The organism is Acinetobacter sp. YH01010 (genome assembly GCF_013420775.1).
GTDB classification, from domain to species: domain Bacteria; phylum Pseudomonadota; class Gammaproteobacteria; order Pseudomonadales; family Moraxellaceae; genus Acinetobacter; species Acinetobacter amyesii.
This window is the reverse complement of the sequence record NZ_VOYF01000013.1, coordinates 1-57,671: the sequence shown is the minus strand read 5'-3', so window position 1 is coordinate 57,671 and position 57,671 is coordinate 1. Positions and strand designations below refer to the sequence as shown.

The 57,671-nt window shown below is 40.0% G+C and carries 50 protein-coding genes and 4 tRNA genes (1 of these 54 running past the window's edge); 30 read left to right on the top strand and 24 right to left on the bottom strand.

The annotated features are described in order from the left end of the window. The 11 genes in view from FTT77_RS17470 to FTT77_RS12160 are tightly spaced (at most 58 nt apart) and all read left to right on the top strand, a layout consistent with a single transcriptional unit that may run on beyond the window. Positions 1 to 2,764, top strand: partial view of a tape measure protein gene (locus tag FTT77_RS17470; RefSeq protein ID WP_257224718.1) — the 3' portion only. The gene continues 797 nt to the left of window position 1, outside the view; only the last 2,764 of its 3,561 coding nucleotides appear in the window; the start codon falls outside the window, past its left edge; it ends in the stop codon at positions 2,762 to 2,764. Further along, positions 2,761 to 3,165, top strand: coding sequence for a hypothetical protein (locus FTT77_RS12205; protein ID WP_180109375.1), 405 nt, complete (start codon positions 2,761 to 2,763; stop codon positions 3,163 to 3,165). Before FTT77_RS17470 ends, FTT77_RS12205 begins: the two co-directional genes overlap by 4 nt. Then, the gene (locus FTT77_RS12200) at positions 3,165 to 5,132 is read left to right on the top strand and encodes a hypothetical protein (protein WP_180109374.1); all 1,968 of its coding nucleotides are present in this window, start codon (positions 3,165 to 3,167) and stop codon (positions 5,130 to 5,132) included. Before FTT77_RS12205 ends, FTT77_RS12200 begins: the two co-directional genes overlap by 1 nt. A gap of 9 nt (positions 5,133 to 5,141) precedes the next feature. Beyond that, positions 5,142 to 6,758, top strand: coding sequence for a hypothetical protein (locus FTT77_RS12195; protein WP_180109373.1), 1,617 nt, complete (start codon positions 5,142 to 5,144; stop codon positions 6,756 to 6,758). 53 nt (positions 6,759 to 6,811) lie between these two features. Then, the gene (locus tag FTT77_RS12190) at positions 6,812 to 8,062 is read left to right on the top strand and encodes a hypothetical protein (protein WP_180109372.1); all 1,251 of its coding nucleotides are present in this window, start codon (positions 6,812 to 6,814) and stop codon (positions 8,060 to 8,062) included. Next, positions 8,059 to 8,319 carry a hypothetical protein gene (locus FTT77_RS12185; RefSeq protein ID WP_180026362.1) on the top strand — a complete coding sequence of 87 codons (261 nt, stop codon included), beginning with the start codon at positions 8,059 to 8,061 and terminating at the stop codon, positions 8,317 to 8,319. The genes FTT77_RS12190 and FTT77_RS12185 overlap by 4 nt, the downstream gene beginning before the upstream one ends. After that, positions 8,316 to 8,708, top strand: a complete 393-nt coding sequence (locus FTT77_RS12180; protein ID WP_180026361.1) for a hypothetical protein — start codon at positions 8,316 to 8,318, stop codon at positions 8,706 to 8,708. The genes FTT77_RS12185 and FTT77_RS12180 overlap by 4 nt, the downstream gene beginning before the upstream one ends. 13 nt (positions 8,709 to 8,721) lie before the next feature. Further along, positions 8,722 to 10,752 carry a hypothetical protein gene (locus FTT77_RS12175; protein WP_180109371.1) on the top strand — a complete coding sequence of 677 codons (2,031 nt, stop codon included), beginning with the start codon at positions 8,722 to 8,724 and terminating at the stop codon, positions 10,750 to 10,752. Further along, positions 10,745 to 10,978, top strand: coding sequence for a hypothetical protein (locus FTT77_RS12170; protein WP_180109370.1), 234 nt, complete (start codon positions 10,745 to 10,747; stop codon positions 10,976 to 10,978). The genes FTT77_RS12175 and FTT77_RS12170 overlap by 8 nt, the downstream gene beginning before the upstream one ends. Before the next feature lie 58 nt (positions 10,979 to 11,036). Next, on the top strand, positions 11,037 to 11,318 hold the full coding sequence (locus FTT77_RS12165) for a holin (RefSeq protein WP_180109369.1): 282 nt from the start codon (positions 11,037 to 11,039) through the stop codon (positions 11,316 to 11,318). Beyond that, the gene (locus tag FTT77_RS12160; RefSeq protein WP_180109368.1) at positions 11,315 to 12,091 is read left to right on the top strand and encodes an N-acetylmuramoyl-L-alanine amidase; all 777 of its coding nucleotides are present in this window, start codon (positions 11,315 to 11,317) and stop codon (positions 12,089 to 12,091) included. Before FTT77_RS12165 ends, FTT77_RS12160 begins: the two co-directional genes overlap by 4 nt. Before the next feature lie 9 nt (positions 12,092 to 12,100). Here the strand turns inward: FTT77_RS12160 and FTT77_RS12155 are convergent, their stop codons facing one another. The 4 genes from FTT77_RS12155 to FTT77_RS12140 all read right to left on the bottom strand — a co-directional run bounded on the left by FTT77_RS12155 (position 12,101) and on the right by FTT77_RS12140 (position 15,408). Beyond that, a complete protein-coding gene (locus tag FTT77_RS12155) occupies positions 12,101 to 12,775 on the bottom strand; it encodes a hypothetical protein (protein ID WP_180109367.1) in 675 nt (224 codons plus the stop codon). A gap of 35 nt (positions 12,776 to 12,810) precedes the next feature. Then, complete coding sequence (locus FTT77_RS12150) at positions 12,811 to 14,106, bottom strand: Y-family DNA polymerase (RefSeq protein ID WP_180109366.1); 1,296 nt, start codon at positions 14,104 to 14,106, stop codon at positions 12,811 to 12,813. After that, a complete protein-coding gene (locus FTT77_RS12145; RefSeq protein ID WP_180109365.1) occupies positions 14,103 to 14,666 on the bottom strand; it encodes a LexA family transcriptional regulator in 564 nt (187 codons plus the stop codon). Before FTT77_RS12145 ends, FTT77_RS12150 begins: the two co-directional genes overlap by 4 nt. Before the next feature lie 91 nt (positions 14,667 to 14,757). Continuing rightward, positions 14,758 to 15,408 (bottom strand): SOS response-associated peptidase family protein, encoded by a 651-nt coding sequence (locus FTT77_RS12140; RefSeq protein WP_180109364.1) that lies wholly within the window; start codon positions 15,406 to 15,408, stop codon positions 14,758 to 14,760. Positions 15,409 to 15,469: 61 nt separating this feature from the next. Here FTT77_RS12140 and FTT77_RS12135 point away from each other — a divergent pair, with 61 nt between their 5' ends. Further along, positions 15,470 to 15,736: a hypothetical protein gene (locus tag FTT77_RS12135; RefSeq protein ID WP_180109363.1), complete on the top strand. Its 267-nt coding sequence runs from the start codon at positions 15,470 to 15,472 to the stop codon at positions 15,734 to 15,736. Between the two features lie 15 nt (positions 15,737 to 15,751). Here FTT77_RS12135 and FTT77_RS12130 read toward each other — a convergent pair whose 3' ends face one another. Beyond that, a complete protein-coding gene (locus FTT77_RS12130) occupies positions 15,752 to 16,957 on the bottom strand; it encodes a tyrosine-type recombinase/integrase (protein ID WP_180109362.1) in 1,206 nt (401 codons plus the stop codon). Between the two features lie 1,073 nt (positions 16,958 to 18,030). On the opposite strand from FTT77_RS12130, the gene glnA reads away from it, so the two are divergent. Beyond that, entirely contained in the window at positions 18,031 to 19,446 is a 1,416-nt protein-coding gene (glnA, locus tag FTT77_RS12125; RefSeq protein ID WP_180004821.1) for a type I glutamate--ammonia ligase, read from the top strand. A gap of 96 nt (positions 19,447 to 19,542) precedes the next feature. Further along, on the top strand, positions 19,543 to 19,821 hold the full coding sequence (locus FTT77_RS12120) for a hypothetical protein (protein ID WP_180007665.1): 279 nt from the start codon (positions 19,543 to 19,545) through the stop codon (positions 19,819 to 19,821). An 84-nt stretch (positions 19,822 to 19,905) separates the two neighbouring features. Here FTT77_RS12120 and FTT77_RS12115 read toward each other — a convergent pair whose 3' ends face one another. After that, positions 19,906 to 20,820 (bottom strand): polysaccharide deacetylase family protein, encoded by a 915-nt coding sequence (locus FTT77_RS12115; RefSeq protein ID WP_180109361.1) that lies wholly within the window; start codon positions 20,818 to 20,820, stop codon positions 19,906 to 19,908. 203 nt (positions 20,821 to 21,023) lie between these two features. On the opposite strand from FTT77_RS12115, the gene FTT77_RS12110 reads away from it, so the two are divergent. The 4 genes from FTT77_RS12110 to FTT77_RS12095 all read left to right on the top strand — a co-directional run bounded on the left by FTT77_RS12110 (position 21,024) and on the right by FTT77_RS12095 (position 24,434). Then, positions 21,024 to 21,509 carry a chorismate lyase gene (locus FTT77_RS12110; RefSeq protein WP_111884531.1) on the top strand — a complete coding sequence of 162 codons (486 nt, stop codon included), beginning with the start codon at positions 21,024 to 21,026 and terminating at the stop codon, positions 21,507 to 21,509. 22 nt (positions 21,510 to 21,531) lie between these two features. Next, positions 21,532 to 22,413, top strand: a complete 882-nt coding sequence (ubiA, locus tag FTT77_RS12105; RefSeq protein ID WP_180007667.1) for a 4-hydroxybenzoate octaprenyltransferase — start codon at positions 21,532 to 21,534, stop codon at positions 22,411 to 22,413. Between the two features lie 122 nt (positions 22,414 to 22,535). Then, the gene (locus FTT77_RS12100) at positions 22,536 to 23,990 is read left to right on the top strand and encodes a S9 family peptidase (protein WP_180007668.1); all 1,455 of its coding nucleotides are present in this window, start codon (positions 22,536 to 22,538) and stop codon (positions 23,988 to 23,990) included. A 183-nt stretch (positions 23,991 to 24,173) separates the two neighbouring features. Next, complete coding sequence (locus FTT77_RS12095) at positions 24,174 to 24,434, top strand: hypothetical protein (protein WP_168379169.1); 261 nt, start codon at positions 24,174 to 24,176, stop codon at positions 24,432 to 24,434. Between the two features lie 75 nt (positions 24,435 to 24,509). Here the strand turns inward: FTT77_RS12095 and FTT77_RS12090 are convergent, their stop codons facing one another. The 7 genes from FTT77_RS12090 to FTT77_RS12060 form a co-directional block, all read right to left on the bottom strand. Then, positions 24,510 to 24,992, bottom strand: a complete 483-nt coding sequence (locus FTT77_RS12090; protein WP_218945491.1) for a DUF2726 domain-containing protein — start codon at positions 24,990 to 24,992, stop codon at positions 24,510 to 24,512. A 22-nt stretch (positions 24,993 to 25,014) separates the two neighbouring features. After that, positions 25,015 to 25,090: transfer RNA gene (locus tag FTT77_RS12085), tRNA-Asn, on the bottom strand. Between the two features lie 258 nt (positions 25,091 to 25,348). Continuing rightward, positions 25,349 to 25,424, bottom strand: a tRNA-Asn gene (locus tag FTT77_RS12080). 217 nt (positions 25,425 to 25,641) lie between these two features. Beyond that, a tRNA-Asn gene (locus tag FTT77_RS12075) sits at positions 25,642 to 25,717 on the bottom strand. Positions 25,718 to 25,722: 5 nt separating this feature from the next. Further along, positions 25,723 to 25,798: transfer RNA gene (locus FTT77_RS12070), tRNA-Asn, on the bottom strand. Between the two features lie 811 nt (positions 25,799 to 26,609). Next, the gene (locus FTT77_RS12065; RefSeq protein ID WP_078192384.1) at positions 26,610 to 27,236 is read right to left on the bottom strand and encodes a superoxide dismutase; all 627 of its coding nucleotides are present in this window, start codon (positions 27,234 to 27,236) and stop codon (positions 26,610 to 26,612) included. A 156-nt stretch (positions 27,237 to 27,392) separates the two neighbouring features. Then, positions 27,393 to 28,151: a Nif3-like dinuclear metal center hexameric protein gene (locus FTT77_RS12060; RefSeq protein ID WP_180007670.1), complete on the bottom strand. Its 759-nt coding sequence runs from the start codon at positions 28,149 to 28,151 to the stop codon at positions 27,393 to 27,395. A gap of 169 nt (positions 28,152 to 28,320) precedes the next feature. On the opposite strand from FTT77_RS12060, the gene FTT77_RS12055 reads away from it, so the two are divergent. Together FTT77_RS12055 and FTT77_RS12050 are read left to right on the top strand one after the other, a co-directional pair. Continuing rightward, positions 28,321 to 29,499 carry a S1C family serine protease gene (locus FTT77_RS12055; protein ID WP_180064993.1) on the top strand — a complete coding sequence of 393 codons (1,179 nt, stop codon included), beginning with the start codon at positions 28,321 to 28,323 and terminating at the stop codon, positions 29,497 to 29,499. Between the two features lie 186 nt (positions 29,500 to 29,685). Next, positions 29,686 to 29,943: a hypothetical protein gene (locus tag FTT77_RS12050; protein ID WP_078191893.1), complete on the top strand. Its 258-nt coding sequence runs from the start codon at positions 29,686 to 29,688 to the stop codon at positions 29,941 to 29,943. Between the two features lie 104 nt (positions 29,944 to 30,047). On the opposite strand, the gene FTT77_RS12045 is transcribed toward FTT77_RS12050, so the two are convergent. The 3 genes from FTT77_RS12045 to lipA all read right to left on the bottom strand — a co-directional run bounded on the left by FTT77_RS12045 (position 30,048) and on the right by lipA (position 34,533). Further along, complete coding sequence (locus tag FTT77_RS12045) at positions 30,048 to 30,434, bottom strand: carboxymuconolactone decarboxylase family protein (protein WP_005008801.1); 387 nt, start codon at positions 30,432 to 30,434, stop codon at positions 30,048 to 30,050. A 159-nt stretch (positions 30,435 to 30,593) separates the two neighbouring features. Continuing rightward, a complete protein-coding gene (locus FTT77_RS12040; RefSeq protein ID WP_180007672.1) occupies positions 30,594 to 33,107 on the bottom strand; it encodes an acyl-CoA dehydrogenase in 2,514 nt (837 codons plus the stop codon). A 412-nt stretch (positions 33,108 to 33,519) separates the two neighbouring features. Beyond that, entirely contained in the window at positions 33,520 to 34,533 is a 1,014-nt protein-coding gene (lipA, locus tag FTT77_RS12035) for a lipoyl synthase (protein ID WP_180004941.1), read from the bottom strand. Positions 34,534 to 34,739: 206 nt separating this feature from the next. Here lipA and sthA point away from each other — a divergent pair, with 206 nt between their 5' ends. Both sthA and FTT77_RS12025 read left to right on the top strand, forming a co-directional pair. Next, positions 34,740 to 36,155 (top strand): Si-specific NAD(P)(+) transhydrogenase, encoded by a 1,416-nt coding sequence (gene sthA, locus FTT77_RS12030; protein ID WP_078190237.1) that lies wholly within the window; start codon positions 34,740 to 34,742, stop codon positions 36,153 to 36,155. 142 nt (positions 36,156 to 36,297) lie between these two features. Then, positions 36,298 to 37,410 (top strand): AAA family ATPase, encoded by a 1,113-nt coding sequence (locus FTT77_RS12025; protein WP_180007673.1) that lies wholly within the window; start codon positions 36,298 to 36,300, stop codon positions 37,408 to 37,410. Between the two features lie 33 nt (positions 37,411 to 37,443). On the opposite strand, the gene chrA is transcribed toward FTT77_RS12025, so the two are convergent. Further along, positions 37,444 to 38,682: a chromate efflux transporter gene (gene chrA / locus FTT77_RS12020; RefSeq protein ID WP_180007674.1), complete on the bottom strand. Its 1,239-nt coding sequence runs from the start codon at positions 38,680 to 38,682 to the stop codon at positions 37,444 to 37,446. Between the two features lie 333 nt (positions 38,683 to 39,015). On the opposite strand from chrA, the gene FTT77_RS12015 reads away from it, so the two are divergent. After that, the gene (locus FTT77_RS12015) at positions 39,016 to 39,999 is read left to right on the top strand and encodes an alpha/beta hydrolase (protein WP_257224555.1); all 984 of its coding nucleotides are present in this window, start codon (positions 39,016 to 39,018) and stop codon (positions 39,997 to 39,999) included. A gap of 95 nt (positions 40,000 to 40,094) precedes the next feature. Here the strand turns inward: FTT77_RS12015 and FTT77_RS12010 are convergent, their stop codons facing one another. Beyond that, a complete protein-coding gene (locus FTT77_RS12010) occupies positions 40,095 to 40,946 on the bottom strand; it encodes a pirin family protein (RefSeq protein ID WP_180007676.1) in 852 nt (283 codons plus the stop codon). Between the two features lie 102 nt (positions 40,947 to 41,048). Between FTT77_RS12010 and FTT77_RS12005 the strand changes: the two genes are divergently transcribed. Beyond that, positions 41,049 to 41,960 (top strand): LysR substrate-binding domain-containing protein, encoded by a 912-nt coding sequence (locus FTT77_RS12005; RefSeq protein WP_180007677.1) that lies wholly within the window; start codon positions 41,049 to 41,051, stop codon positions 41,958 to 41,960. Between the two features lie 107 nt (positions 41,961 to 42,067). Here FTT77_RS12005 and FTT77_RS12000 read toward each other — a convergent pair whose 3' ends face one another. The 4 genes from FTT77_RS12000 to FTT77_RS11990 all read right to left on the bottom strand — a co-directional run bounded on the left by FTT77_RS12000 (position 42,068) and on the right by FTT77_RS11990 (position 45,904). After that, positions 42,068 to 43,024, bottom strand: coding sequence for a TauD/TfdA family dioxygenase (locus FTT77_RS12000; protein WP_078190229.1), 957 nt, complete (start codon positions 43,022 to 43,024; stop codon positions 42,068 to 42,070). A gap of 221 nt (positions 43,025 to 43,245) precedes the next feature. Further along, positions 43,246 to 43,380 (bottom strand): hypothetical protein, encoded by a 135-nt coding sequence (locus tag FTT77_RS17465; protein ID WP_257221407.1) that lies wholly within the window; start codon positions 43,378 to 43,380, stop codon positions 43,246 to 43,248. Further along, positions 43,373 to 44,584: an MFS transporter gene (locus FTT77_RS11995; RefSeq protein ID WP_180007678.1), complete on the bottom strand. Its 1,212-nt coding sequence runs from the start codon at positions 44,582 to 44,584 to the stop codon at positions 43,373 to 43,375. Before FTT77_RS11995 ends, FTT77_RS17465 begins: the two co-directional genes overlap by 8 nt. Positions 44,585 to 44,827: 243 nt before the next feature. Beyond that, the gene (locus FTT77_RS11990) at positions 44,828 to 45,904 is read right to left on the bottom strand and encodes an OmpW family protein (RefSeq protein ID WP_180007679.1); all 1,077 of its coding nucleotides are present in this window, start codon (positions 45,902 to 45,904) and stop codon (positions 44,828 to 44,830) included. A 442-nt stretch (positions 45,905 to 46,346) separates the two neighbouring features. Between FTT77_RS11990 and FTT77_RS11985 the strand changes: the two genes are divergently transcribed. Continuing rightward, positions 46,347 to 46,526 (top strand): hypothetical protein, encoded by a 180-nt coding sequence (locus FTT77_RS11985; RefSeq protein ID WP_078190224.1) that lies wholly within the window; start codon positions 46,347 to 46,349, stop codon positions 46,524 to 46,526. A gap of 60 nt (positions 46,527 to 46,586) precedes the next feature. Here FTT77_RS11985 and FTT77_RS11980 read toward each other — a convergent pair whose 3' ends face one another. After that, complete coding sequence (locus tag FTT77_RS11980; protein ID WP_180109404.1) at positions 46,587 to 48,044, bottom strand: sensor domain-containing diguanylate cyclase; 1,458 nt, start codon at positions 48,042 to 48,044, stop codon at positions 46,587 to 46,589. 199 nt (positions 48,045 to 48,243) lie between these two features. Then, entirely contained in the window at positions 48,244 to 49,032 is a 789-nt protein-coding gene (locus FTT77_RS11975; RefSeq protein ID WP_180023438.1) for a hypothetical protein, read from the bottom strand. Between the two features lie 294 nt (positions 49,033 to 49,326). Between FTT77_RS11975 and uvrB the strand changes: the two genes are divergently transcribed. The 5 genes from uvrB (at position 49,327) to FTT77_RS11950 (ending at position 57,226) form a co-directional block, all read left to right on the top strand. Further along, complete coding sequence (gene uvrB / locus FTT77_RS11970) at positions 49,327 to 51,348, top strand: excinuclease ABC subunit UvrB (RefSeq protein ID WP_180065654.1); 2,022 nt, start codon at positions 49,327 to 49,329, stop codon at positions 51,346 to 51,348. A 154-nt stretch (positions 51,349 to 51,502) separates the two neighbouring features. After that, the gene (locus FTT77_RS11965; RefSeq protein ID WP_180063384.1) at positions 51,503 to 52,093 is read left to right on the top strand and encodes a lipocalin family protein; all 591 of its coding nucleotides are present in this window, start codon (positions 51,503 to 51,505) and stop codon (positions 52,091 to 52,093) included. A 133-nt stretch (positions 52,094 to 52,226) separates the two neighbouring features. Beyond that, a complete protein-coding gene (rarD, locus tag FTT77_RS11960) occupies positions 52,227 to 53,159 on the top strand; it encodes an EamA family transporter RarD (protein ID WP_180109360.1) in 933 nt (310 codons plus the stop codon). Between the two features lie 218 nt (positions 53,160 to 53,377). Further along, positions 53,378 to 55,057: a hypothetical protein gene (locus tag FTT77_RS11955; protein WP_180109359.1), complete on the top strand. Its 1,680-nt coding sequence runs from the start codon at positions 53,378 to 53,380 to the stop codon at positions 55,055 to 55,057. Positions 55,058 to 55,768: 711 nt separating this feature from the next. Then, positions 55,769 to 57,226, top strand: a complete 1,458-nt coding sequence (locus FTT77_RS11950; RefSeq protein ID WP_168379186.1) for a glyceraldehyde-3-phosphate dehydrogenase — start codon at positions 55,769 to 55,771, stop codon at positions 57,224 to 57,226. Positions 57,227 to 57,671 lie beyond the last annotated feature (445 nt).

Genomic DNA, 57,671 nt, shown 5'->3' with positions numbered 1-57,671 from the left:
TCCTGTAGTTGATAGTTTGGATCAATCACTTGGAAATGCAAATCAAGAGTTGAATGAAACTGAAACAGCATCTCAGCGCGTATCAAATGAAATACAAGGTTTAAAAACAGGCTTTACGGCGTTAACCGGTGCGCTTGCTGCTCTTGGTATTGGTACATCTGCGATGGAAATTGCTCAAACTGCGGATGAATATAAAAATCTATCTGGGCGTATTAATATTGCGATCGGTGAGCATGGCAATCTACAAAAAGCCATGGATGATGTAAAAAACGTAGCAATTGCGACTAATTCAAATTTAACAGCTACAGGTGACTTGTATTCTCGACTAACCAAGATTGGTCAGGAAATGAAATGGCCTCAAGAGCAGGCTTTAGCTCTTACCGAAACTATTAATAAAGCAATTCAAGTGGGCGGTGGATCGGCGGCATCTAATGAAGCAGCTATTACACAGTTAAATCAGGCCTTAGGTTCTGGTGTTCTACGTGGTGATGAATTTAACTCCATGATGGAACAATCACCGAGATTAACTCAAGCGTTAGCAGATGGTTTAGGGGTAGCAACGGGTAAGCTTCGTGAGATGGCAGCAGAGGGTAAACTAACAACTGAGGTTGTGACCAAGGCTCTATTAAGCCAATCTGAAAAAATCAGTGCCGAGTATGCTAAATTCCCAGCAACGATTGGTGCTGCTATTGAGAACTTGAAAACAGCCTGGACTGTCTACATCGGTGAGGCGGATGCTGCTTCAGGGGTGAGTGAAAAAGTTGCCAATGCACTGAAATATGTTGCTGAAAATCTCGATACAATTGTTTCCACTTTAACCTTAGCTGGTCAGGCCTTTATTGCCTATAAAGCCCTAAATATTGCAAGCGTGTTTCTTGATAAAGCTGCAGGTGTGAGAGCAGCATCTACAGCGATTGCGCAAGAAACAACGGTAGTGGTTGCAAATACACAAGCACAAATTGCGAATGCGGCAGCTACACGTGGTGCAGCAACCGCTAAAACCCAACTTGCTGCCAATTCAGCAGCTGCAACCACATCAATGGCAACAACTGGCAGCTCGGTTATGACTTTAATTAGTCGACTTGGTGCGCTCGGTGTAGCTGTGACCGCTATTGGTGTGTTGATTCCGACCGTGGCCATGCCGATAGGCACAGCTATTGGGGAGGGAATTGCCAAACTTCAAGGGTATGGCAAAGCATTTGAAGAACTCGAAAGCCAGATTGCTTTAGAAACAGCAAGAGCAAAAGTTTCAGCAGAAATTAAGGCGGAGCAGGCAGCTGCAGCTGAAAAAGCACGAGACAAAACCTATCAACTTACAGAAGAGTCTAAAAAGTTAGTTGCAGAATTTGATGAGTTAATTAAAAAAGGTGAACCAACCAAAGAAGCTTTGGAAAAAATATCCAATGCTATGAAGTTTGATTCTACCAAGGGTATTAATGACTCAATAACTGCACTAATTCTTCTGCAAGAACAAGGAAAGATTACAAGTGAAGATCTTCAGCTAAGGCTTAGCCAGGCCTTGGATGGTAAAGATCTGTTGGTCTTTGAAACTAATGCTAAAGCTGCATTTGCAGGCACTTCCAAAGAAGCAGAAAAAACAGCCGCATTAACTGAAGCAGTGATGAAAGCCTCTTTAGAGCGTACAGGACTAAGTACTGAACAACTTAAGGGTCGATTCTCCGCAACTTTTCAATCTGCCGCTAATGATGTTCAGATCATTATTGGTAGCCTAGATCAGTACAAACAAAAGGGTATTGATACGGGTCTGGCATTATCCGCAAATCTCAATAGAGCAATTGATACCGCACAGACACGCGCTGAATTGGATTATGCAAAAAGTAAATTAATTGAGCTTGAAAAGCAGGGTTTAATTACTGGTGAGCAGGTTGCTCTTGGCTTAACTAAGATTGAGCAAAAAGCCAAACAATTACCTGCTGCATTAAATCCAGTACAAGCAGCTTTTAGCGCACTCGGAATTCAAACCAAAGAGCAATTAAATGATGCTGCGACAAGTGCTCAGCGTAATTTTGATGTTGTTAGTAAAAGTGGTCAGGCCACGGCTGATGCCATTAAGCAGGCTTATACGCAAATGCTCAATGCAACGATTGCAACTGGGGATAAAGCTCAAATTGCAATAGCACAAGCCAAAGCAGCTTCACTTGGCCTGGAAGTGCAAATTGATTCATCGGGTAAAGCATCAGTCAAAAGCTATGGTGAGCTTGAAGAATCAATTCATCGTGTTCGCCGTGCTTCAAGTAGCGCTGAAGATGGATTCCGTAACCTTGGCCAAACTGGTCGAGACGAAGCGGATTCAGTTAAAAGCGCGTGGGAAGAAGCTGTTAGTGCAGCATCGAGTGGAATGCATGAGACTCGAAAAGGTACCAAAGGCAAGATGGCTAAAAATGCCGGGGATATCGAAGCTGAGCTTAAAGCCATGGGATATTCAGATGCAGCTGCTAAACAGCATGCCAAGGATATCTATGAAGGCACCAAGGGCGTAAATGGCTACAAGTCGTCAGGCTTTGGATTCTTTGGTGGCTTAAGCAACGTGGAGCAAGTGAATCGAGAATTAGAGCGTATGCAGCAATATGCGCCTAATAATGTGTCGACTAAGGCTATGTCAGGTGCGGCTAAATCTGAACCTCAAACCACTATTCGCATTGAGGCTAATGGCAAATCTGTAGATGTTCAAACAGATGCGAGTAATAAGGACGCGTTATCAGAAATTTTGGCAACGCTAGGAAAAGTGAGTAAGGCATCGTGAAAATAAAACGCATCTCAACATCAGAAACCGTCTCAATTGAAGACGGTTTTTTTTGGTCTGATGAATTTAGCTGGAAGGCCAAAGAGCAATCTTTGGAATATGCCATGAATGGTACGCCGATTATTCAAGAGGGCACCAAGCTTTCAGGTCAGCCAATCACTTTAGAGCCTGCTGACAGTGGAATGGGGTGGACTTCGTTAAGTGTCGTTCGTAAGTTGCAGGCCTGGTCGGTACTGAATGAGCAATTTGAATTGCAGTTTGAGTGGGCGCATGACACACGGAAATTTAACGTGGTTTTTAATCATATTGACGGTGCTTTAGAAGCCACTGCCGTGAAAGGAATCCCGCCAGTATCTCTGAATGATCCTATGAATTTAACGCTCAGATTTTGGAGTGAGTAATGCCAATTGAAACCAAAGATTTAGTGATCTATCACGCTGAGCGTGACACCGATAATGCTGATGGTGGTGGGAAATATAACGGTCAGATTGTTGTAGATGGTCTGAGTAATAATCTGTTTAACGACATCTCTGAGTTAGATCGTACCGTCGGCGATGTATCGATGCGAAAGATCTTTCCGGCTGTGACCACGAATGACACCGACTTACTTATGGGTGCCACAGTATTTGTATCTGAGCTTCCCGAGGATCCAAACGTCTCAGCATTATTGTTTAGTACCGAGTCTTGGACCGATGAGCGCCAGGCCGCACAAAACCGAGTTGAAAACTATCTGGCCAAAGGTGGCCAAATTGCTGGCACACCTCTCGATACCCATTGGCAAGGCATGTCATCACTGCAAGTGGTAATGTTTCCACAAGAAACTGAATCCAGTGTTGGTGATACGATCGTGTTGATTTCAGATGAAGGAAAAGCACTTCAATTTGAACAGTATGTTCGAATTACCAAAGTTGAAACACGTATATCAGTCATGGTGATTGATAAGGAACGAATCGAATACAAAGTTGCGACTTACCAAATCAATGATCCATTAGAACGTGACTTTGTAGGCTTGTCAGCACGTCAGTGGTATGCAGGCGAGGCATCTAAAACTATTATTCGCGATACGCTTGTTGCTGATACTGGTTTGTATTATTCATCTACTCAATTGGCATCTGATGTTCATGTTGGTGAATACACGGTTAATGCGGACTCAATGTTTACGCAGCTCATTCCATCTGCTCAAAGTGAAACACCGATCATTGATGTCAATGCTGCAGGCGAAAGTGTTGTTTTGGTACCGGGTAGCGATGGTTTGATTACTGTGAATTATCCATCGCAAGCCGTGAGTGAAAGTCAGAACCTGTATTTAGGTTCAGCTGTAATGCCAAGTTCTGTGTCATTTAGCATGCAAGGCCAGTCAATCACAGATCAAGGTGGTTTGCTCAAGAACTCATTGGGTACACAAGTCGGTACAATCGACTATCAGCGTGGCCTGGTGAAATGGACCTCTGCTGCACCAACCGGCACCATGAGTTTAAACATTGCGTTTAAGCCGGCTGCCGCACCGAACCAGTATTACCAAAGCAGTGCTATTCCAGTGACTCAGAATAACCAAAGTACAAATTGGTCAGGTGTATTGATTCCGATTCCTGCGCCAGGCGCATTGTCTATTTCCTATATGTCTCAAGGTAAGTTTTATGAGCTTAAGGATGATGGATCAGGGCAGTTAAGAGCAGCAAATAGCTCCTTTGGTTCAGGCATGATCAATTACGAGACAGGATCATGGCTTTTAACTGCAGGCGCATTGCCTGATGTGGATAGTGTAATTCTGCTGAATTGGGGAACGCCGATCGTGACCTTTGTACGATCAAACTTAAGTGTTGAAAAAGCTGCCTTTGAGTTTGATCTAGGTCATCTAGGGGTATTACCAGGCGTGACGATTAATTGGCTGCTTGAAGGAGAAGCCAAAACAGCTACTTCTAATGCACAAGGTAAATTCACTGGTGATGCTGCTGGCTCAATTAATTATGCCTTAGGCAAAGGCAAGATTATTCCCAATAAACTGCCGCAAAAATCTACCGTTTTTAATGTGATCTATAACTTTGGTACTTCGCTTACGCAAACCAAGAATGATGTTACCCCAGACTCAAGTCAAAAGCTGGTATTCACGATTGGTACAGGCGCTGCGATTCAACCCAACAGTGTTGAGTTAGAAATTCCTGTGTCTACTGAGACGGGGAATCTTGAAACCAATGTATTGCTGACAGATGTGCCGGTAACAAGCTCGTTGGGGAATTTAGTGAATAGTCGTGGGGTGGTGCAGGGCTCAATTAACTATTCAACTGGCTTATGCGAAGTCACACCACAAACGGTTTACAAACAATTTATTACTAAATTTGAAGCAGCGGTTACCTACGGTACGGCTTAGGGGATTTTTATGGCTTTTTATAGTCCACAAACATCAAGTATTGTTGGCGAAGAAATTACTTTAAAGGCATTCAATACTGCTGATGTGAAAGTAAAGTACCGCGACACGTCAGGTTCAAATTCATCTACACATACGATGACTGCAGATAAACTAAAACTAGACTTGTCCTCAGGTTTTGATGAGCAAATCCTAACGGGTTCGGCCCGTTTCAAGGTTGGGAGCGATACCTTTTTAGACCGCTCTGGTTTGCTGTATCGCAATGTGGATCCTGCCAACAACTCCGGTATTCAGTCAGGTGTCATCCAGTATGGTACCGGCGTTATCGAAATTGATAGCTGGACGCCGAATGCCGATAACACGATTCAATTGCAGTCATTGACCACAACAACAGATCTACCACCGGTCAATAAGATTGCCTTTCGCACACCGGTAATTCCGCTGCGAGTGCAATCGCTTACGGTCGTTGTTGGAACGCTTGAGTATGGCCAACTCACACTGACTGCCGATGAGAACGGGGTGATTGAGACATCCCGTGCTCATGGCCTGGTGAATTGGGATAATGGTTTTGTGCAGATTTATTTCTACATCAAGACCGAAGTTACAGTTGATAATCGTGCGGAGTTAGAAGCACATGATTGGTACGATCCACTGCTTGAATATGAAGAAGCAGGTAAGACCTATATTAATTTACCCGTGTGGGTGGATGCTTCAAGTGTTCGCTATAACGCGATTGCTTATACCTATCTGCCGATTGATTCTGAATTACTGGGTTTGTCTGCCACGCGCCTACCCATCGATGGCCGTGTGCCAATCTTTCGAGTCGGTGGTATTGGTATTGTCAGTTCAACTAAGTCACAAGCATTACCAAGTGCGATTGCTGGTACGACGTACGACTTAAATGATCAACGTATTGCGTGGTGTGAGCTTGAGGATGCAAACGGCGTGAAAGTTAGTTATGACTTATACACCGTAGATTATGATTATGGTCGCGTGACATTGGGTGGTGATTTTGTTTTGGCAAGTTTGGTTGAGCCATTGGTTGCCAAGTATCGTTATCAAGATATGGGGCAGATCCGTGATGCGCAAATTAATGGCCAAGTCACTTTTACCAAGCCTTTGACGCATAACTATGAGGCCGACAATACGATCGTAGGCTCTGCATTGGTCATTAATGATATGCAAGCGCGTTATACCAAGAAATTCGTGCAGCAAACCTGGTCTAATCAATGGTTGGATGAACCGACAGGTACGCTAATTAGCGCAAATTACAATGATGCGTTGTATCCGATTCAGGTCACAAACAAAGGTGCAATTCAAGAGCGTTGGTATATCCAGTTTACTGATGGCACCAACTTTAAATGTGTGGGTGAATATACAGGGCAAATTGCAACAGGAACCATTAATAATGACTTTAGTCCGATAAACCCTGTGACTGGCGCACCTTACTTTGTGATTAAAAAAGAAGGTTGGGGTAGTGGTTGGGCGAATGGCAACGTTCTTCGATTTAATACGATTGCTTGTAATTTCCCAGTTTGGGTCATTCGTACGGTGAAGCAGTCAGAACCTGCAGTAATTTCGGATTCATTCCAAATCATGTTGCGCGGCGACATTGACCGCGCTGTTTAGAATTTAAATCAAATATGGCCGCTTTATGCGGTCTTTTTTTATGGGTAAATAAAATGGCAAATACCGATATTAAGTGGTTTAGCTTTGATAATACCAATGCGCCGCAGTTTACTAATACATGGGGCTGCTTGGTTGATGTGTTAGATGCGTGTCTTGTAACAGGGTTTGGCTCGCAAGTTATCTCCAGTCTTGTTGTTGAGAATGGTATTGGTATTGCAACATTTGGAGGTGCTCATAATTTTAAACAGTTTCAAGTGGTTGAAATTTCTGGAGCAAATGAAGCTGCGTTGAACGGTGAATTTAAAGTATTCGGACTAACAGCGAATACTATTGAATTTGTTGTTGATGCTGCAGACCAGCTTGCCACCGGTAGTATTTCATGCAAAGTTGCCCCATTGGGCTGGACCAAGGTTTTTAGTGGTGAAAATAAGGCAGTCTATAGAGCTAAGAACACTGAGGCTAATTCTTTTTATCTTCGGGTAGATGACAGTCTCGATCCTGTTTACAACACTAATTATGCGAAATTTGCCAAGGTGGGGATCTTGGAGAGTTGTTCCCACATCGACGATTTTAGTGCCAATCAGGTCCCTTACGATGCTAGCAACCCGAATAAGAATTGGATTGGTACTGGTTCAGGCACATCGGCAGTGAACGGTTGGGCGAAATGGTACCACGCTGTATCTGAGAACGCCCCAACATCACAAATTGCTGACTCTACTTCTCCGGCAAACAATGAAAAAGAGTGGATGGTTATTGGTGATGAATCTTCATTTTATTTAGTTAGCACACCAGTCAGTAATTCACATGCAAACAAATATATTGCTACATACGTTTATGGTTTTTGTGTAACAGAGAAAAAAGGTTTTCGTGTACCATTCTTACTCGCCCATCAGCGAAATACTACTGCCGGTGCTTCAGATTTCTTCTTTAACGTCAACCCGTTGCGTTATGCGTGGGCTTCATCAACCATCACCATGACAACAAACACCGGTGTTTATAGTCAGGATTTAACAGCTTACCCACAATATTATTTGCCAGACAAAGGAACTAGCCAAACACTAATGCGCTCAGGAATAATGAGCTTTAACTCTCTAGAACCAGGAATTCACTTTAGTAAAGTTATGCTACATTCGTCTAACAATGCATTCATGGGTGCTTTGCCTCTGCTTTATAGCATGCAGTCAAGTCATTTAGAGTATGCAGATCTACATACATTTATGGAAGATGATGAGTGCTTTGTGCTTAAAAAAGTTGCTCAAGGTAACAGCTTTGGAGCATTTGTGTTTAGTTTAGGTGAGCTATGAAGATTGATAGAAGGTTCAAATTGGCCAAAGCTGAAAAGGCAGAACTTTTAATCCAGGGTAAGACTCTAAAACAGGGCGTTCCGATTTCATGCAGAGTGCGCGTTTATAACCGAAGCACAGGGGAATTGCTAAATGAAACTACTTCAAAATCAAATGGCAATTACATTCTCTTAGGGGTGAGAAATGGTTCAAATTACATCATCGCCTTGGATCCTAAGAAGGAATACAACATTGTTGCACAGGATAACGTGAAATGATCCAAACTTCTTTAGAAGCCGGACTTGCTCAACTGCAAGCATTGGCAAATTACATAGATCAAGGTAGCGCAAATGCTACCTTTATTTTTTACAGTGACGAAAAGCCAACATCATTAGCTGTTGTGGGAGATGAAGCCGCGAAACTAGTCGTTTTAACCCTTCCCAAGCCATGTTTTAAAAATCTCAATCTAGACAATATTGAGCTTCATCAAACAGATGCAGGTACAGTAACGCAAGCAGGCATTGCCATTTGGGCTCGTCTTTTCAATGGTGAAGGAAAAGCGGTTGCTGATTTTGAGGTTGGAACTGATATTGCATTGGCAAATCCAAATCTGGTAATCGGTAGCACCTTAATGATGAACTCACTGATTTTACGACCATCAATATAAATGAGGTGGGCATGTGTCGAACTATATTCCACCAAATAGACACCAGGTAAACCTTAACTTTAAAGAGCCTGCCACGGGTTCGACTAATCTTGAATTTGGCGCTGATGATCAGAATATCGCATCACTCAATGCGATTGTTAGCACAGTAATTGCTGTTGAATTTAATGCTGAGAGCTATAGTAATGATGTACTAGATGCACAGATTAATACGGGCTTTTATGCTGAATTTAATGTTGTATCAGGTCAGTTTTCGCAACTCGTTGTAATTGTTCAGAATAGTTTTATTGCTGAATTTAAGGCTGTCCGGATTGATCAGTACGGTGCAATTGATACTGTAATTCAAACTAGTTTGACAGCACAATTTGAAGCACTATTTGATATCAATCACTTGGTGGGCGTGTCATATGGCTTTAATACGCAGTACCAAAAGGCGCTTGCATGTTTAAGCGTTATGGAAATACCGTGGGCTAAGCCAATATTAAGAGTCTCAAATGAGGCTCTTTTTTATGAGCGGAGTTTAGTGCTTTCTAACCAAGTGGATGTTCGGTTTGAACAAGCCGGCTCATTGAATCATGCTGTTAGATCTACGCATGAGCAAACCACTGGTTTGAATTCTGATGCTTACATGGTTTGGGAGCAAGGAGAGACTCGATTTATTCACCAGCTTTACGTACATGAAGAATCGATCAAGCTACGTCACAATCGTGAATCAAGATGGCAAGAAATGATTCGCAGGCGCAAGCAATTCACTTATTCACATGAACTCGCTAAACAATTCGAAAAGCGCTTTTCGTTCGAGTGGGATAAGGGGCTTGAGATTGTCACCAAGTCTGATTTGCCATGGGATAAAGCCAAGTCCATTCACTACAGAAAACATCCAGTCCAACCTTGGCCAAAGCCCGACCAAAAGCCTAAACGGCAGCCAGTTCATTTAAATTTTTGTTGTCCATCAAAAAAAGTGAGTCGCTTTAATATCGTGCTCAACTTTGATGAAGACAAATGTGCAAAACAATATATTCCGCAGCTGAATAATCCAAAATGGTGGTATATCGTGAATAATTTAAGTGCTGAACGCTTAGATAATGCTGAACCGATTAAAGTCATTAACGGAACTTATAATTGTAGCCGTAGTACATGGTGTTGGTCTTATTCAATTACCGTGGCACATACGGAGAAAGAAAAACTGCAGCCGCTAAATGAGCAACCGGTGATTTTAAAATTAATCATCAATGGCTTTGAACATCATGTGTTACTTGAGACTGAAACAGAAACGATTAAGTTTGCGAATAAATCTTATACCTACGATGGTCGAAGTGTCACAGCGCTGAATGCAGCGGATTACGCCAATAAACGATCATTTATCCAAGATAATGAGCGAACCTCTGTGCAGCTCGTGCAAGCAGAAATTGATCGAGCTCAATCCGGTACTGAATTGGACTGGAAGTTGATTGATGACGTCGGCTGGATCGTGCCGGTTGAGAGTCTGAGCTATGCAGAACTTGCACCGATGGACGCAATCAAACAAGTGGTCGAAGCTGGTGGTGGTTTCATCTACAGCCAAAAGTCAGGTAATACGCTTTCAATCTTGCCTCGTTATAAAAATGGCTATTGGGATGCAATGACTGTGGACGACTACGATATTTTGATTTCACAAAGTATTGTGATTCAACAAACCATTGAGCAGAACAAGGATTATATTGCTGACTTCAATGCCATTAACGTCGTGAACAGTCGAAGTGGTGACAGCCTGACTGTGAAACAGCGCAATACTGCAGGTGATGTTCCTCTTGAAGCTGTGAGTGGCCCAATGTTTGATGTCGTGTCGGGTGCAAGCTTTGGCAAGATGGAGTTGATCAAAGCCAATATACAGGAATTTCACACTTTATCAGGTTTGCCAGTCGCTCAAGAAATTGGAGAAATGCTGCCGGGTAAAACCGTGGCATTCCACGGACAGTGGTGGGGAGTCATTGATTCGGTGAGCGGTTCATTTAATCATGGCAAAGTCACAGAATCTATCAAAGTGGAGCGCATCCATCGTGACTAATCCTTTATTTGAACTTCGAAAACTGCTGAACCCAACGCACGTTGAGTTAATTGGAACAATCACTTCTGCAAGCCATCCTGAGTATCGTGTTCAAGTGGATGGGGGATCTGGACCAGTGCTTTGCACGAGTGGGACGACATACAACCTCGGTCAGCGTGTGTTCATTTCAAATCAACAAATTTTACGGCCAGCACCATTAGGTCAACACAGTCAGATTGAAGTCTGAATCATTTAAACAATGGCACCGAAAGGTGCTTTTTTATTTCTAAAAATTAGGGGGATTCATGCAAGAGCATGAGAGAAATTTACTACTACTCATTGTCATTGGGGCAGCGATAGGCTTTGCAAAATTGCTTGTGTCTGATGAAAAGCTGACATGGCGTTTGGCAATTGGTCGAACAATTTTGGGGTCTGCAACATCAACAATCGCAGGAGCGGTCGTTTTACAAATACCTGATATCAATCCTTTAGCATTACTAGCCATTGCTTCTGCAGTGGGTATTTTAGGAAGTGCATTTATTGAATCTTGGCTTAAATCACAGGTTACAAAGTGGAGTATCAAATGAAGTTAATCGACAACTGGAAGCAGGCTTGGAAACTCAAGTCAGTACAGGTAGGCGCAATAAGCGCCTTTTTTTATGCCCTGATTTTATTCTCAGAACAGTTTTTAAGTGTCTGGGAGGTGATTCCACAAGAGTTGAAAAACAAGATTCCTGAAAACGTTGCTGAATGGGTTGGTATGTTTGTTGGTGTGGCCATGGTTCTTGCCCGCCTGAAAAAGCAGCCTGAACTACACGATGTAAATCAATTTGTGACGATTACTGCAGGGCATAGCAATGCAGATCCGGGTGCTGTCAGCGGCAAATATAAAGAAGCTGAATTGGTGCGACAATTCCGAAATGCTGTAGCACATTATCTTGCAGCTGCAGGTCTGTCTTACAAAACTGATGGCGCAGGCACAATCAATCTCCCTCTTACAAATGCTATCGCATTGGCGAAAGGTGCATCGATCGCAATCGAATTCCACATGAATACATCCACAAATAGCCAAGCAAATGGCATTGAAACGATTGCGCTGCCAAAAGATAAATTGCTCGCTCAAAAGTTATCTAAAGCCGTGGCTGATGTTTTTGGCAGTCGCCTTCGTGGTGATAAAGGTTGGATTGATCAATCACAGTCAGCCCGTGGAAAACTCGGATTTATCAATGCTGGTGGCTTGATCGTAGAACTCGGATTTATTTCAAATGATACGGAACTCGCCGCATTTAACTCAAAGTATTGGTCAGCTGCGAAAGCTGTTGCTCAAGTAATTATCGAACATGAAAAAGCCCTCAAGTGAGGGCTTTCATTATCGAATCAGGCTCGCGTAAAACTCTGAAATTTCGTCTGGTAGTTGTATTACGATTTTCCTGCAAAGACGATTAAACTCTTTGGATTCGACAGCTTGCTTGGTTTGATAAAAAGAATCTATATACTCAAAATCCGGATTCGGCTTAGAAAGTATTTTAAATAATGACATTACATCATTTTCAATACTACGAATAAACCAAATATGCTGCTCTTCTGTATTTATTGTTTCATCAAAATGGCATTTATAGATTTTTAAAGCCCCGCTTAAATCATCAATATCATCTAATAATGCGTTTACTAATTTTTTATAAATCAGGGATTCTTCGTTATCATTATTTAGTTTTGAGATTGTGCGATTTGAGCTATTCATAAATAATAAAAAAGAATCTGCATGTCGTTTTAAATCTCTCGTTATTTTAATAATTTCTTTTTGATCTGAGCCAATCCGCGAAATAAATATTGGTTTCTTCCAATCTGTATATAGGTAGGCAGCAATCATGGCAGCCACAATAGTTGAAATTCCCCCAAAATAATTACCATATAAAGATATTGCTTTATAAATTGGCTCTTCTTGGCCATTGCAACCCAAAACAATCCCACAAATTACAATTGCAGATATGCTTAATGCGGTAGTGACCCATAAAATTTTGCAAATATTTTTTTTGATATCCATGGTAATTATTCTAAAAATAAAGGGTTTATAAGAAATTAATCCCTAATAGTCAACATCCCATCCACAGAAAAATAGTTCTGCGTCAATCGATTACGACTCATTGACCATCTACGGTTTGGTAACATACACGGTCCAATCGCAAGAATCTTATCCCCGAATTTTTCCTTCACATCTTCTAAAGTCGACTGCAGTTTTTCATCCACTTCAATAGCATCTAAATCTGCCAGCAAATCATGAATGTAAGTTTCCTTAGGCTCAATACCAGTCAATATCACGCCGCATTTCTTAAATTCAATTCCTTCTTTATATATCTCATCAATTCGCTTCATTATCGCTTTTATCATGACTGCAGCTGAGTCAGTGGGTTCAGCAAATCCCATACTGATTGATTTTCTATAAAATGGTTTGTTTGCATCAAATTTATTAGATTCTGCTGAAACTATTACGCAACCACACAAACTATTATCTTTACGCAGTCTTTTAACAGCTGATTGTAAGAATGAACTCACAGCCTCCCTCAATGAATCTAAATCAGTTACTCGTTGGCCAAAAGATTTCGAGCTGATGATTTGCTTCTTGCTGGGAGGAGTTTGCTCTAACTCAATACATGCTGTACCGGTTAATTCAAGAACAGTTCTTTTCATCACAACGGAAAATTGCTGTTCAATATATTGCGGATTCGAGAGAGCTAAATCTAAAACGGATTTAATGCCCATCATTTCTAATTTTTTAGAATGCTTTCGACCAACGCCCCAAACTTCAGATGCTTCAATATCATTAAGCACGTATTCTTTAATGCATGGATCCATTTCGACGAAATTGCAAATGCCATTAAAGTGCTTATTCTTCTTTGCTACATGGTTTGCTATTTTCGCTTCAGTCTTAGATCGACCAATTCCAACACAAACGGGAAGTGCAAGCCATTTCCATAACGCCTCTTTAATATTCTGTGCGATTAGATTCACATCCTGATTCGTGTACGACGTGAAATCTACAAAAGTCTCATCGATAGAGTATTGTTCAACATCTTTTTCGCTGACAAAGCATTTAATAGTATTTACGAAACGTCGACTCATTTCAGCATATACAGCGTAGTTACTTGAAAGTACCTGAACGTTATATTGCTCAACAATGTCTTTAATTTGAAAGAGTGGAACACCCATTTTGATCCCGAGATCTTTGGCTTCTTGGCTACGTGCAACAGCGCAGCCGTCATTATTAGAAAGCACAATAACAGGGCGGTTTCTTAATTTTGGTTGAAATAAACGCTCACAACTGACATAGCAATTATTGATATCAATGAGGGCGATAATACGATCTTGCGAACTCATCTAAAACTCTTAATTACTCTTGTTACAACGCCCCAAATCTCAATAATTTGACCTTCATTAAAGTGAATGTCAGGAAAGTTAGGGTTTTCAGCTTTAAGCCAATGATTATCACCTTCAAGCATTAAGCGTTTAACAGTGAGTTCGTTATCAATGCAGGCGATAATAACGTCTCTATGCTTTGCTTCTAGACTGCGATCGACAATCAGCTCATCATTAATGTCAATTCCGATATTAAGCATCGAAAGCGAATCAACTTTAACAATGAATGTTGCATTTGCATTTTTAATTAAGTGCTCATTAAGATCGACTTTTTGATCGATATAATCTTGAGCTGGCGAAGGAAAACCAGCTTGCACACGTTCAACAGCAAGTGGAATTTCTAGATATGTAACTGGGTCAATTTGACGAATATTTGAAATTTCTGCTTCGTTTTTAGGCTTGTTGAGGTATTCTTTAATCTCCACAATACGAGATTCGGGCACACGAATAACCTTTGTTGGCTCTAATTTTTTTCGACCAGCGCCAATTCTAAAGCCGCCGTGTGTTATGATTTCAGACATAATAAACTTGATAGGTGTAACAGATATCAAGATTTTAATAGTTGCTCAATTAGATTTCAAATTTATAAAATTAAGTAAATTCAATAAGAAGTCAAAATAAGTCGCGCTGTGGCTTTGTTTCAGATAAATGGTTTTTAGGAAAAGTTATAAACTCATCTGACATATCAAAGAAAAATTCATGAGCTTCTTCAAAGTTAGTATTCAGCCAATCTTCTCTATATTCTTCAGGTATAACGATAATGCTGCGCTTTTCATCCTGTGGGGCATGAAACTGTTTCATGAAAGGATGTTTGTCAGCGTTTATCGTCAACATACTCATTGAGCGGATCTGTTCTACATTGATCATTGCACTTTCATATATAGCAGCTACGGTAAACGGCATTCCGTCTTCGCGCGCTATACCATACCAGTGCGGTTTACCGTTGATATACTTTGGCTCATATATAGTTTCGACTGGAATTAAGGCAAACTGATTTTTATACCAAGCGTTCTTGAAACTCGGCTTTTCAGCAACGGTCTCAGTTCTAGCATTATATGTATGTCGGCCGTATTTAAGCTCTTTGGCCCATTTAGGGATCATGCCAAACTTCGCACTGCGCCATTCAATATTACCCTTATTGCTAAAAACTAAAGGGGAGTTATAGGTAGGAAAAATTTCATCAGGGAATTCGAGTTGAGTTGGCTCTGGCAGATTTAATAGAAAAGCCCGGTCACGCTTTATCGCTTCAAAGTTTGAGCACATAGACTTCTCCTTTCATTTTAATTATCATCCTTGCACAAATAATAACCCAAAAGAATAAAAAATGATTTCAAAGCAATTCAAATTAATGAGTTCAGCATTGGCAGTGTTAGGTGTAGCTGCATTTATCTATTTCCAATATCAAATGCGTCCTGAAGTACTTGGGGGATATAAAGATGGAACTGAGCAGTATTTTGGATATCGCTATGCACGTGATAATCAACTTAAATCTGCTGATCAATGTGACGATGAAAAAGATGATCCTGAGATGAATGTGAATGCAGAATTTATAGAGGGATGCATAAAGTACTTCAAAGAAAGAAGTACCTAGCAACAATAGAAGGTTTTATTGCTTCCATCCATCTACCATATCAGCCCAATCTTGCATCATTTTTCTACGATCAGCTAAATATTTTGCGTGATTGTATGATGCTCGAGTTTTATTATCATCAGCATGTGCAAGTTGAGCTTCGATCCATTTGTCATCATAGCCATATTCATTCAGCAAAGTAGAAGCAGTAGCACGCAAGTCGTGAGCTGAAACATCTTCAATAGCTAAATGTTGAAACATTCTATTTAGGGTCATTTGGTTAAGCATTGAGTCCGATTTATAAACCGAAGGGAACACATATACTTTATTACCAGAATTTAAATATTGGTTTTTTAAAATTGCGTAGACTTGTTCTGACATCGGAAGAATATGTTCGCGGCTTTTCTTCATAGCAGACTTAGGAAAAGTTACGATGCGATCGTCAAAATCTACCCAAGACCATTCCATACGACGTATTTCTATGGTTCTAAGCATTGTGTAGAGCAGCATAAGACCAGCATTTTTTACCGTTTCAGTGCCGCCGTAAGTTTCTAAGCGAGTTCTGATCTTGATGCGCTCATCTTTATTCAATGGTCTTGCATGGGTAACTTCGGGTCGTATAACCACATCACGAACAGCGTATGTTGGATCGTTCTCAGCGCGCAGGGTGGCAATGGCATATCGCATAACTGCACCAATAAACTTCCTATTCTGTATAGCTGTAACCTCACCAGTGCCACGATTCTTTTGAGATCTAACTCGTTTAATAGTATTTTTCAAAATACCTAAAACATCAGCTGACGTTACGGCTTTAATGTCTTTAGATCCGATAGCCGGAAACACATCTTTTTCCATAGAAACTGAAAATTGGTTTTTGTAGTTTTCAGTCTTAGAGCTTAGGCGCTCTGCATAGTATTCTAAAGCAACATTTTTAAAAGTATTTGTTAGTTTGCTTTCTTCTTCAAGTTTGAGCTGCTTTCTCTCTAAAACAGGGTGAACTCCTCGAGCAAGTTTAGCCCTCATTTCTTCACGCAAAATACGTGCATCTGCTAAACCGATTGATGGATACTCACCAAGACTCATAGATGACTCTTTACCTTGATGCGTAAATTTAAAACGCCAAACTTTCGTACCTGATGGGCGAACTTCAATATACAGGCGATCTGAATCTAATATTCGGTAAACTTTCTCTTGTGGTTTAAGTATTTTAATTTTTGCATCTGTAAGCTTATTGGAGGCCATACGGGTAACGAACAGGTAAATTTAAGGTTACCCGCAATATTACCCGTAAATGTACCGGATTAAGAAGAACTAAAAGGAACTAATACAAACCTATTTTGTAACAAATCAGACTGTTATGTAGGTCAAAGGAACTAATGGGGAGCAGTGTGAATCTCAGTACTTTTTTTCGATCATCAAAAGCATGAGCGTATTAACCTTTGAAATTTATGCACTTAACTGTGCTTAGAATAGTCCGAAATGATTCTAAATAGTTGTATATTGACCCAAATATCGTGTGGATATTTTTTAAATAGAAAAATAGTGAAATATTTAGAATGCAGCCAATCATAGCAAATATTATTCAATTTCTGCTGAACAATTTCGCCAAAGTTCATCGCAACTGAAATCATTTCAGCAAATTATCGACTTATAAATTTAGGATTTAAGTTGAACAAAGCAATAGGCTGAATTTAAGTGTTTAAAATGTGTTCAATTGATATTTTAAAAAGATCTGCTTACTGTCGTTAAAAATTGCAATTCAGGCTCTAGCTGGAAAAATATGAACCGTTTTGAAGCAAAATCACCAAAATGGAGCACAATTAATGCAAAGGTAGATTGATCAAAATTAAAACAAAATGGTTAAATCTACTTCAAAAAAAGAGTGCTTTAAGGGCTCAAAAAACCTAAATATCGATCATGAATATAGTTATCACGCTGGTATTTTTCCATCTAGAACTAGCTAAACCATTAGTTTCTATCGTATTTAAATTCGACCTTAAAGCTTTGATAAAATCTCAATGATTTTATCGTTGAAAGCGATTAATCATTTTGGTGCATACTAGTGCAAAACCAAGTTGCACTATTTTGATACACCTGCGAGAAGTTTTTAAACAAAAGTGATGAAGAGTGGCTGAATATGGTGCATTTACTGTTACACACAGTATAATAGTCGAAAAGCAAGGAGTTAAAATCTTCTATTCTGATAAGGAATTCAATATTTTAGCTTGGCTTTTAAAAGTTGGTACGGTAATTGCTTAATAACTACCAACTACTAACACGCACTTCAGTGTGCACAAAAAAATCATCGGAGCAAAATGAGCATGGCGAACAAGGTCCTTCAACTCATCCAAGAAAGTGGCGCAAAATGGGTCGATTTTCGCTTTACTGATACTAAGGGTAAAGAACAACACGTAACTTACCCAGCAGATTCAATCGACGAAGATACGTTTGAAGATGGCAAAATGTTTGATGGTTCTTCAATTGCTGGTTGGAAAGGCATTGAAGCATCTGACATGATCTTACGTCCAGATGCAGAAACTTGTTTTATCGACCCGTTCTTTGCAGAAGCTACAGTTGTTGTGACTTGTGATGTTATCGAACCTTCAACTGGTCAAGGTTATGAACGTGACCCACGCTCTATTGCTCGTCGTGCGGAAGAATACCTAAAATCAACTGGTATCGGTGATACAGCTTTCTTTGGTCCAGAACCAGAATTCTTTGTTTTTGACGAAGTAAAATGGGACATCGATATGTCTGGCGCGCGCCACACATTAATCGCTGAAGAAGCTGCTTGGTCTACTGGTAAAGATTATGAAGCGGGTAACTCTGGTCACCGTCCACGTGTGAAAGGTGGTTACTTCCCAGTCCCTCCTGTTGATTCTTCACAAGATATGCGTGCAGAAATGTGTGCAAAAATCGAAGATATCATGGGCCCAGGTCGTGTAGAAGTACATCACCACGAAGTTGCATCTTGCCAGCTTGAAATCGGTGTAAGCTTCAACACTATGGTTCGCAAAGCGGACGAAGTTCAACAGTTCAAATATGCTGTTTGGAACGTTGCTCACCAATATGCTAAAACTGCTACATTTATGCCTAAACCAATGGTTGGCGATAACGGTTCTGGTATGCACGTTCACATGTCGATCTCTAAAGATGGCAAGAACTTGTTTGCTGGTGATGAATACGCTGGTCTTTCAGAAATGGCGTTGTACTTCATTGGCGGTGTGATCAAACACGCTCGTTCATTGAACGCAATCACAAACCCATCAACTAACTCGTACAAACGTTTAGTTCCACATTTCGAAGCGCCGATTATGCTTGCTTACTCAGCACGTAACCGTTCAGCTTCTATCCGTATTCCTTATGTTTCTAGCCCTAAAGGCAAACGTATCGAAGCACGTTTCCCAGATCCAATGATGAACCCGTACTTAGGTTTCGCTGCACTTCTTATGGCTGGTCTTGACGGTATTCAAAACAAGATCCACCCAGGTGAAGCTGCTGACAAGAACTTGTATGACCTTCCTCCTGAAGAAGAAGCTAAAATCCCTACAGTGGCTCATAGCCTAGATATGGCGCTTGAAGCGCTTGCTGCGGATCATGATTACCTTCTTAAAGGTGGTGTGTTCACTAAAGAAATGCTTGATGCCTACATCGAACTTAAAACTGAAGAAGTTCGTCGTCTTAACACGACTACTCACCCAGTTGAATTCGACATGTACTACAGCTTGTAATTCTGTACAGAATTTCACTGTAAAAAGACCCGCCTTGTGCGGGTTTTTTTATGGAATGGGTTAAGATAAAGCAAAGAGTTGAATGAATATCTAAACATGGCAAAACCACGTAAAAAACATACCGGTTTTTTTCCTTGGATTGATCCAGCGGATCAAGCAAAGGGATTTAAACTCAACTTTTCAGAAGTGACTTATTTGGAAGTGGGACGGACAGTTGAAGGTTATAAGCAGGCTCAATTTGTCGAACTGAAAAACCCAGAGTTGGCATTGGAGTTTGATTACCCTGAAAGTTTTTATATTACGACCGAAGGGCTGGTGCTGATTAAAACGCCGCAAGGCAAGTTTGAAGCCATTGCCAAGACAGATAACTTTTAATTCAACACGATAATATTGAACTGAAAAAATGACCTACAACGTTGCAGGTCATTTTTTATTGAATATCTAGAAATTTGCCAAACGTCATTTCAAACCATGCTGTTTTAAATTGTCGCCTTCATAAGGCGCATCTTCGGCGGGGTAGCGCAGCTGTGTAATTCCTTGAGTTTTGGCAATCGACCAAATCACACTTTCACCCGCAGGAATGTTTTGACTGCGCTGCGCATATAAGGGGTCTTGTAGGGCGTTTGCTGCTGAAATAAAAGTCCAGCCATGTTGCTGAAATGCGGTAATGACATCCTTTAAAAATGCAGCATTAATGGCATTTACATGTAAAAGTAAAACATGTTGTGGCGAACGATTTATGGTGAGCTGTGCAAGTTGGTCATAATAATCTGCTCGGTGAAGCAGGTGAGCAATATAAGCTTGTTTTAGTCGGTCTAATTTGTCCTGATCTTGCTGTTTGGCATTGTCGAGATATTTTCGGTTATAAAACCAGTCACTGGCATCAATACTCACACCGCCAATGCGGTATTGATGTTGCTCTAACCACTGATAGACAGCATCACGCTTTTTAGCGCTATTACCTTCTTTTAAAAAAGGATACCGGTAAATACGTGTGTAATTTGGCAGCGTTTTTAGCACGGTATCCGCCTGTTCAATGCTGTGCAGATAATCTTTTAATGTGACATTTTCTTTATTCAGGTTTTGGTGCAGTGCACTATGATTGCCAATCAGATGGCCAGATTGTCCCCACGCTTGAATCAGTTGTTTACCTTGATAATCGCCAATTTTAATCAGGCTAGGGAAGACAATAGTTTTGATTTGTTGATCATGCAGATGTTTTAAAATTTGGGCATTGATTTGTTCCGCTTGTGCGTTAAACGCTGGATTTAATCCATCATCAAAACTGAGTGCAAGAGATTTTGCTTGAGCCGTGATATTGGCACAAAGTAAAACGAAAAAAATAAAAACATGTAGTGGGTTATATGGAAACATTATGCTTGTGTAATTTAGTGGTTATCCACGACATCATACTGTGTATGTGAGGTTTGTGTTGATTGCATATGTAATGAAGTACTTAAGTCGTTTTGGTTTTGCTCATTTTACTGAAAACAAGCTATGGGTCATGAAAAACGATGTTGAGTTGGTTACACTAAGGATTCGCTATACTCAGCAAATGCTTATAAGGGAAATGAAATATGCAGCGTCAAGCATGCGAAATGCGGGATAAAAGAATGTCTCCTGAATTAAGAACATGGTTGTATGCTTCGGGTTCATTAACCCAACAATTAACAGATTTTGCCCAAGGCGTATTTAAGGTTGAGCCGAGTATTGAGCAATTTCAACGTATGACGCTTCAAGATGCACGGTGGCTACAAATGCCAATACAGCACACAGCTTGGGTACGTGAAAGTTATTTATATGGCTGTGAAGCTGAGCCGTGGGTCAAGGCAAAAAGTATATTTCCAATCCTCAGTATACAAGGCCGTGCGCGGATTTTTCAGCATATTGGAAAAAAACCCATCGGACATTTTTTATTTCAACGTACCAATCCGAAGTGTGAGCGGCGTGTACTGTGGCTAGACGATGGTTGGACACGTCAGAGCTGTTATACTTGGCATGGTTGTAAATTTATAGTTCAGGAAACTTTTTTAGCGAGTTTTGAGCAATATTTGCAGAAATAACATTACCAGATGAAGGACAGTCATGGCCGTGGTGCAAAAGATTACTTGGCAGCAGCGTTTAGAAGCTTATTACTATTTATGTCGCTTCGATAAGCCAATTGGCACGGAACTGGTTTTTTGGCCAACTATGTGGGCACTGTGGATTGCCAATCAAGGAACACCGCAATTCAGTATTTTGATTCCTATGATTTTGGGTACGATATTTATGCGTGCAGCAGGTTGTGCGATTAATGACTTTGCTGACCGTAAAGTCGATGGTGCTGTGGAAAGAACCAAGCATCGTCCTCTAGCGACAGGCGTAATTAGCGCTAAAGAAGCCATATATGTATTCTTGATCTTGGTGCTTGCTAGCGCATGTATGTTGTTCTTTTTACCGATAGAAACTTTTTATTGGTCCTTTGGTGCATTGTTTTTAGCGTTCATTTATCCCTTTATGAAACGCTACACGCATCTGCCACAAGTATTTTTAGGCGCGGCATTTTCATGGTCGATTCCTATGGCTTACACCGCAGTAGGGCAAACACCTGATTTAACGTGTTGGTTATTGTACTTTGGTAATTTGGCGTGGACCGTTGCGTATGATACACAATATGCCATTACTGACCGTGAATATGATTTGAAAATTGGCGTGAAATCGACTGCGATTTTATTTGGTAAATACGATATTGAAATTATTTCATTATTGCAGGTGCTTAGTATTGTACTAATTGGTTCTGCACTGTATTTAGAAGATCTCTTGATGCCATTCGGTTTGGTCGCGTTGTTGGCTGTGGCTGCCGATTTTATTTACCAGTGGACTAAAACCAAAGGCCGTGATCCGCAGTTATGTTTTTGGGCGTTTCGCCATAACCGTTGGGTAGGGCTTATGATTTTTATTGGAATTTTCATGGCACTGACGCTTTAATGTCATTGATCTGAAACTGTTTAAAATGAGCTAAAGCATCCTATTTGGGTGCTTTTTTTTATGCATTAATAAAAAGGCATGTAGTTTCATGCTTAAAGAATAATGATTAAAAAGGATATTTTATGAAAAGTTCAAAAATAGCATTAGCTCTGACAGTTGCAGTTTCTATGCTGTCTTTAACCGCGTGTAATGACGATGATAATGACTCATCATCTTCGAATCAAAAATCAACATTTGTGTCTGAAGCAAATTATGCTTTAGATACTGTAGACAATACATCGTCCATTAAAGTCATGACGTATAACATGACCAATGTGCAGGGGAAAGCAGCAACAGCAACAGCCTTAGTATTATTTCCAAAAGCTACACAACCTAAAGATGGGTATCGTGTTGTGGTATGGGAGCATGGAACAGTCGGGGCTGGAGATGAATGTGCGCCAAGTAAAAATCTAATTCATCCACGTTTTAAAATTCTAGCTAATACGCTTATGGCGGCAGGTTATGTAATTGTGGCACCAGACTATGAAGGTTTAGGTACGAAGGGGGTGCATCCATACCTCAATTTATCGAGTGCGGCAAATTCGGCACTTACTGCGGTTAAAGCAGCAAAAGAACATTATGGTAAGCAACTCAATGGTCAGTGGATGTCGATCGGTCAATCGCAAGGTGGTCATGCATCCTTAGGGACGGCGGAATTTGCAAATACGGATGCAAACTATAAAGGGGCAGTGGCAGCCGCACCTGCATCGAGTTTGGGGACGATTATTAAGATCTATCTTGATCCTGCTTTAAATCTGGATGACAACGGCGTGAGTAAGGGCGTCAATATCTTAGATGAACAATTGCTTCAAATTCGTTACGCGCTTGCAAATAACATAATCAATGCACAGCAAGCAGATGCGTTAATGGGGCAACTTGCAGATGGCTATGCTGAGCTTTTGGCATATGCTGCATTGACCAGTTCGGGTATTAAAGCCTATGAGCCAAATTATGATTTAAAAAATATCTTTACTGCAGATGCTGGTGTTATTGCAGAAAAAGCCTATGGACGTACAGGGGATGATGGTGCATGTTTAAGTTATGCCGATCCAAATGGCGCAAATGGTTTGCAAGAACAGTTTAAAGCAGCTGTGATTGAATTCTTAAAAGATCCAACGCATATGGTTTCACAGTACGGAATTGATTTGAATAAAATCGATACCGATCCCGTTGTTCAGAAATTTTTAAATGATAATCAGCCAGCGACGAATGCAACTGCTGCCAAAGTAATTAAAGCCCCTGTTTATATTATTCAAGGTGAAGAAGATAAAGCTGTATTACCTCCTGTGACTCAAGCTTTATTTGAAAATATGAAATTGCAAGCGGTGAAATACTTCCCACAGGCAAAATATGAGGATGGATATTTATTGGATATTGTGCCAAAAGCAAGTCATACACAGGCGATTATCTGTAGAAATGCGCAAGCGGTCGAATTTATTCAAGCTAAAATGTCCGCAGGTACAGGTATTGATTTAACCAATGAGCAAAAAGATGCGAGCCAAAGTCCACATTGTACGGGTATAGTTGCTTCAAGCTAAGTTTTTAAATAATAAAAAAGGAGCATGTCTCCTTTTTTTATTGAATATTGGATTGTTAATCATTCAATCCGTGAAAATGAGGGGGTATAGTTGGTTAGAGTAAAGAATGATATGAAGGCTTGAGCGAATTTTGTTTTTTGCTATATTGGGCGTCGAATTATTTATGTAAATGAAAGAATCGTTATGTCTGAAGTTAAGCCAAAGCCCAATACCAAAAAGATGATCATTTTGATGGCACTTGGGCTATTGATTCCTATATTTTTGGTCAGTATGGCTTTTCTTGCAGTCAATAGTGATGCCAAAAACCAAGAAAAATATAAGCAACAACAAGCTGAAATGATTGAGCGCATTAAAGCTAAAGAAGCCCAAGATGAGGCTTTGGCTGCTGAGGCTGATCAAGCAGTATCAGAAGTGCTGGCTGCTCAAGAGTCAAATGCTCAATAAAATTCTGTTTACATTATCGATGTGAATGCAATGCGCATTCACTCAATGTTTGATTTTGATTTACGTATTTTACAACTATTTATTTATATCATGCCTGAGCGTGTGAACTGTTGGAATACTGGTGTAGCGGATTACACGGTAGCCCGCTTCTTCAAGCATTGCATCACGTTCAGCATCTTCTTGCTCTTTGCCTATATGACTAGGGTCATCCAGTTCGATAATCACAAGCACATTATAAGTTTGGTCAAGTATGACAAAATCAGTGACTTTTCGATTAAATCTATTCCTAATTTTATAATTTTGATTGGTGATCAGTGCGCTAAAAGCCACTTGGGCTAAAATGTGGTAGTTCGGAAATGCTTCATTTAAACGATGAAACATCTTACTTTCAAAGGCAGTGATTACACGACGTGGGAAAAACTTTTGTTTGCTTCTAAACAGTCTCGGAAAGACTAAGCAGACAAGTGCAAAAGTTGCCAAGCAACCAATAATAAAAAATATGAACTGACTGAGATCTGGCACGGAATAAACTACATATATGAAAAAAGCCCACGTCATGATGCGTGGGCTTTTTAGAATTTGGCTCTCCAACCTGGGCTCGAACCAGGGACCTGCGGATTAACAGTCCGTCGCTCTACCGACTGAGCTATTGGAGAATCTGCACGCATTCTATGGGGCAAATGCAGTGAGGTCAAGTCGGAATTGCAAAAAATAAGAAAATTTAGGCTGAATGTATTAAATATAAACACCTTTAATATAAAGTGTTTTTAAAACTTAAGCTTTGATAATTGCTTCTAATGTGGAAGGAGAGGTCGGTGAATAGCTTAGGTCATAGAGCAAGTGATTCTTATCTTAAAAATAAAAGCCTAGAGCATAAAAAAAGCCCACGACATAATGCGTGGGCTTTTAGAATTTGGCTCTCCAACCTGGGCTCGAACCAGGGACCTGCGGATTAACAGTCCGTCGCTCTACCGACTGAGCTATTGGAGAATCTGAAACGGATTCTAAAGATGTATGGCAGGGTGGTCAAGCCTGATTTAAATAAAATACAGAAAAATCAAATTAAGTGTTTTAAAAATAGCCGAATCAGACAAGTTAGTACTTATACGGATACTTTTAGGAAAGCATAAACAAAAAAGTAGGTATGCTTTGCTTAAACAACAGGCAATAAAAAACCCACTTCGTAATGAGTGGGTTTTTTAGAATCTGGCTCTTCCACCTGGGCTCGAACCAGGGACCTGCGGATTAACAGTCCGTCGCTCTACCGACTGAGCTATGGAAGAATAGATGGCTCTCCAACCTGGGCTCGAACCAGGGACCTGCGGATTAACAGTCCGTCGCTCTACCGACTGAGCTATTGGAGAATCTGATGCGCATTTTAGGGATGAATTTTAAAGTGGTCAAGCAGATTTGATGAAATGACTATTTGAATGTTTTTTTATTGTTCAAGTCTAGAAATTTTTTCTTAAATAGTGGTTATTTTTGAAGTTTTTTATATCATCTAGGTTGCTGATTTGCTTTATCGTCAAATTTTGTAGATTTAAATTTTTAAGCGTAGTTATGCGTTTCTCTTGATCTAAAGGAATTATAATTTGGAATAATAAATATATTTCTAAAATTTGATGGTTTGCGAAGGTATCTAAATGAAATTTAGAAAAAGACATAACAGGTTTAATGGTGTTTTGGTATAGATTAAAAAGATTTTGATTGTGTTTGAATACAATCCTTAATAAATATTCATTACCGACAGGTAATAGTTTGTAGTGACTTTTTGTGTTGTTAATGGATATGCTTTCTATTTGATCATAGTTAAACTGAATTTTCATTATATAAAGTTGAATTATACAATGACTTTCGAAAAATCTAATTTGTGGCAGTCCATTTTTGATGATAAGTAAAATTAAGACGAATTCCATAATTGATAATCCAGTCAGTATTAGTGCTGAATTAAAACTATATTTAATAGATTCTTGAACATAAGAGTAACTCACATACTGGATTATAGTGATAAAGATAAACATCACTAATATTTTGGTATATTTTGCTTTTATGATTAGTAATGGCTTTTGATTCATTCTTTTGTGTAATATTGTTTGTTGTGGCAGTATGATATTTAAAGCATAAAAAATCACCCTAAAAGGGTGATTTTTTTGACTTTTGAATAAGTTTTAAAACTTATTTTTCAACGCCAGCAGCTTGACCTGCATATTTAGCGTTTGCATAGTCCCAGTTCACTAGGCTTTCTAAGAAAGTAGAGATGTATTTAGGACGAGCGTTACGGAAGTCGATGTAGTAAGCGTGTTCCCAAACGTCGATAGTCAACACAGCAACTTTACCGTGAGCAAGTGGAGTGTCAGCATTTGAAGTTTTAAGGATAGAAAGGTTGCCGTTTACTTCGTCAGCAACTAACCAAGCCCAACCTGAACCGAATTGAGTTGCAGCAGCATTTGCAAATTCTTCAGCGAATTTTTCGTAAGAACCGAAAGCTTCGTCGATTTTAGCTGCTAAAGCGCCAGTAGCTTTACCGCCACCGTTTTTAGCCATACAGTTCCAGTAGAATGTGTGGTTCCATACTTGGGCTGCATTGTTGAAGATACCAGCTTTAGAAGCATCGCCTTTAACAGCAGTGATGATTTCTTCTAAAGTTTTGCCAGCAAGGTCAGTACCTTCAATTGCTTTGTTTAGATTAACCACATAAGTATTGTGGTGTTTGTCGTGATGGTATTCTAAAGTTTCTTTGCTGATGTGCGGAGCAAGATCTTCGTAACCGTAAGGTAACGCTGGTAAAGTAATCGTTGTCATGTTTTCAATTCCTTGCATTTTGCTGGGTTTTGACATTAAGTGCCGTTATTGTAATAGATTCTTGCAGTAAAATGCGCATTGCTTATAAATAACAATACAGAATAAAGCCTGAAAATATACGTATAAGGACTGAGCCAAAGACCAAGACGATTTAAATTAAATCGGGTTGTTTAATTCGAAATAACTATACTCAATATTGAACTGTTCTGAAATAGCTTTTGCGAGTCGTTGTACACCATAACGCTCGGTTGCATGATGTCCACATGCATAATAATGCACGTTTAATTCTTCAGCCTCATAAAAAGTGCGTTCACTCACTTCACCTGAAATGTACGCATCACAATCTAATGCAGCCGCCTTGCCAATAAAGTCCTGTGCGCCGCCCGTACAAAAACCAATTTTTTGAATAGAGGGTTTATCTGCTGGCAGGTGAATGGCATCAAATCCTAATCTTTCAGAAACGAACTCTTTAAACGCCGCTGGAGTCATGGCTTGTTTTAAATAACCAACATTGCCAATAGGATTGCGCTCAGTAGGATCTAAGGCTTCAATATTCTCTAATTCGAGCAAATCTGCTATCGCTGCATTATTACCTAAAGTAGGGTGACTATCTAAAGGTAAGTGATAGCCAACTAATGAAATATCTTTTTTGATCAGGCTTTTGATGCGTTTGCCGCGCATACCAGTGATTGGGTAAGCTTCACCTTTCCAAAAATAACCATGATGTACCAATAGCAAATCAGCTTTCGCTGCTATCGCGGCTTCAATCGCTGTTTGTGACGCGGTAACTGCACATAAAATTTTATGCACTTCTGCTGAGCCTTCAATTTGCAAGCCGTTGGGAGCATAGTCCTTAAATTCATGTGCTTTGAGTGTGCTGTCACACCATTGAATAATTTCACTTAACTGAGCCATATACTGTCCAAAATCTCAAAAAGATGCATCAAAATTTACGATTGTTTAAATTGTAACTAAAGAATCACAAATCTCTGTGTTTATTTTTAAGTTTGTTGAAAATATTACATTACAATACGATATAAATTATTTAGCCATCAATGAATTATAAAATTTAGAGGATATAGACGTGCGTCGGACCTTTACATGGTTACCTTGGGTATTATTAATACTTGTGATCATCGGTTTCTTTACATGGCAACAGGTTCAAAAACCTAAAGCACCCATTGCCCCAGATGGGGTTAAAATGCCTGCAGAAAAGGTTGAGCCTCTCATTGATACGTCGCGTACAGGCGGTGTAGTTTCGTATAGTGCTGCGGTAAAAGTTGCTGCTCCAGCGGTTGTCAATATTTTCACTACGCAAAAAGTGAAACAATTGGATCATCCTTTATTAAATGATCCTGTTTACCGTGAGTTTTTTGGTAATCAACTTCCAGATCAAACCAATCAAAACGAAAATAGTTTAGGTTCAGGTGTGATTGTTCGTCCAGATGGCTATATTTTGACGAATAACCACGTGATCGCACAGGCCGATCAGATCGTTGTGGCTTTACATGATGGTCGTCGTGCTGAAGCGAAAGTTGTGGGCACAGACCCAGATACAGACTTAGCTGTGATTAAGATTGAAATGAGTCAATTACCGGTTTTACCGTTTAAGCTAAGTGGCAATGAAGTCGGTGATGTCGTCCTAGCGATTGGTAACCCTTTTGGCGTGGGTCAGACGGTTACGCAAGGGATTATCTCAGCTACAGGTCGTTCAGATTTGGGAATCAACACTTACGAAGACTTTATTCAAACAGATGCGGCGATCAACCCCGGCAACTCTGGTGGTGCTTTAATTGATGTTGCAGGGAACTTAATTGGTGTAAATACCGCGATCTTCTCGCAGTCAGGTGGCTCTTTGGGGATTGGTTTTGCCATTCCTGCAAAAGTGTGCCAACAAGTGCTGAACGCTATTTTAAAAGATGGGCGAGTGGTACGTGGTTGGTTAGGTATTAGTTTACTTCCAATTAAACAAGAAAATATTTTAGATCCACGGGTGAATGGCGTGATTGTCGCAGATGTCATTCGCAATGGACCTGCAGCACAAGCAGGTTTAAAACGTGGTGATAAAATCATGAAAGTGAATAATGAGCTAATTACCTCGACTTCGCATTTAATCAACTACGTTGCACAACAAGCGCCATTGAGCACTATGCAAATTGACATTGAGCGAGACGGAAAGGTGATGACATTACCTGTACAAGTGGGAGAGCGTAAACCGCAAACTCAAAACAGTGACTCGCAATATATTCCATTACCCCGCTAGCATAGAAAATCCCTCGTCATGAGGGATTTCTTTTGAGTACCTTTTTTTGTATATCGCTTTGAAGAGCATCGTTTGCGCCAAACAATGCGCTTTGTAATTGAAATATCAATTACAAAAATGCATTGCACGCTTTGCTGAATTTGGCTTAATTTATAAGCAATAATAATCAGATAAGCGTATAAGAATATGAGCTTTTTACCCGCTGAACATGCCAAAGTTTTATCCAGTCAAGCCAATTTAGATATCGCCTTATATAAGACACGTTTGGCTTTGCTGATTGAGGAAAATGCCAAACAGGGGAATACCGCCGTATTTACGGTTTTACCCAAGCATTTAGCTTTAGAAGAGATTCGAAGTTTATCTGCTGAGCTTACAGAATTGGGATATCAAGTTCGATTTGAAGTGAATGAATTCTTCTATAATTTTAATGTCTACTGGATTTGATTCGGGATTCACTGCATTTAAGGTCGTAAGTTAAAAACAAGATGAAACCCTTTAGAAAACCACGCTAAGCGTAGTTTTCTAAAACTGTTTTATAACGCAGTATCTTATTCAGATTTTTGATAGTCGTTAATGACTTCAAGCGCCGCACGAAAGGCTTCTTGAGTCGCTGGTGCACCACAATATGGCAAACTATGAAGTAATACTTCCTGAATTTCTTCTACAGTCGCCCCGTTATTTAAAGCACCTCGGACATGACCTTTGAGTTCTGTCGGACTTTTTTGTGCTGTTAAAAATGCAATAGTAATCAGTGAGCGATATTTACGGGGTAAAACGCCTTCACGCTGCCAAGTTGAACCCCATGCATGCTCATTAATCCAATCTTGCAAAGGTTGAGTAAATGGCACGGTATTGTCTTGAGCACGTTTAACGAAACTTTCACCCATAACTTCAGTACGAACTTTTAAGCCATTTTCATAATCTTGTTGTGACATGTAGCAAACCCTCTGTGATGTAATTTTGCAGTACAGCCTATACCTTTGACTCTGCGATACCATTGGCTGATGGTCGTATAAAAAAGCCATCCCATTGTTTAACAGTGGAATGGCTTTTATTTTGAGAAAAATAAAGCTCAAAATCGATGAAGAAGTTGATTAATAACGCAGGAAGGCTTCTGGTTCATCATCAGTGTGTTGTTGCTTTTTCACTTCTGGTGAAATGGTTAAATGTGGATTGGATAGCTCAAGTTCGTGGATGAGCTGCATGTCAAATACATCTGTGAGCATACTGTCATAGCGTTGAATGTTGTAAGTGCTGAGCTGTTCAGCTTCGGAGGCAGTAATGACTTTTTGTGCAATTGCATCGGCTATATGTGCTTCAAAAGTTAAACCTTTGAATTGACCTTTAGATTCAGCTTTTTTAAATTGGTTCCACAGCGGTTCAATTTTTAACAGTTGTAAAAAGGCATTTTCCATACGACCAGAAACTTCATCTGCTGCTGTGCTGTAATACACGTGCTTTTTCAGTTCTTGGCGGAAAGTATTGTCTAGCATCATTTGAGTGGCAACTTCACGTTTTAAACGGTCTGTCGGTTTAGCAACAACTCGTCCAAACGGAAAGCAGATGATTTTTACTATACTTGCGGCTAGTCGCATTGGGAAGTTGTCAAATAAGCCCTGGAAAGCTTTTTCAACATTGTACAAAGCTTTATCTAATGCAAGTTGCGCATGTAATTGTTCAGCTTCACTTCTTTGACCTTGTTCATAATATTTAAGAATAGCCGTCGCGATAAATAAATAAGAGTGAATGTCTGCAAGTCGGCCCGAAAGCATTTCTTTACGTTTAATATCACCGGCTAATAGGCCAAGACACATATCTGCAGTCAGCGCGAAATCGGCACTGAATCGATTAATTTTTTTATAGTAGGGGCGGCTAAATTCATCTGCTGAAGCTGGTGAGTCGGATGGGCCACCTGTGAACGCATAAGCAAAGGCGCGTGCAGTTCGGTTAAAGGTATAGCCTAAGTGCTTAAAGAGCATTTCATTGAATGTATTGAGTGCAGCGTTTTTATCTTCGGCTTGAAGTAATTGTAGCTCTTCAAATAAATATGGATGGCACCGCATTGAGCCTTGTCCAAAAATCATCAGAGAGCGACTTAGAATATTGGCACCTTCGACAGTAATTGACACAGGAATGGCCTGATAATTCAAAGCTAAAAAATTACGAGGTCCCATTTGCACGGCACGTCCACCGACGATGTCCATGCCGTGATTAACTACTTTACGCATGGTTTCAGTGGCATAGTATTTAGCCATTGCGGTCATCACAGCAGGTTTGCCGCCTTGGTTTAAACCACAAGTCACCAAATAGCGAAATGCTTCAAGCATGTAAGCGTCTGATGCGATATCACTCGATGCTTCTTGCACACCTTCAAAATTACCTACAGAAATTTTAAACTGCTGACGAACTTTGGCAAATGCACCAACATTTAAATATGCCATTTCTCCGGCTGCCGTTGATAACGCAGGGAGTGAAATACCACGACCGACCGCTAAACATTCCATTAGCATACGCCAGCCTTTGCCGGCATTTTCAATCCCACCAATGATCCAATCTAAGGGAATAAAGACATCTTTGCCTTCAACTGTCCCATTCATAAACGGTGAGCCTGGATTATGACGAGGGCCTGTAATGACACCGTCATGACTCGCCGGTAGCAGCGCGCAGGTGATGCCATATTCCGTTTTATTTTTATCTCCCAATAAGCCATCTGGATCGTATAACTTAAATGCCAGACCAATGACGGTGGCAATCGGTGCAAGGGTAATCCAGCGTTTAGAGAAGTTCATGTTTAAGCCGAGCACCTGTTGTCCCTCAAAGGTGCCATAACAGACGACACCTGTATCTGGAATGGCGCCTGCATCTGAGCCGGCTTCAGGGCTGGTGAGTCCAAAACATGGGATTTCTTCACCTTTGGCAAGGCCTGGGAGATATCTATCTTTTTGTGCTTCAGTACCATAGTGTAGTAGCAATTCCCCGGGTCCAAGCGAGTTGGGCACCATACAACTGACTGCGGCAGTCAGTGAGCGGGATGCAATCTTGCTCATGACACGGCTTTGTGCAAATGAACTAAATTCACGTCCTCCATACGATTTTGGAATCACCAGTCCTAAGAAACCATTATCCTTAATGAATTGCCAAGCTTCTGGTGGGAGGTCTTTATGTTTATGGTGAATATCCCATTCGTTGAGCATGGCACAAAGTTGCTCGACTTCATTATCAATGAAGGATTGTTCTTCTGCACTAAGCTGTGGATAGGGATAAGCCTCAAATTTTTTCCAATCAGGCGCACCCATAAATAGCTCTTTTTCCCACCAACTTGTTCCTGCATCCAACGCTTCACGTTCCGTAGTACTCATACTCGGCATCGCATTTGCTAAGGTTTTATAGGCAGGTTTGGTGAGTAGATTGAGCCTCAGTGGATCAATCAACACAATTAAACTTAAAGCAATAAGCGGGATGCCAAGTATTAATGACCATGGGCTTAAAAAGGCGAGTGCAATTGAAACGAATATCAGTGTTATCGCGCCTACAGCTCGTGAAAGTTCAAAGAAAAAAACGGCCCAAAGAGCAAAAATAAAGAGTACGGCACTGAGTATAAATAGCATTTGTTATGGCTCCAGTGACAAGGGCCAGAGCGTTATGCGTTTAAAACAGCCTACATGCGTTTAAAAATGATCTCATCTTTTGTCTTTCTGATTTTAAAGTGCATGAGACTGTCAAAATGGCATCACTCGGCTGGTGAGTATGATTGGACAATTGCGCGAATATCATGAAAGCGCAAATAAAGTGTTATCAATAGATTGATTAATAAATAATCACAACACAATCCCTATCGGGCAAAGAAATGTCACATTACGTAAACTTTGATGATTCGATATATTGGATAACGTTTAAGGAACGCACTATTTTCGAAAGATCTTATATTGGGAAACGAATTCGGCTGAGTGTGTGAAAGCCACAAAAAAAGCCCTCAATCAATGAGGGCTTTAATTTGAGATGTTTTAAATCTTTGCGTGATTAGGCTTCAATCGTTTGCACTGCAATTTTCTTTGCAGGATCAGTTTTACGACGTACCGCAGGTACTGGCTCACCATAGTATTGACGGTCAGCAAAGTAGCTTGACCGGACCATTGGTGCAGCCCAAATGTTTTTGAAACCAAGCTTTTGACCATGTGCTGTGTAACGATCAAACTCTTCAGGTGTAACGAAACGATCGATCGGTGCATGTTCTTTAGAGGGCTGTAAGTACTGACCAATGGTGACATAGTCAACATCGTGTGCTTTTAAGTCGTCTAATAACGCGATCACTTCTTCTTCAGTTTCACCAATACCGACCATCAAACCACATTTGGTTGGAACATCTGGGCAGTATTCTTTAAACATTTTTAATAAGTTTAGAGAGTGTTGGTAGTCAGAGCCCGGACGCATTGCTTTATACAAACGTGGCACGGTTTCAATGTTGTGGTTAAACACATCAGGTGGACACTCCGTCATAATACGAAGGGCAACATCCATACGACCACGGAAGTCAGGAACTAGAATTTCCAAAAGTGTTTTTGGACTCAAGTCACGAGCTTCTTTAATACAGTCAACAAAGTGCTGTGCGCCGCCATCAACTAGGTCATCACGGTCGACCGACGTAATTACGGCATATTTCAAACCAAGATTGGCAATGGTTTCTGCCATGTGACGTGGTTCATCTGGGTCAAGAGCATTGGGACGACCATGCGCAACGTCGCAGAATGGGCAACGACGAGTACAGATATCGCCCATAATCATAAAGGTTGCAGTACCGCCACCGAAACATTCAGGTAAGTTCGGGCAAGCCGCTTCTTCACACACGGTATGTAATTTTTGTGCGCGCAAAGTTGTTTTAATACGTTGAACTTCATCAGGGGCAGCCATTTTGACCCGAATCCAGTCAGGCTTACGAGGCGTTTCAACCGTTGGCACGACCTTCACAGGTATGCGAGCGACTTTTTCTGCGCCACGAAGTTTTACACCCTGTACAGGTTTACGGTTCTCAGACATATTCAACTTTTCCACTGTTTTTGACGAGGAGATATTCAAAAAATTAGCTCAATCATTATAGCGGACTTGAGCTTAAATAGGGGGAAAACGATATTCATATAATAAATGTGGTTATCACATAATATATGTGAGCTAAATATCCAAAAAAGTTAGGATATACGTCATAATACAGCCTAGATTAAAGAATATTTGTAAAGGAGCGTTGAATGCCACGTAAGAAAGAGGTCGTTAGTGGAACTTTCGTGAAATACGATGCGGTAGTTCTGGGTTCTGGCCCTGCGGGTGAAGGCGCTGCAATGAAACTTGCTAAATCAGGTAAGCGAGTTGCAATTGTAGATATGCGTGAACAGCTTGGTGGTAACTGTACCCATGTAGGAACAATTCCAAGTAAAGCATTGCGTCAGACCGTTTCAAGCATTTTACGTTACCAACGTGACCCTATGTTCCAAAAAGTCGGTGAATGGAAACAGTTCACGATGAAACAGGTGTTACGTAATGCGCATAAAGTGATTCAACAACAAGTTGAAACTCATTCACGTTTTTATGACCGTAATAAAATTGATATTTTCCACGGCCGTGCGTATATCCAAGATCAAAACACTGTTTTGATTTTTAGCAATGAAGGTATGACGGAAACTTTAGTATTCCAGCAATTAGTGATTGCTACAGGTTCACGTCCTTACCGTCCAGCTGCTTTAGACTTTAATCATCCTCGCGTATTTGATTCAGACAAAATTTTGGATCTGGATTATTCAATCCAAAAAATCATCATTTATGGTGCAGGTGTGATTGGTTGTGAATATGCGTCTATCTTTATTGGTCTAGACCACAAAGTTGACTTGATCAATACACAACACAAATTACTCAGCTACTTAGACGATGAAATTTCAGATGCATTGTCATATCGTTTACGTGAGCAGGGTGTATTGATTCGCCACAACGAACAGATTGATCATCTTGAAACACATGATGATCATGTGGTTCTGCACTTGCAAAGTGGTAAGAAAATTAAAGCCGACGCGATTTTGTGGTGTAACGGCCGTTCTGGTAATACAGATGGTTTAGGCCTAGAAAATGTAGGCATCAAACCAAACAGCCGTGGTCAATTAACCGTGAATGATCAATATCAAACTGAAGTAGAGAATATCTTTGCTGCGGGTGATGTAATCGGTTGGCCTTCACTTGCATCTGCTGCATATGACCAAGGTCGCTGTGCCGGTTCTAACATGAGCGGTGAAGAAGGAATTGCACCTGTAACGGATATTCCTACAGGTATTTATACAATTCCTGAAATTTCTTCGATTGGTAAAACTGAACAACAGTTAACTGAAGAAAAAATTCCGTATGAAGTGGGTCAGGCATCTTTCCGTCATTTGGCACGTGCACAAATTACCGGTGATACCGTGGGCGAGCTTAAAATCTTGTTCCATCGTGATACTTTAGAAATTTTAGGCGTTCATTGCTTCGGTAATAATGCTGCGGAAATTATTCACATTGGTCAGGCCGTGATGAACAGCCCGAACAATACGATTAAATATTTCGTAGAAACCACATTTAACTATCCGACTATGGCGGAAGCGTACCGTGTGGCAACATTGAATGGTATGAACCGTTTATTCTAAGGCTAAATTGAACTTAGAATGTACAATGAAAGACCCGTAAGTTTCGGCTTGCGGGTTTTTTATGGTAAGAATAAAGTGTATGCAAAATATACATTCAATCCACTTATAATCATCAGCATTTCCAACTCATTTTAGGTAGCTTATGACGATCCGTTCAGTGACCATTCAAGGTTTTCGATCTATTCATCATATGAATCTGACCTTATCGCGTCTGAATATCGTCAGTGGTCCGAATGGTTGTGGTAAATCCAATCTATATAAAGCTGTACGTCTCCTGCATGAAGCTGCAAATGGCCAATTATCCCAAGCTATTGCAAATGAGGGCGGGATTCAAAAAATCATGTGGGCAGGTGGTCACCGTGCGGGTGATCGATCGAAAGACCCTAAGCGCATGAAGCTTGCAGTGGAGATGGAGCATTATGAATATCAACTTGAAATAGGTTTTCCTGAACCGCTCATCACCTTGTTTGCACTCGATCCTTTGGTCAAAGTAGAAGGAATTTGGTTAAGCGGTTATCAACGTCGAAAAATGAGCGAGTTGTTAGAGAGAACCAACCAAGCGGCATTTCTTAAAAATGTTGATGAAGAACGGATTGCTTATCCGATGTCTTTAACACCTGAAGAGTCGGTGTTTGGACAATTGTCCGATCCACATTTATACCCCGAAGTTTCACAAGTGCGTGAGACCATGAAAAACTGGCGCTTTTATCATGAGTTTTCTGTCAGTGGAAATTCACCGATCCGTGTCCCACAGGTGGGCATTCGTTCGCCAGTTTTAGCGCATGATGGTACAAATTTAGCTGCGGCTTTTGAAACTTTACGTGAGCGTGGCAACAGTGAAACCTTGTTTGAAGTACTAGAAAAAGCCTTTCCGCAGACCCAATTTTATGTGCAGGAAATGGGTGGGCGCTTTCAAATGATGATGCAAAAGCAAGGGATCTTAAGACCTTTGGAAAGTGCCGAATTTTCAGATGGGACTTTACGGTTTTTGTGTTTAGCTGTGGCTTTATTGAGTCCAAGACCCCCAAATTTTATGGCACTGAATGAGCCAGAAAATAGCTTACATCCCGATTTATTACCTGCCTTGGCGCTGCTGATTGCTGAAGCAAGTCGCTATACACAGCTTTGGTTGACCACACATTCCAATGAGCTGGTTGAAATGATCAAACAGTATAGTGATGTGCAGCATTATCAACTAGATCAGGTCGAGGGGAAAACAGTGGTCAAGGGCGCAAGCTTAATCGATGAGGATTAGATTATTCATTTAGCTCTAGTTTTTTGTTTTAGCTTAAAAAGGCAGAAAAGATAAAAAAGCATAATAGCCGATAAAACTACTTATTAAGCTGAACCAAACTGGCAGTTTGCTGCGAAGTAAAGCAATAATGACGGCAACAAATATACAGTCTGTCCATTGAATGATGTATTTCTGGCTCATTTGAAATAGTAGACACAGTAATAGACCGACGACAGCCGCATTGATCATTTTTAAGGTGCCAAAAAGCATCGGGCATTTCATCAACTTATTCCAAAACGGTAATAAGCCACACAATAATAAAAACGATGGGAAGTAAATCGCCAATGTCGCGAGTGAGGCATTCAATATTGGCACATCGGTCATGGGTAAAAGTGTGCCGAGATAGGTGGCGAAACTAAACAAGGGCCCCGGCATGAGTTGTGCAAGGGCATAGCCTAAGTCAAAATTTTCATTACTGATCAGTCCTGTAGAGACAAAGTCCTGATGTAAAAATGGCAAAATAATATGTCCACCACCAAAGACGAGGGATGCTGTGCGGTAGAAGCTTTCTAAGCTGAAAGACAATATATTGCTATGTTGTATATCGAAGAATGGCAGAACGAAAAAAGGGCTGATAAAGGCGAGAAGCCATAGCCAAGAGGTGCGAGTATTTTCATATGCATTCTGGCTAAAATTGTCATGTTTGGGTGGAACTGTTTCGGTGATATTTGGCTTTTGGCTGCGTAATTGATTTGACGATAAAACTAAACCGATAATTGCAGCGCATAAAATCACCAAAACTTGATTTAGAGAAAATTGAAAGAAATAAATAAAAAATGCAGCTAAAAGCATGACTAGATACTGAAATTTTGTTTTACAGAAGCTTCGCATCATTTGCCAAAATGCCCATGTAACCACAGCAAGGACAATCAACTGAATAACATGAAAGAACTGTGTTGAGAGTTGATCGCTAAGTTTTAAGCTTAAAATCGCCGCGGCACACATCAGCAGGGCGGATGGTAAAGTAAAGCCTAACCACGCCAAACAAGCACCTTGATAGCGGTTGAGTTGAAATCCAATCGCCATGCCGAGCTGGCTACTGGTTGGGCCTGGAAGGACTTGAGTCAAGGCAAGCAAATGCGCATATTCATGCTCCGTTATCCATTTTTCTTGTTTCACAAAATATTGAAAAAACAACACTAAATGCGCAGCAGGTCCACCAAATGCAATACACCCTAATCTTAAAAAGGTGAGAAAGATGACAAGGTTTCGTTGTGGTATGGACTGGCTCATGCGTTACCAATATTAAAAATCGAAATAAGGTTATGAATTTCTAAAGGATAAAATCTTGAATGTTAAAAGATCTTAAAGGCTGATTATTGCAGGAGTATGTAAATCCTGCTTCAAAAATATTTTGAAGTGCTTAGCAGGGAAAAGATAATTGGACGAAGTGACATAGTGCTGTCCCACATGCACATGGCGTCGGTTTCCGCCGCTGATTAGCATCAGCACATACACATAAAAAATTGTCTAAAAATGACTTCTCCAAAATCAGACACCTTATCAGAAATTTTGAGCGCTTTATTGAAGTGGTTGATGAGTGGCATTGCATCGTTACTTTCAATCATGGCATTTGCAGATGATCAGCTACTTGCTTCACAAGCATTAGCAAGTTATACAGATCAAAACAGTTGGCAGGGCATTCAGCACTATCTACCCAAAGAATACCATTTAACAGAAACGCAGCGACCCAAAGAAGAGTGGTGGAGTTGGCAGGGTCATACTGTTCACTTAGATACTTATCGGAATCCACAGGCAAAAGTGAAGGTGATTCTGTTTCATGGTGTGGGAACAAATGGTCGACAAATGTCGATGATTTTGGGTCATCCTTTGGCACAACGTGGCTATGAAACTATCGCTATTGATATGCCCGGTTATGGCCTCACCCAAGTCAAAAAGGGCTCAAAAATTCGTTATGATGATTGGGTTCAAGCAGGTAATGACCTCATTGAAGCCGAGCTACAAAAAGATCATCGTCCTATCGTTTTGTATGGGCTTAGTGCAGGTGGTATGTTGACCTATCACGTGGCGGCAAAAAATAAAAAGGTGAAAGGTATCGTCGGTATGACCTTTCTAGACACTTCAAATAAAACTGTGCGTGATCAAGTCTCTTTGAATAAATTTATGAGCCGCGTGGGCAGCCCACTGGCTCATGTGACAGCACATACACCATTTTCAGCATTGCCAATGCCGATGCGGTGGGTAAGTAAAATGCATCGCTTGGTGAATAATGACGCAGCATTGCAGGTCTTTTTAAAAGATAAAACGTCAGCTGGGAATAGTGTATCGGTTAAATTTCTAGATTCGTATTTATATTATAAAAATGACACGCCACCGGAGCAGTTTGATGTCTGCCCAATTTTACTAACGCAGCCTGAACAAGACCGCTGGACGCCTTTGGCTTTAAGTCAGCCATTTTTAGCACGGATTCACCAAGTTCCAGTCGATGTCGTGCTGTTGAAAAATGCAGGACATTATCCTTTGGAACAGCCGGGACTTAAGCAAATGGTCAATGCAATAGATGCGTTTTATCAAAAAGTCACGCAATAATCTGTTGAAAGCGTGATGCGTAATTCATACCAACATAGATATAAAAAAACCGCCAGAAGGCGGTTTTTTTTATTGGGACTTTATCGTGGAAATATTTAAGCAAAATGACCATGTTGAAAATCATAAAATGCCTGACGTATTTCATCTTCAGTATTCATGACGAATGGTCCATGTGCCGCAATCGGTTCATTTAAAGCTTCGCCACTTAAAATAAGCAGTTTGGTTGCTTCAAAAGATTTAAGTTTCAAGGACGATACTTGGTCACTCACATATAAAGTCTGTTTCGCATCAAAGCGTTGACCTTCAATTTCGATCGCCCCACTTAATACAAAAATCATGTTATTCCACTGTGGGTTGAATGAAAATTCCTGTTCAGCATTTGCATTCAAGCGCACATCCAATACATTCATCGGGCTAAAGGTTTCAGCGGCGCCCAATGTATCTTCAAATTGGCCAGCAATGACGCGTACCACGCCTGCATTTTGTGCAAGCTTTACTTCAGCAATATTGGCTGTTGTCAGTTCTTGATAGCGAGGTTCAGTCATTTTGGCATGACTAGGTAAATTGACCCAAAGTTGTACCATGTCTAAATTTCCGCCAGTTTTGGCAAAATCTTTAGAATGGTGTTCTTCATGCATAATGCCTCGACCCGCAGTCATCCATTGCACTTCGTCTTTGGCAATGCTGCCGTGATTTCCTTTAGAGTCAAAATGCTCCAATTCACCTTCATAAACAATGGTCACTGTTTCAAAGCCACGGTGTGGATGTGATCCAACACCACGTTGATGGTGACTTGGAGAGAAATGATATTGGCCGGTATAGCCCATAACGAGGAATGGACTGGTTTGATTGCCCATTTCTTGCATAGGGAGCATAGAGTTTGTTGGGAAGCCATCGCCCACCCAAGTCCTACGATCACTATGATAAACACGTTTGATTGAATTCATAATTCAGCCCTCAATTTAATGCTTCTGTGATCTATTATTGAGGTATAGTGAGGGAATGACAGGGCGAAAAACTCAACAGATTATTCTAAAAATGAAACAATCATGCAAAATTTAAATGACTATTACTACTTCGTGCAAGTGGTGAAATACCAAGGTTATACCAAAGCCAGTGAAGCATTGGGTATTACAAAGTCTAAACTATCACGCCGTATTACAGAATTAGAGACCCGTTTGGGTGTACGTCTGATTCAACGTAATACGCGAAAATTTACTGTGACTGAAATAGGACAACAGTTCTATTTACACTGCTTAAAAATTTTAGAGGAAGTCAGCGAAACGGAAAACTTTGTGCTCAGTACGTTGAACGATCAACTCTGTGGCCAAATTAAAATCTCTTGTCCTGTGGCTTTGGTGGAAATGCCTGTTGCAAAAATGGTCACCGATTTTATGCAGCAATATCCTGAGGTCAGTGTGCATCTCATGGCGACCAATCATCGGGTTGATGTCATTGAGGAAGGCGTAGATTTAGCAATTCGTGTTCGTAATATGCCTTTAATGGATAGTGATTTGATCGTTCGAGATTTAGATGCTTGGGATCATGTTTTGGTGGCATCGCCACAACTTTTCTTCGAGCGTGAAATACCACAGCAATTGGCTGAGATTCAAAATTTTCCGTGTATTGGTTTTGATCGGCCTAAACATTTTTGGGATTTCCGACATCGTGAAAAAAGTGAAACTCAACAAATTGAATTTCATCCACGCTTAAGAACTGACAGTTTTAGTGCGATGATTTCTGCTGCTCTTTCTGGCGTGGGAATCGCTTCTTTGCCCAAAGTGTTTGTACGTGATGCTTTAAAAAGTGGTGAGTTAATTGAACTGTTTCCTGAATGGCAATTGCCGCAAGGGGCAATCCATGTTGCATACGCGACACGACAAGGCATGCTGCCGGGTGTGCGTGCGATGTTAGATCATTTAATTTCAGGTTTTAAGGCATTAGATATAGATCATCCGTAATTTGAGCAGTGTTCTTATTGTTTTAAAATTTTAATTATTTGGAGTTATTGCTTAAACACGGATTTTACTGGGTTATTTATTTTTTATTGTTGGCATGAAGTTCAACATTAGTATGGTCGTCCTCCTGCTAGGCTAATTCGCTTTAATAAGCGGCGTTGGTCTGAAGGGAAAGGGCGGCGTGAGTGTAAAGTGGCTTGGTTATCCCAAAATACAATGTCACCTTCTTCCCATTGATGTTCATATCGAAACTCAGGTTTCAATAAATGTTCACGTAAGGATGCAATCAATTCACTGCCTGACTGATCATCGTAGTGAACCAATTCCACTTCAGATCGTTCATTTAACCACAGACCTTTACGGCCACTTTCTGGATGGGTACGTACAAGCGGATGTGGATAGGCATGTCCAACAATCGGTTGGTCTTTGAAACGGTAAAGAGGTGTAGCGCCATATCCCGTTGTGCCTTTATTATTTTTGGCACGGACAAATGGGTTATAGGTAATGAGTTGAAGTTGGTCTAAATGTTTTTGTGTCGCTTCATCTAAAGCTTCATAGGCTTTAATGGTGTTATACCATGAGGTTTGTCCACCGTCTTGCGGTAGTTCAATGGCATAGAGTAATGAGCCAAAAGATGGCAGCGGAGTCCACTGATGATCTGCATGCGCAGCCAATTCACCATGTCCAGTATAGTCACCTTTGCCGACTGCATTTGAAACGGGTACCACGTCTGGTGGTGTACCGGTATCATCTTGTGACGCTAGCACAGGAATATCTGCACCAGGACGGAAAATTGAACCGAAGTAGCTTGCAAACGCGAGATACTGTAAATCATCTAGACTTTGATGTTTAAAAATTAAAATCAAGTGTTCTGCCAGTGCTTGTTTTAAACGGTAGATGGTTTCCCCAGACTGTGCTTTACGCGCATCTAAACCATAAACCACAGCCCCCAAAGCTTGGTCATGTTGCGCTTCAATACGAATTTCATTGCCATCTTGAAATTGTTCTGCTTGATGCCAACGTGGAGCATCATGGATGGCTTGCGAAAGTTGAGTTAATGCAGTCATTTCATAAGTTCTCAAATTGTTCTTTATTGAGACTTAATCTATGGAAGAAAGCACAGGATGGAAAATTAAAAAATAAGCTAAGTTTATGAAAAAACGTATTATTAATACTAATATGCTGAAAATGCAGCTTTTATTGAATCGTGTAGTAAATAGCTAAAAAACTGCTGTTGTAGTGTTGATAAAACAGCAGTTTGAATTGGAATTAAGGTTTCTATGCGTCTTTAATGTGCACAAAACGCTTGGTTAAAGTATTCGAATAATTCAGGCGTTTGGCTCCATAAGCCGATGGATAAAGCCAACAAGGCCAGAATACTGATAGCAATACTGAGTCGGAACCATAATGTTGAATTAGTCATGAATGACACTTTCCTCATTAACCATGAAATGTACCAATACCCCAAAAATACTCAGGACAATCGAAAAAATCCAAATGGCATCATAGTTACCGGTCATATCGTGGTTCACACCACCCAACCAGCCACCAAAAAATGAACCGACTTGGTGTGTAAAGAACACGATACCGCTGAGCATACTGAGATATTTAACGCCAAACATATTGGCCACAATACCGTTGGTGAGTGGTACGGTAGAAAGCCATAATAGTCCCATAATGACGCCAAATGCATAGATTGTCCATGTGCTTAAAGGCAGCAAAAGAAAGGAAATAATGGCAATGCCACGTAAACCATACAGTCCCATCAACAGCTTTGGTTTGGAATATTTGCCACCGAGCCAACCAGCTGTGTAGGTGCCGACAATATTAAATAGTCCAACGAGCGCGAGGAAAATAGTGCCCGTAGTGGCATTAAAGCCATGATCGATTAAATATCCCGGAAGATGGATGCCAATAAACACCACTTGGAAGCCACAGACAAAGAAACCGAGTGCTAGAAACCAAAAGGGTTTATGCTCCCAAGCCAATTGCAAAATTTGTTTAAAAGTCAGAGAGGCTTCATGCGTATTAGTTGCATTTGGTGCAACATACATTGGTGCTTTTAGCATCCAAGCTAAAGGAATAATAAGCGCAATTAAAATGGCGCTGACCACCAAAGCCGAAGACCAACCCAATTTTTGCAATAGCAGTAATGTAGAGGGCAGCATAATGAACTGACCAAAAGAACCTGCTGCACTGGCAATACCCATGGCTAAACTACGTTTGTCTGGATGCGCTGCACGTCCTACGGCAGAAAGTAATACTGGAAATGATGTGGCTGAGAGAGCCAAACCCAGGATTAAACCTGCGCTTAAATTAAGAAGTAAACCGGTAGAGCTGATGGCCATGAGTAATAGCCCTAGGGCATATAATGCACCCCCGACGGCGACCACGATCTTACTGCCATATTTATCTGCAAAAGCCCCAGTAATTGGCTGTACAGCACCCCAAATTAAGTTTTGCATGGCAATGGCAAGGCTAAAAACGTTATGTCCCCAACCAAATTCATCACTCATCGGCACGAGATAGAGGCCAAATGCATGACGCACCCCTAAAGACAATGCCAAAATAATAGCACTGCCAATGAGCATGTAAATCAGGGGCTTTGAGAAACGAGTATCAGACATACAGCAGGCTACATTCTTTAAATTTAATCCAATGGTATTCGAATAAACGCAGAGTTGCGATTAAATTTAATTCACCAAACAATAAATTTTTTTTATAGGTAACTATGGATGAATAAAGGAAATTGACACAGCAGAAATTCAAAAGTGTCTAAATGAGATTGAAAAGATATCTCAGAATAAAAGACCATATGTAGCCTAATAAAAAAGACGGCTGTAGCCGTCTTTTTATATTTAGGTTATTAATTAGAAACGCATACCGATACCTGCATACGCAAGAATTGGATTTACTTCAATATCGGCTTTAGATTTGATCAGTTCACCATGTGTCGCATCTGTAACGGTAATGGTGGTTTCATTCTGTAGGTGTGCATAGCTGACAGAACCCACAGCAAACCATTTGTCGTTGAAGTCATAAGTAAAACCAGCTGTCACAACAGGAGCAAAAGCATCAGAAGCTTCTAACTCAACTTTTGGCTTAGCTTTACTTGGTTTACCGTCAAGTGCGGCACCAGCATTGCCTTCTTTAATATTGGCAATCATATGTCCAGCAGCAATCAGGTCTTTTTCTGTACGTGGATTAATTTCTAGTTCATTAAAGTATGCATACATTACGCCTAGACCCACATAGGGACGGAATTTATTGACGCCAGTTTTACCGAAGTGATATTGGATTTCTGCAGCGGGGGTCCATGCACGAGCAGATGCCGCTGGGCCGTAGGCTTCTAAATCTGTAATCAGCAAACTATTCTTCATTGCGATTTCAGGTAGGTCGATAATACCTAACTCAGGTGTCGCAATAGCTGCAAATGGCGCATAAATTTTTCCTTTGCCGTTTAGGTCTACCTCAGGTGGGATACCGGCTTTCATTTCTAAAGAAATGTTATCAGTAAAGAAATAGTTGGTCATGATGCCTAGTGTGGTTACATCATCGGCTTCAAGGCCAGTACCTTGGTTATCCCAACTTTGTAGGCCATTAATTTCAGCAGTACCGCTTAGCCCTGCTGGTAAGGTACTCGTACCTAATTTATCGAGCAAACCGACAAACCAAGTAGAAATGTTTGGATCCATAGCAGGATCCATATTGGCTTTTACTGCGTCAATTGAAATATCACCAACTTTGGCTGTTTCACCATTTTTTACTGATGTATCAACATGGAATGGTTGTGCTTTACCTTGTGGCATAACATGTAGAGCACCAACAGAGACAGAAAAACGTTTGAAGCCATCGCCATCTTTTAAACTAAAATATGGTGAGTCTGCATGACTGAGCATAGGTAGGGCAGCCATAGAAGCAGCAATGCACAATACACTTTTTTTCATTTTAAAGGACTCCATGTCCGTAAATTGATAATAATTTTTCTAAGTGCTCATTATTCAAAATTAGTGCGTAAAAAATGTTATAGAAAACAAGAATAAACGTAATAATCCTGTAACATTTTTGATGATTTGTATTATTTGAGGGCTTTAATTAGGTATTTGTGTAAAAAAATCTAATTTTTTTGAAATTTAGAAATGGTTTATCTATTTGTAAATATTCAATATTTATTGACATAAGTGACAGCGTATTAGTTGATTTGGGTCAATAAAATAGTTTAAAACGACCATATTCAAAGCACTTTTTTGTGCTGTTGTCCTCTATAGATATAAAATTCATAGCTGATCATTGAGTCTTTATATGCCAATCGATTCTAATCACTCAAAGCCTTTTACACCAAAACCATTTTTTTTGTACAATAGCGCCAGATTCAATTGAGTTATTCGTATGAGTACGCAAAACCCTCCCAAGAAAAAGGCTTTAGTCAATTTGCCTTTTCCGATTAAAAAAGCTGAAGATAATGCTTCGGATGAAATCTTTGAAGACATGCGTCCAAAACCTCAGCGTTATGCTGACCGTACTTGGATGCCACCACGCGGTACACGTCGTTCGATGGGTAAGCGTTAAGAGATTTAAATAAAAAAGCCATGATTAAAACCATGGCTTTTTTATTGCAAATTATTGATGTTAAGTGCGTATTTCAGACTGAATTCTACGGTCTTTATTGAGATAATACTTTTTCTTCTGACGATACATGTCAAGATCAGCATGTTTAAGCATATCTTCCATTCGCTCATTCAAGATATTGGTGGCAGAACCAATCGATATACTCATCGGTTGATTAGAATAAAATTGGTTATCGACCAATAACAACTCATTCAAACTTTGTAAACAGTTTTGCAATGCTGCATCATCTGCACCCGGTAATAGAATGACAAATTCATCACCGCCAATGCGCGAAGCAGAATAGGGCGTATGCTGAATAAGTTGGTTTAAAATGTTGCCCAGACGTCTGAGGATACTGTCACCAGCATCGTGCCCAATACTGTCATTGAGTTCTTTTAGTCCATTTAAATCAATAAAAATACAAGAAACAGGACGTAATTGATTGCGTTCGAGACGCTTGAGTTCTGCTATATAAAATGAACGATTATAGAGTTTGGTCAGTACGTCGTGTTTACCTAAATACTCAAGATAATTTTCAGCCTTTTTACGTGCAGTAATATCGGTTAAGGCAACCTGCACGGTGCTCCAATCATCAAGATAATCGGGAAATACAGTAAATTGTAGTAAGACGTGGCGAATACTGCCATCAAGTGCATAATTTATAGCTTCACGTTGATGATGTAAATTACCATTCCAAAGTTCAATCAACTGTTCTTTAAATGTTTGAAGCATCTCTTTGGCAAATACTTTATGTACATTTTTGAGCAATATTTCTTTGTTCGGAGCGCCAAATAAATCAAGCGTGGCTTGATTGACGTCAACGATCAGTATTTCTTTAATGCACTCTTGTACAAAATCGGGATGAACATCCAAAAAAGTGACAAAGTCTTCGATTTCTAAAGCGCGTAGCTGATCTAATTTGATTTTAATCCGGCTAAAATCTTCGACCCAAAGTGAGGTTGGAGAATAATGAAAACGCGCTTCTGCCAAATGACGACTTTGTTCTTGTAAACGGCAAGCTTCAGTATAAGAGGTGATATCTTCAGTCGTAATTAAAACGGCAGATAAATCCTGCTCATGACTCGGTAGCACGATGCCTTTGAGTTGAATGTCTAGGCGTTGTCCATTGAGCGTATAGTTCACGGCAGAATGGGAAAAATGTGTTTCACCATTCCATAATGCAACCAATTCTCTAATGTGTGTTTGACAGATCTCCGCCTGAAAAACTAAATCAAGGTTTTGACATAAATGTTCAAAGTCACGTGCTTGATAAAGTTCCAACGTTTTTGCGTTGACCTGTAAGAGTTTTATTTTTCTCGCACATTGCAGAATACGTGATTCATCTTGTTGAAGAAAAGTGGAGAGATCCTGCACACCTTGCTGACGCCAGAGATCAAATTGTTTTTTGACTTCACTGTAATCTTCAAGCCACATGGCAATGGGGGATAGCTCAAAAAAAGGAGAATCTAGCATGTCTATTTTATGTGCTCGTCATTCTTCATGATAATTACAGCATGTAGTATAAGATGAAAAAAAATGATATTAAAATAATGTGATATGTAAAATAAACTTTATTTTTAATGTGACTTAAGTCGCTAAAAGCCATTAATCAACCGTAGAAAAAAAGCCAATATGGACATTGGCTTTTTGGGTGTTTCAAATGTGGTGAAAAGAGCCTTTAGCGGCTGGCTTTACGGGCTTTATTTTCAGGCTTTGGTGCAGCGATTTCACGTTCAGCTTTCCAAACATCGATGAAATCTTTTTCATTGATATTGTACAGTTCAAGTAGGGCTAAAATGACGCCGCCAAACATCATCGGGCCTTCAGAATTACTTTGAAACTCAAATATTTTCCCATTCAGGGCATGCAAAATATCTTCAATTTCAAAAATACGGTCACGACCATTGCTATCTGTCGGGTACATTTGGGTATTCAGCACAATTTTCGCAAGACTTTTTTCATTATCTGTTAAGGCCAGAACATCAACCAATTCATCTGCCGAAGGTGCAAAAATTACCGAGTCTTGAAAAATTGTATGTAGAAGTTTCGAAGTAAGTTTAGGTAAAGCTTTTTCAACGAAAGGACGGAATGAAATTGGAAAAATAACATTTCTAGAAATCCCCTTAAACATGGGAGCAATTTCTTCAACTTTATAGCCAGCGACACCACAGCCAATCGAAGTAATGAAATATTTGGTCTTCGGATGATTCTTGGTATAGATTTTAAAATCATCAACATAATGTTGAATCTGAGACAATGGCATTTGTTGTAAATGCTCATTCATCGTTGGAATAGCAAAACTTTGACCAGCCCATCCACGACCAATACCATTCATTGCACCAAAATGCTCTAGGGCAGTACGCGCTGCACCGCCAGTATGTTGACCTGCCATATTGCTGCCAAAAACAAAAATAGTATCTTCGGGTAGGTTTTTAACAATACTTTCGTCATGATATTGGTAAGTCATAAGTTTGATCTGTGGCGTCCTTTTGTTCATGTTGCAGGTGAAATTTATATAGGTCAAGTATCAATAAGGGATAAATGAACGCTTTATTCTTGAGTTTTTTTAGAGCCAAGAGTTTCCTCAAGAAAAACATGCGAAATCAGGCGAATTATTTTTCAAACATGAAAAAAATCTATGGGTTTATGTTGAATTATAATTTTACAGTCCGTACACGCCTCTGGTATTTACATAAATTTAGCGTTGTTTTGTGCAACTTTGCCCTCATAATAAAGCCATATAAAACTGTTGAAGAAGAGTGTGATGCAGGAACAGCCTTTTGAACTGGTAACACAATATCAGCCGGCAGGTGATCAGCCTCAAGCGATTGAGAAATTGGTGAAGGGGATTGAAAAAGGAATGCATGATCAGTTGCTCTTAGGGGTAACAGGTTCAGGTAAAACCTATACCATGGCAAATGTGATAGCACGCACGCAACGTCCAACGATTATTATGGCGCATAATAAAACTTTAGCTGCGCAGCTTTATGGCGAGTTTAAAGCCTTCTTTCCGCATAATGCCGTGGAATACTTCGTCAGTTATTATGACTATTATCAACCCGAAGCCTATGTTCCATCTTCAGATACTTTTATTGAAAAAGACTCATCGATTAATGATCATATCGACCAAATGCGTCTTTCGGCAACACGGGCATTATTAGAGCGACGTGATGCAATTATTGTAGCGTCAGTTTCAGCTATTTATGGTCTGGGTGATCCCAATGCTTATATGAGTATGCTTCTGCATATCGTGGAAGGAGACCGTATTAGCCGTGATGATATCATCCGTCGTTTGGTGGAAATGCAATACACCCGAAATGAACTCGAATTTTTACGGGGCACATACCGTATTCGTGGTGAAATTATTGATATTTTTCCTGCTGAATCTGATCAAAATGCCATTCGAATAGAGTTATTTGATGATGAAGTTGATTCAGTTCGATGGTTTGATCCATTGACAGGCAGAATGGTGCGTAAAGTGCCACGTATTACTATTTACCCAAAAAGCCATTATGTAACACCTAAAGATAATTTACAGCGTGCAATTGGAACGATTCGTGAAGAACTCGCAGAACGACTAGGATTCTTTCGTGCAAATGATAAATTACTCGAAGCACAGCGTATCGAACAACGTACACGTTATGATTTAGAGATGATGCAGCAGCTTGGCTATACCAATGGTATTGAAAACTATTCACGCCACTTGTCTGGCCGTCCTTCTGGTGAAGCACCTCCGACTTTGTTTGATTATGTACCTGATGATGCTTTATTAATCATTGATGAATCGCACGTTACCGTACCGCAAATTGGGGCTATGTATAAAGGTGACCGTTCACGTAAAGAAAATTTGGTCAATTACGGTTTTCGTTTACCAAGTGCGCTTGATAACCGCCCAATGAAATTTGAAGAATGGGAGCGGATTATTCCTTCGACCATTTATGTCAGTGCAACGCCTGCACATTATGAAATGGAAAAGTCTGAACAAGTCGTTGAGCAAGTGGTTCGACCCACAGGTTTGGTCGACCCTGAAATTGAAATTCGTCCAGTGTTAACGCAAGTGGATGATGTATTGTCAGAAATTAATAATCGTAAAAACTTAAATGAGCGTGTATTGGTTACGACATTAACCAAACGTATGGCAGAAGATTTAACTTCATATTTGAAAGAATATGGTATTAAGGTCGCTTATTTACATTCTGATATTGACACTGTTGAGCGCACTAAAATTATCCATGAATTGCGTTCGGGTGTATACGATGCAATTGTTGGGATTAACTTACTGCGCGAAGGCTTAGATATGCCAGAAGTGTCTCTAGTCGCCATTTTAGATGCAGACAAAGAAGGCTTCTTGCGTTCTGAGCGTTCTTTGATTCAAACCATTGGTCGTGCAGCGCGTAACTTAAACGGTAAAGCGATTTTATATGCAGATCGTATGACTGACTCCATGCAAAAAGCCATTGATGAAACGGATCGTCGTCGTAATTTACAGATTGCATTTAACCTTGAACATGGCATTACGCCACGCAGTGCAGTGCGTCAAAACGTCAATGATATTGATACAGGTGAAGTGCTGACAGATGATGAAATCGATGAAAAAATTTCAGATCAGGCCAAGGCATTAACTGCAGATGAACGTCATTTGATGTCGGATCCAAAACTTCTGGCAAAACATATGAATAAGTTGGAAAAAGAAATGCTAAAAGCGTCTAAGGAATTACAGTTTGAACAAGCGGCTCGTTTACGCGATGAAATCTTGCGTTTAAAAGCACAGATGATTTCATAATTTTGTTAGACAAGATGCGGAATATTGTTTGAATGACATACATAATTCAGACAAGAAAATGATTTTTAGAGCAATTTTTTCCGCTAGAGTAAAATCACGAGAAAAGAATCTACTTTATTTTATCGATAATTTTGCAGCGAAATGAGGCATAAAAATGACAACAACGAATCTTCCGAAAGCTGGTTTTAAACTCGCAAAAATTGCACTTGGTGCAGCAGTGTTAATTGGTTTGGGTGCAGCCACAATGGCCTATGCACAGACGAAACCGTTACAGACTGTGGAAAAAGTCGAGCTCGATCGTTATTTAGGTATGTGGTATGAAGTAGCTCGTAAGCCTATGGTTTTTCAAAAAAGCTGTGACCGTGATGTGATTGCGGTTTACACGCTAAATGAAAATGGCAACATTAATGTAAATAATCGCTGTGTATCTAAAGATGGTACCAAGAAGCAATCAATAGGCGAGGCATTTGTACAAAATGCACCGTTTAACTCGAAATTAAAAGTTAGTTTCTTACCAGAAGCCATTCGTTGGTTGCCTGTGGGGCGTGGTGATTATTGGGTACTCAAAGCCGATGAAGACTATCAAACAGTTTTGGTGGGTGAGCCACGTCGTAAATATATGTGGGTTCTTTCTCGTTCGGCTCATCCAGATCAGGAAGTGATTCAGGAATATCTGAATTATGCTCAATCTGTCGGTTATGACTTATCAGATATTATTCATACCAAGCAGACAGTAAAACCATAAACCTAAATATTTGAACAAATGCTAAAAAACCATGCCTGTGCATGGTTTTTTATTTGCTAGAATGTCCATGCGAAAAGCTTGATTGATCAAGTAAAATATCAAGATTATGTAGTCATTTGGACTGGAGTGAAAGATGTATAAAGGCGTTGCATTGTCTGTATTGGCATCGGTCACTTTTGGTATTTTGTATTTCTTTACCATCTTTTTAAAACCTCTAGATAGCGAGCAAACTTTTGCATGGCGCATGTTGGCGACCTTACCATTTTTAACCTTATTTATGTGGTGGATGAAAGATTTAAACAAAGTCAGTGAAATTTTTTGGCGAGTGGTTAAACAGCCGATCTTTCTGATTTGGTTAATCATCAGTTCTTTTTTATGTACTACACAGCTTTGGTTGTTTTTGTGGGGGCCGATTAATGGCCGTGGACTAGAAGTTTCTTTGGGATATTTTCTACTGCCTTTAGTGATGGTTCTGGTCGGACGTGTGCTGTATAAAGAAAAACTTTCTAAATGGCAGATGGCTGCCGTGGCACTGGCAATTTTAGGTGTCGGCCATGAAATTTGGCGTATTGGCAGTATCGCGTGGGAAACTGTTTATGTCGCTGTGGCTTATCCAATTTATTTCTTTTTACGTCGTACCTTTAAAACTGATCATTTGGGTGGTTTTTGGTGGGATCTTTGCTTAATTCTGCCTGTAGCATTTTATTTAGGATTTATTCATAGCGATAGTTTAGCGCTGATGTCGTTATTCCCGCATCTGATTTTGGCGGTTTTAGGACTTGGTTTTCTGAGTGCGCTTGGCTTAGGTAGCTATATGTTGGCGAGTCGCTATCTGCCATTTGTGATTTTTGGTTTGTTGAGTTATTTAGAACCTGTGTTGTTAGCATTTGCATCGATCGCATTGGGAGAGCGAGTAGAAGCAGAAGAATGGCTGACCTATATTCCAATTTGGGGTGCCGTTTTGTTATTGGTGATAGAAGGCATCTTGCATCTGTTTAAACAAAAGCAAAATGAACGTGCGTTAGCTAAAAATGTAAAAGCGTTAAATGATCGAATCGATTCTTAGACTGAAAATATTGGTACGATAAATTGATCAGTTCACAATTAACGCTTGCTGTTTTTTAAGAAAATCTTAAACTTATAAAACTAAAACACACCATGATTCAATTCATTGTTTAGGAAGAACAGCATTGAATGATGGTGTACAAAAATATTTATTTTAGATAAAAATAAACTGAAATCGATAAAAGATTGATTAAAAAACCAAGATACAGGAAGCAGTCAGTGGTTGTCCCATTTCATCTAAGCGCTAAACTTTTACAGCTAGAGCCTGTGTTGGATCAGCATTGGCGGAGTATTGTGTCTGAAGTATGCACTGATCTTGATCAATCCAATTTAGCGCAGATACAGCAGGTGTTATCGCAAAAAGGTATTCGTTGGGAGTCTTCATCACGGTCGTATCAACTTGATGTGCCGATGAATTTGGGCATGTTGATGAAAGTATTAAAATATGATGTCATGCGTGAGCATGCACAGTATTTGGCAACACAGCTCGAAGAACTTCGAACATTGACAATGAGTATTCAAGTTGCGCAAAAATTAGAAGAAAACCTAGCCTATATCAATAAAATAGATGCCGAAGAAGATTTTGAATTACAGCATGAAAAAAACGTATTACATCGGCATTTCATTTTAAATGCTGCACAAATCATCCGTAAAATGGATTTGATTGCGCCGAGTGATGCACGTGAACTCACTGCCCAGCAAGTCAAAATTTTCTTGATCGAAATTTTCTTAAAGTCACATATGTTGGGGCAATTTTTTGATGCCACTATCCCGAAATCGTCTGAGATTTGGCAACATCCGATTTTTAAATACTATTTAAAGCGTGAACAAAAAACGAGATATTTACAAATCGTACAAACATCTGAGTTTATTTATATTTTGTCGCCTGATTTAGATTGGACGACGCAGTATTCCGCTACACGGTTTTTATCGACAAAGCACAATGACGCTTTAGCAGACGACGTTTTTGATGGGGTGGCCATAGATTTAACTACTGCTTTAGAGAATCAGCAAATAGAACAATTAAAAATTCAAGTGTCAAAGCTAGCATCCATTGCAGGTTTTATACATTTAGATCTACAAAATTTAATGCAGCAACTCCATATACGGGTAGATAAGCATCTACTTTTGATGCTGCATGTAGAGGATGCCACTCAACAATTGGCGACGGTTTTACCTGCTTTTGAGCAGCAGTTCAATGAATTGATTTTGAAGCCATTACATCAGACTGTTCAATTTCAACTAAGTGAGCAGATACAGCATGATTTTGTCTTTTTTCATTGCATGCAAATATCTCAAAAGCTCATCACGAGTCTAAATGTCTTGAGTAGTTGCCCTAAGTTTGAGGCAAGTTTGGAGTTGAAACGACTGCGACTTCAACTACAGGCTTGGCAAGTACTGTTGTTGAAACGGTGTACGCACATTTTTAATGTTCAAAACGAAGATGAGTGGGAGTTTCATCATCATCAGTCACAGCAAATTCATACGGCGCTGAAGGCGCTCTTGCAGTCGGTCGATGATCAACAGAAGATCTTTGCTACAGAAGCAACTGTAGAAAATATGGGTACCCATGGCGCGCATGTTGGATTTTCCAAACGCATGACGAAAACAGGGGATTATGAAAGCCTTGAAGCCGATGCTTTAAAAGCGCAGCAGCAAAAAAAACGACAAACTTATATGCAGGTTTTAATGTTGCTGAAGGAACATGCGTCACAGCTCGTCAATCTCGATTTTGAGCCATGTGAAAATGCCTTAAACGTGCGATCTTTTAGTGATCAGAGATATTTTGCGATTAGTGCTGGAGAGAATAGTTTAAATGCACTTCCGAAAATATTAGAGCTGAGTGCAAATTTCTTTGATTTTAATCTGGAAAAGTTTGCTGAGAATCTGAAAAATTAACAGAATTTTAAATATTGATCTGACTTTAAAACTAATGTTAGGCAGTAACATTAGAGGCGTAATTTGATTCAAATAAAAGAACGATACGCGGTAATGTCATCCGCAATTGTCTGAGATAAGGTTACTTCTAATAAAAAATGTTTTTGCGATACTTTGAATAAATTGACGGTAGTGAACGAGTTTTGCGGTGAGGAGCATTGCTCCGCAAGATTGTTTCCTTACGAAGCATGCTTCTCATTTTGCCAAATGAGAAACAACGTTTCGTAAGAGTACCTCCAGCTGAAGGCTAAACCCTTGATTCAAACCTCAGATGTAAGACTCCGTCGAATAGTTTTAAAAATCATTTAAAAATGTGAAATTATTATTACGAGCTTAACATCAGTAAAAATACTATAAATTGAGCAAAATAAAAAAACAGCACAATTTGAAAAATATAAATATTCGTTCATCTTTGAGCTAAATGTGCTGAGATCTGGTTGATAAAACTACATTTGAAATTTTGTGACAAAAATCTGCGAAAAAGCCGGTTTTTCAACTTTCGGCTATAAAATCATAATACTAATCATGATTATTTTGAAAATTGATAGTGAATATATAACAAAATAACCTTGTCCAAATCTGCTTTTAGATTCATTAATTTTCAGTTTTCCATTACAATTGTGGGGTTTTGAAATTTATGCTTAGATTTACAATTAATTAGAGGACGTATCTGTGAGCAAAGACACTATCGTTGCCCTACATGCAGAGCACCAAGGTCGCTGGAAAAACCGTGAAGAAATCGCGGAACGTATGATTGCCCTAGTGGGTCAGTTATATCGTGAAAAAAACATCGTAGCTACAGTATACGGTCGTTCTTTAATTAACCGTTCGGTTATCCAAATTCTTAAAGCGCATCGTCGTACTCGCGTACTTGACGTTGAACTTTCAGTTGTGAACACTTTCCCAATTCTTGAAGCTTTAGCGAAAATCGAAAACATCGGTACTGCTGAAATTGATCTTGGCAAACTTGCTGTTGAGTTCAAAGAAAAAGGCGGTGATGTTGACGCATTCGTTGCTGACGCTGTGAAATCACTTGAAGGCAATGCAACTAACGTTGAAAACCGTGATGTTGTACTTTACGGTTTCGGTCGTATTGGTCGTATCCTTGCACGTTTGATGATCAGCCAATCTGGTTTAGGCCGTGGTCTTAACCTTAAAGCAATCGTTGTTCGTAAATCATCTGACGGTGACTTAGAAAAACGTGCGTCTTTGTTACGTCGTGACTCTATTCATGGTCCATTCGCAGGTACAATTTCTGTTGATGAAGAAAACGAAGCAATCATTGCTAACGGTAACTTCATCAAAGTGATCTATGCGTCTAACCCATCTGAAGTTGATTACACTGCTTACGGTATTAACAATGCACTTGTAATCGATAACACAGGTAAATGGCGTGATTCTGAAGGTCTTGCACAGCACCTTAAATGCGCTGGCGCTGCACGTGTAATTCTAACTGCACCTGGTAAAGGTGACATGAAGAACGTTGTATACGGTGTGAACCAAGCTGACATCCTTGATGAAGATACAATCATCTCTGCTGCAAGCTGTACAACAAACGCGATCACACCAACACTTAAAGTGTTAAACGACAAGTACACAGTGATCAATGGTCACGTTGAAACAGTTCACTCGTTCACGAACGACCAAAACTTAATCGACAACTACCATAAAGCTGACCGTCGTGGCCGTGCTGCAACATTGAACATGGTTATTACTGAAACAGGCGCTGCTAAAGCTGTTGCTAAAGCACTTCCTGCGCTTCAAGGTAAATTGACTGGTAACTCAGTACGTGTACCTACTCCAAACGTATCTCTTGCAATTTTGAACCTTACTTTAGGTCAAGATGTTGATCGTGAAGAAGTGAATGAATACATTCGCCAAATTTCAATCAACTCTAACCTTCAAGGTCAAATCGGTTATACAAACTCAACTGAAGTTGTATCGTCTGACTTTATCGGTTCACGTACCGCAGGTGTATTTGACGCTCAAGCGACAATCACTTCTGGTAACCGTTTAACTGCTTATGTTTGGTACGATAACGAAGTGGGTTATAGCTGCCAAGTATTGCGTATTGCGGAACAAATGGGTGGCGTAAGCTATCCAAAAATTCCTGCTGAAACGAATGCATAATTTGTGAAAGCTAAAAAAGAGCCTCATTTGAGGCTCTTTTTTTTATCTAATGAGCAGGGATGAATAGCTTAAGGCATAGACGATGGGTGGATTGATCAAAAGCATCAAAATGTCTTGTTTTTTCTGCCACTGTTAGATGAGTGCGAGTCATTTATAATGAAAAAGCAGACTAAAATATTCAAGTTTTAAGTTAATGAAATTATTAAAGAAATAAATACAAAAAATTGCAAACTGGTTTGGGTAATGTGTTCAAAATAAAGCTGTAAAAATAAAAAAGCAAAAGGAATTTAGTTTGCAAGCAAAGCACATGCTCAGTGGATAGAGGTGGATCAGGAAATTTGAACAACACTTATAAGTGATATTTTGCTCCCCAAATGATGTTATAAACATCAATATATGGAGTATTTTATGGCACGTAGACCAAGAAGAAATCATTCAAACGACT

What these genes read in the sequence shown, in the direction of transcription:
- FTT77_RS12040 (WP_180007672.1), bottom strand. Translation starts at nt 33,107, where the DNA reads ATGCTATTTATACTCAGTGCCGTACTCTTTATTTTTGCTCTTTGGGCC.
- FTT77_RS12110 (WP_111884531.1), top strand. Translation starts at nt 21,024, where the DNA reads ATGCAGCGTCAAGCATGCGAAATGCGGGATAAAAGAATGTCTCCTGAA.
- FTT77_RS12185 (WP_180026362.1), top strand. Translation starts at nt 8,059, where the DNA reads ATGAAGATTGATAGAAGGTTCAAATTGGCCAAAGCTGAAAAGGCAGAA.
- FTT77_RS12025 (WP_180007673.1), top strand. Translation starts at nt 36,298, where the DNA reads ATGACGATCCGTTCAGTGACCATTCAAGGTTTTCGATCTATTCATCAT.
- FTT77_RS12150 (WP_180109366.1), bottom strand. Translation starts at nt 14,106, where the DNA reads ATGAGTTCGCAAGATCGTATTATCGCCCTCATTGATATCAATAATTGC.
- FTT77_RS12140 (WP_180109364.1), bottom strand. Translation starts at nt 15,408, where the DNA reads ATGTGCTCAAACTTTGAAGCGATAAAGCGTGACCGGGCTTTTCTATTA.
- FTT77_RS11990 (WP_180007679.1), bottom strand. Translation starts at nt 45,904, where the DNA reads ATGAAAAAAAGTGTATTGTGCATTGCTGCTTCTATGGCTGCCCTACCT.
- FTT77_RS12015 (WP_257224555.1), top strand. Translation starts at nt 39,016, where the DNA reads ATGGCATTTGCAGATGATCAGCTACTTGCTTCACAAGCATTAGCAAGT.
- FTT77_RS17465 (WP_257221407.1), bottom strand. Translation starts at nt 43,380, where the DNA reads ATGACTAATTCAACATTATGGTTCCGACTCAGTATTGCTATCAGTATT.
- FTT77_RS12005 (WP_180007677.1), top strand. Translation starts at nt 41,049, where the DNA reads ATGCAAAATTTAAATGACTATTACTACTTCGTGCAAGTGGTGAAATAC.
- FTT77_RS12160 (WP_180109368.1), top strand. Translation starts at nt 11,315, where the DNA reads ATGAAGTTAATCGACAACTGGAAGCAGGCTTGGAAACTCAAGTCAGTA.
- FTT77_RS12000 (WP_078190229.1), bottom strand. Translation starts at nt 43,024, where the DNA reads ATGACTGCATTAACTCAACTTTCGCAAGCCATCCATGATGCTCCACGT.
- FTT77_RS12180 (WP_180026361.1), top strand. Translation starts at nt 8,316, where the DNA reads ATGATCCAAACTTCTTTAGAAGCCGGACTTGCTCAACTGCAAGCATTG.
- glnA (WP_180004821.1), top strand. Translation starts at nt 18,031, where the DNA reads ATGAGCATGGCGAACAAGGTCCTTCAACTCATCCAAGAAAGTGGCGCA.
- FTT77_RS12095 (WP_168379169.1), top strand. Translation starts at nt 24,174, where the DNA reads ATGTCTGAAGTTAAGCCAAAGCCCAATACCAAAAAGATGATCATTTTG.
- FTT77_RS12190 (WP_180109372.1), top strand. Translation starts at nt 6,812, where the DNA reads ATGGCAAATACCGATATTAAGTGGTTTAGCTTTGATAATACCAATGCG.
- FTT77_RS12120 (WP_180007665.1), top strand. Translation starts at nt 19,543, where the DNA reads ATGGCAAAACCACGTAAAAAACATACCGGTTTTTTTCCTTGGATTGAT.
- chrA (WP_180007674.1), bottom strand. Translation starts at nt 38,682, where the DNA reads ATGAGCCAGTCCATACCACAACGAAACCTTGTCATCTTTCTCACCTTT.
- FTT77_RS12145 (WP_180109365.1), bottom strand. Translation starts at nt 14,666, where the DNA reads ATGTCTGAAATCATAACACACGGCGGCTTTAGAATTGGCGCTGGTCGA.
- FTT77_RS11985 (WP_078190224.1), top strand. Translation starts at nt 46,347, where the DNA reads ATGAGTACGCAAAACCCTCCCAAGAAAAAGGCTTTAGTCAATTTGCCT.
- FTT77_RS12130 (WP_180109362.1), bottom strand. Translation starts at nt 16,957, where the DNA reads ATGGCCTCCAATAAGCTTACAGATGCAAAAATTAAAATACTTAAACCA.
- ubiA (WP_180007667.1), top strand. Translation starts at nt 21,532, where the DNA reads ATGGCCGTGGTGCAAAAGATTACTTGGCAGCAGCGTTTAGAAGCTTAT.
- FTT77_RS11975 (WP_180023438.1), bottom strand. Translation starts at nt 49,032, where the DNA reads ATGACTTACCAATATCATGACGAAAGTATTGTTAAAAACCTACCCGAA.
- FTT77_RS12090 (WP_218945491.1), bottom strand. Translation starts at nt 24,992, where the DNA reads ATGACGTGGGCTTTTTTCATATATGTAGTTTATTCCGTGCCAGATCTC.
- FTT77_RS12100 (WP_180007668.1), top strand. Translation starts at nt 22,536, where the DNA reads ATGAAAAGTTCAAAAATAGCATTAGCTCTGACAGTTGCAGTTTCTATG.
- FTT77_RS12155 (WP_180109367.1), bottom strand. Translation starts at nt 12,775, where the DNA reads ATGGATATCAAAAAAAATATTTGCAAAATTTTATGGGTCACTACCGCA.
- FTT77_RS12200 (WP_180109374.1), top strand. Translation starts at nt 3,165, where the DNA reads ATGCCAATTGAAACCAAAGATTTAGTGATCTATCACGCTGAGCGTGAC.
- FTT77_RS12050 (WP_078191893.1), top strand. Translation starts at nt 29,686, where the DNA reads ATGAGCTTTTTACCCGCTGAACATGCCAAAGTTTTATCCAGTCAAGCC.
- FTT77_RS12115 (WP_180109361.1), bottom strand. Translation starts at nt 20,820, where the DNA reads ATGTTTCCATATAACCCACTACATGTTTTTATTTTTTTCGTTTTACTT.
- FTT77_RS12165 (WP_180109369.1), top strand. Translation starts at nt 11,037, where the DNA reads ATGCAAGAGCATGAGAGAAATTTACTACTACTCATTGTCATTGGGGCA.
- FTT77_RS12195 (WP_180109373.1), top strand. Translation starts at nt 5,142, where the DNA reads ATGGCTTTTTATAGTCCACAAACATCAAGTATTGTTGGCGAAGAAATT.
- FTT77_RS11965 (WP_180063384.1), top strand. Translation starts at nt 51,503, where the DNA reads ATGACAACAACGAATCTTCCGAAAGCTGGTTTTAAACTCGCAAAAATT.
- FTT77_RS12010 (WP_180007676.1), bottom strand. Translation starts at nt 40,946, where the DNA reads ATGAATTCAATCAAACGTGTTTATCATAGTGATCGTAGGACTTGGGTG.
- FTT77_RS12135 (WP_180109363.1), top strand. Translation starts at nt 15,470, where the DNA reads ATGATTTCAAAGCAATTCAAATTAATGAGTTCAGCATTGGCAGTGTTA.
- rarD (WP_180109360.1), top strand. Translation starts at nt 52,227, where the DNA reads ATGTATAAAGGCGTTGCATTGTCTGTATTGGCATCGGTCACTTTTGGT.
- FTT77_RS12045 (WP_005008801.1), bottom strand. Translation starts at nt 30,434, where the DNA reads ATGTCACAACAAGATTATGAAAATGGCTTAAAAGTTCGTACTGAAGTT.
- lipA (WP_180004941.1), bottom strand. Translation starts at nt 34,533, where the DNA reads ATGTCTGAGAACCGTAAACCTGTACAGGGTGTAAAACTTCGTGGCGCA.
- sthA (WP_078190237.1), top strand. Translation starts at nt 34,740, where the DNA reads ATGCCACGTAAGAAAGAGGTCGTTAGTGGAACTTTCGTGAAATACGAT.
- FTT77_RS11995 (WP_180007678.1), bottom strand. Translation starts at nt 44,584, where the DNA reads ATGTCTGATACTCGTTTCTCAAAGCCCCTGATTTACATGCTCATTGGC.
- FTT77_RS12065 (WP_078192384.1), bottom strand. Translation starts at nt 27,236, where the DNA reads ATGACAACGATTACTTTACCAGCGTTACCTTACGGTTACGAAGATCTT.
- FTT77_RS12060 (WP_180007670.1), bottom strand. Translation starts at nt 28,151, where the DNA reads ATGGCTCAGTTAAGTGAAATTATTCAATGGTGTGACAGCACACTCAAA.